Source organism: Wolbachia endosymbiont (group B) of Scrobipalpa ocellatella (assembly GCF_964188425.1).
Lineage (GTDB): Bacteria > Pseudomonadota > Alphaproteobacteria > Rickettsiales > Anaplasmataceae > Wolbachia.
In genome coordinates this window covers 1-57,671 of sequence record NZ_OZ077190.1, presented here as the reverse complement: position 1 = coordinate 57,671, position 57,671 = coordinate 1, and the positions used below count along the sequence as shown (strand labels likewise).

Genomic DNA, 57,671 nt, shown 5'->3' with positions numbered 1-57,671 from the left:
AAGCAGTAAGGAATAAAGATAGAGATGGTAAAACACCACTACACTATGCGGCTAAATCTGGCAATAAAGAATGCTTGAAAATTCTCATAGAAAATGAAGCAGATTTTAGTTGCACTACCAATAATAAAACCGAGTTACACTATGCTGCCAGAAGCGGAAGTCCTAACCTCCTAGAATATTTAAAAGAAATATTGACAGCAAAAGGAATTTTTGATAGGGAGAAAATTAAAACAGATAAATATGGAAATAACGCATTACACTATGCTGTGCAATCTGGAAATGCTGAGTGCATAAAATTCTTCATTGATAATCAAGTACAATTTTTAAAAAATAAATATAATGAGAATCCTTTTCATAAGATTGTAGGTAACTCAGAAACTCAAGAAAATGCCATAAATTTTCTTATAGAGCATCTAAAATTTTTAGGTAGACGAAAAAGTGAAATTAATCAAGAAAATGTAGATGGTAACACCCCATTGCATATAGCTGCAAAACATGGAAATAACCAGCTAATGAAATTGTTTACTCAATCAGGTGCAAAAATTGTTCAGAATAAACAAGGTAACACCCCCTTACATATTGCTATTATACATGGTAATTCATATTGTATAGACCTATTTTATGAAAATATAGGAAATAGCATACTTCAATCCAAAGGTGATTATGGAAGAGATCTTGTACATTTAGCTGCAATGTACGGGAAGTATGATTGTCTAACATCTTTACTCAAGAAATTTCCTGATTACGATTTAAGCACAGAAACACACAAAGGAAATATGGCCCTACACTTAGCTCTATCGAGTAATACAGAAACAGAACTAAGAAAAAAATGTGTGAGTCTATTAATAGACAGAAGCATGCAAGTAAATAAGAGTAATAATGAAGGAAACACCCCTTTACATTTTGCTGCCCAACTTGATTTATCGTTTTTAAGCATGATAGAAAAAAAGTTGGAAGAGAAGAAATTTGACGTTTATCAAGAGGTTTTGCGTGAGAATAGCAACGGTGACACCGTCTTTCATATGGCAGCACGTGTTGGTAATAAATCATGCCTTGAGCACCTTTTTAAAAAAGAGAGAGTGGGAGAAATATTAAGTAAGAAAAATAAGGATGGACAAACTTTACTACACTTATCTATCCTCAGTGGAAGAGTAGAATGCGTTAAGTATTTGGTAAAAAAAAGCCCAAAGGGTATTTTTTTAGAACAAAATACACAAAAAAAGTTGTTATTTGCAGCTATTTTGAGCGGCAATAAGGAATGTCTTGAATTTGTGTCAAAAGAACTTGTAGGTAAAAAGGTGGCTGCTAGCATCAAAGTGTTATATGATGAAAATGACAATACACCGTTACACATGGCTGCTCTTGCCAACGACATAGAATTCTCTCAGTATGTTATTGAAAGTATTGCTAAGTCAACTATTAGGAACACAGTACCACTTTTTAACACAAACAGTCAAGGGCTTATACCTCTACATTTAGCTGCCATGAGCCTTAATGCTGAGTTAATAGAATATTTTATGAAAGATAATCATTACCCCTATAATAAGAAAATGTTAAATGTTGTATCTAAATCTGGAAGAACAGCATTACACTATCTTGTAATGAGTGATAATGATTTTGAAAAAACTATAAATGAGGATTTTAAGCAAGGTCAATTTTTGAAAAAGTTAGTTTTAGAAAAGCGTAAACAAAATGAGCACTTAAGGGAAAAAGCTATTAAAGCCTTATTCTACCTAACAATCAGCACCGGAGAGAAAACTTTAAATGAAAAGATAAATTTTGATATAAAGGATAATGCAAAAAAAACAGCTTTAGATTATGCTTTTAAACATGGTGACACAAATATCTTGAGGTTATTTTTAGATTTCTTTTATGAAATAAGGGAAAACAAAAAAAGGAAATATGATAAACTTAACATGGAAGATCAAGAAAGAAGCAAAAAGCTTCTAGACTACTATAATCTGGCCATGTCAATATCAAGTGTGATTATTTCTGTTTGCATTAAGTATAATAATGCAGAATCTGAAAAGGAAGAAATTCCTACCTGGATTTCCATTGCATTTTCTTCGATATCATTTTTACTTATCTTATACAACTTAGTGATTGGCCTTCAAAAAGAACCTGTTAAACGTAAGATAGAAAACTATACTGAAAAAATGAACAGAATTGAAGAGGCTACAGGAAAGTTAGCTAAGACAAAAGTAGGGGATCATGATTTGGAGGAATACAACTCAATATTGGAACTATTAATAAAGAATGCAGAAGATATTTCACGATTGGAAAATGAACTTTACAAGTTTACGCATGAAACTAGATTAGAGAGTAAAGACAAACTCAATATTTCTCCTCAGAAAATGAGTAGGGGTGGTAGTGCACTACTATGTTCGAATAAGTCTTTAGAAGGTAGAAAAAGTTCACCTGTTTTGAATGATTTAACAGCAAAACTTAGTCTGTGTTCAAGACGCAACAGTAGAGTACAAAATACAATGGACAAGTTAGATAATCCATCATGTGTAATTACTATAAATGAGAATTCAGAAATTAAACCAAAAGCTCCGAAAAACAAATTCAAGAATGTTGCAACTAAGCTAAAAATAGGCAATATCTTTAGTAAGAAAAAAGAAGATCTTATCGCTTCATCAAGCTTATCAGAAGGTGCTAATCACGAGAATATTACAAAAATGAATGAAGAAAACTGTGGGTTGATAAAACGATTTGGTGATACCAATGGGTATTCAATATTTTCGACTCCTTTTAATCCAAGCAGTTCAACCTCAAGAGAAGAGTGTGGTAACAATCATAGTGCAGCGCGTCATGTGAGTTATGGTAGTGCAAATAATCCTGTGAGTGATAAGGAAGTTAGTAAATCTCCATCTCTAATACTTTCTAACTTTGAGGAGGGGATTACTGTTGACTGTTTTAAATTCGAAAGATATAGACCAAGGGTATATTCAAGTCCATCTTGTGTGAGAAAAAGAGCAATTACAGCTAGATCATTGGAATATGTAATACTTCCTGATCATATAGAAAGAGGAAAATAGATGCAGATTGTAGTCACTGACTCTGATAGCATCAACTTTCAGAGGAGTGATAGTAAGAACTGTCATTGAGTAGTAGATAAGAAAAACGTAGAACAATTGGCAAGGCTATCGTATAAGGTTATAGTAGAGAAGAAATTAGATAGCCTTGCTAAATTTCCATGAAAAAGTTTATATTCGCATATCATTAATATTTTATTACATTAATGATATGGTAAGGCAATAACTGTTAATACTTTTGAAATAAAAACTATATATGGTACATATAATTAAATAAAAGGAAGATTGTGGAAATCACTCCGTCAATAAAAAAGGAATTAAAGCAAAGTATACTATATACTTGTCTAGAGAAGTGCAAGAGTGCGTTTTGGTTCATTTTCTGGTTTAGCTCAGGGATTAATGCGTTAATGTTATTTTTGCCACTTTATACCTCTCAGGTACTTGATCGAGTGATATCGAGCGAGAGTGTGTCAACACTAGTTATGCTGACGATTATTACTTTATCTGCGTTTGCATGTTCTGCAATGCTTGAAACTTGTCGATATTTAGCTATGGCTAAAATTGGTGATTGGATTGATAAAACTGCAACACCAGATCTAATAGTAAGGTCAATCAGGTTAACATCAGTACAAAGCTCAACTTCAAGTGGTGAAGCAATACGAGATCTTGGAGTAATAAAAAATTTCATTACAGGAAATGGTATATTTTCACTGTTCGATACTCCATGGTCGCTAATTTACCTTGTTGTGATCTTTATGATACATACCTCTACAGGGTTTATAGCTATTGCCGGGATCATTATATTAGTTTCAATGGCAGTATGGAATGAACTTGCCACTAAGCGTATATTGCGAGAAACCAATGAAGAAACTATACGCAATATTAATGCTATAGATGTTGCAACAAGAAACGCAGAGGTGGTTGAAGCTATGGGCATGTCAGAATTTATAGTTTCTGATTGGTGTAAACGGAATGATCAAAATCGTGCAATGCAAGTTACAGCGCAGAATCGTTCTAATGTAATTACTGGAATTACTAAATTTTTACGTTCAACTCTCCAAATTTCAGTAATTGGAACAGGTGCATTACTTGCAATCACAGCTCACAAAACTGCCGGTAGCATTATTGCTGCCTCGATTTTGATGGGTAGAGTATTGGCTCCATTTGATGCAGCAGTTCATACTTGGAAATTTTTAAATCAAGCCAAGATGTCATATGGCAGGCTGCAAAGACTTATCCTAACATCCCCAAAAAGAGAGCAAACTATGGCTCTACCAGAGCCTGAAGGGAAGTTGGAATTTGATAGGGTATTTTTTACTCCTTATGGGAGCAATAAGCCAACAGTAAAAGGAATCTCATTTGTAATAGAACCAGGGGATGTTGTTGGTGTTATTGGTGCAAGTGCTTCTGGTAAGTCGACCATTGCAAAACTAACCGTTGGTGTTTGGAAACCCATATCAGGTGTAGTCAGACTAGATGGCGCTGATGTATATACTTGGAATCGAGAGAACTTTGGTAATTATGTTGGTTACTTACCTCAAGATATTGAGTTATTTAACACGAGCGTTAAAGCTAATATTGCCCGCATGAGACCAGATCCAAATCCTGAAGAAATAATCAAAGCAGCAAAAATTGCAGGAATACATGAATTAATACTGAGCTTACCAAATGGGTATGATACAACAATAGGAGGACCTGGAGGAGTAATACTCTCTGGTGGCCAAAAACAGCTTCTTGGACTTGCAAGGGCTTTTTATGGTAATACTAAGCTTTTAGTGCTTGATGAACCGAATGCTAACTTAGACAGTAATGGAGAGGCGCGCTTGATTAATGCAATCAATGTTGCAAGAGAGCAAAATACTACCACTGTTATCATCACTCATAAGCTACAGCTACTATCTGTAGTCAATACAGTGATCGTCATGTCAGATGGGGTTATTTATGCTATGGGACCAAAAGATGAGATTTTGAGTAGATTAGTTGCTCCATCACCAGATGCCACAGAAGATAAACGTTCTTCAGCAAGTGGTTAAGAAAGAGAGAAGTTGTCACACTTCTCTTTCTCTTATAGAGTACTATATGCACAGTTTATAAAATCTTAAGCAATTGTTATTCGAAAAATCCAATAATGATTAGCCACGGAACCTATTTGCTAATTCTCTCACATTAACCTTAGACATTTCTGATGTAGGCTCTTGTGTATATGAGACATCAGATTTAACGCCTTTTTTGTCATGACCTTTAGTAATAGAACATACTACAGTATCAGCCTTTACATGCTTAACACTTGGATCTGATTGAAACCCATGCTTTCTTTCCATTTGTGCTTCAAGCTTACTGCTATCATGTGTAACCCTACACCTTTCTAGATTACGGTCACGTTTGTCAGGAGCTACATATCCATCTATATCACTACATAAGAACGGGCGCACTTTGAACCTGTCTGAACTAACACCATTTTCAACACTTGCAGAATTATGAGCTTTTCTATTATTGCGCATTTTATCTACAGCTTCCTTTATTTTTTCTTTTGATGGTTTTGGCAGCAGTGCTGGCTTATATGCACATGCTGGTAGTTCTGGAAATGAGTCCTCCTGAAACAGCAAATGACTTTGGTTTCTCTTACTATCTGATTCTTCAATATTCTTTATTGGTGTCTTGAAAGAGTTTTCATTTTTCTTTCTTAGATCTAACTCATTTAATCCGCTTCCAACATTATTTTTTCTTGTTGTAGTGTGAATAACACCTGGAAGTTTCACTTCATACTTAAATTTTTTACCAATGGTATCTATTGACTCATTAGATGAGGAATCTATTTGAAACCTATCGTTTGAAAATTTTGATTTTGTAGCATCAAAAGATATACTACGTTTTTCTATCTTTTTATCAGTCATATTTTACCTCTAAACCTATTAACTAACAAAAGTATAAACTAAGAGGTATTAATTTTATGCTAATAAGGCTACAGAAGCATCACTGTAGGGTTTTCTATATAGTACTTAAAGGCATTTAAAAATTTTGCTCCGAGTGCTCCATCAACTGCTCTGTGGTCAACAGAGAGAGTAACTGTCATTACCTCTGCTATCTCTATTTTTTCACTTATGACAACTGGTTGTTTTTTAGATGCGCCGACAGCCATAATGCAAGACTGTGGTGGATTGATTATAGCACTGAAAGTTTTTATACCAAACATGCCTAAATTAGAAATGGTAAACCCTCCTCCTTGAAATTCTTCAGGCCTTAATTTTCCAGATCGTGCTCTATTTACTAAATCTTTCACTTCTTTTGATATAGATAAAACACTTTTTTCATCAGCATTTTTTACTATAGGAGTAATAAGTCCATCCTCAAGCGCTACAGCAATTGAGATATCTATATTTGAATATTTTACTATCTTAGTATCTATCCACGATGAGTTTATGTCAGGAAATTTTTTCATGCTGAAAGCCACAGCTTTTATAATTAAGTCATTAATTGTTACTTTATTGTTCTCATTTGCTGAATTAACCTCATTTTTGAGCGATATTAGCTTATCAACGTGGCAGTCTACAGTTAAATAAAAGTGTGGAATATTTTGCTTAGATTCAACTAGGCGCTGCGCTATCACTTGGCGCATATTACTTACTTCAACTGTTGTATTTTCCTCAAATCTCTCATAGCTTTTAGTTTGATCTAAAAATTCTAATACATCAGCTTTGATGATACGACCATATGGACCTGTACCTTTTAATCGCTTTATATCAACACCTTCATTTTGAGCTATTTTTTTAGCTAAGGGGCTTACTTTTATTCTATTTTCTGTTGCTCTATCCTCTTTTTTAGATCCCAGTGTCACGCACTGGGATGACATTGAAGAGCTAGATGAAATCGAAGGGTTGGATGATACTGAAAAATCGGCTTCAACCTCCTTCTCAACCTTGGTATTGATGGCAGAAGCTAAATCAAGTGCGCTTTTATCTTCCCCTTCCTCTAACATTAGAGCTATCAGTTGATTTACAGGCACGCCACTTGTTCCTTCCGACACTAAAATTTTTGCCAAAACTCCTTCATCGACAGATTCAAACTCCATTATGGCTTTATCAGTCTCAATTTCAGCGATTACATCACCTATTTCAACTTTATCTTGTTCTTTTTTACACCACTTTACAATTTTCCCTCCAGTTTTACTCATTGTTGGGGAAAGAGCGGGCATCAATATTTCTATAGGCATTTATTCTGCATTAAAAGATCTATTTAATTTTTAATTTACTCTTTACCCTATGTCAATCTAATCGTAAATTATGATACTTATATCATCCTAGTACGTGATGCTGGAATCTTGGTTGACTACTGTTATCCTACTATTTCTATTGCTTAGTCCTAGACAGAGTACAAATAGTAAGATCATCATGAAAATAGACGAATCTGTTATAATGGAAATAGAAAAATGTAGTGCTTACTATCCTCTCACAAACATATAGCTTGGGTACAGAAAAAATTTATATGAGGAGCTGGTTAAATTGATAAAAGATCAGAATTAATAGTAGTTTCCGAATCTTCTGTAGCAGGCTCTTCATGTGAAGCAGAGGACAGACTAACTTCTTTATCATCTGTTCTCTGTATAGAACTACCACAAAAACTCCTTAACATCTCTTCAGCAGATGAATTTAAAATCTGTATAATAGACTTTTCACTTTGTTCTTTCAGCGATTGATCCATTCTAGAAATCAACTCGGAAAATTCACTACCTTCTTTTCTAGCTTCACTTTCTATCTTATTTTTTATGCTTTCTATATTACTTTGGTTAATTTCTTCTTTCGTTATGTTAAATGAATTAGCAATACCTTGATACTTAATCTCACAATCGCCACAGCCAACTATGCAAAGAGCAATAGAATCGGATATTTCACCTGCAGCCGAATTATGGATAGTGTAAGCTAAGCAATTGTCATGATATTTAATGCCAAGCTGTTGCTCTATCAATTCAGAAATTTCATTTTTTAAAGACATAAAGTACCTCCTTCTTACATTACTGTACTTTCTGATTAAAGTACAACAGCTGCTCCTAAATAGCAATCCATATATGGTTTACTTTAATAAATTATTAAAGTAAGAAGCTTTTACATCCTAAAACATAACTGAGATAAGCCAATGTAAAAAAATTTTTAAACGAGAATTATTGTATATATATTACTTATTTGGTAAAATTATTTTGGCAAAATAGCATATAAAAGTTGAGGCTAATTATGAATATTAAAGAAGGAAAGGATTTACAACAGGAGTTATTAGGAATTGTTTTCAATATACTCATAGAAAGTGAAGATAGCGCCATAGAAGCTATGGAAACAAGAGCAGTAGAGATAATTAAAAAACTAAAGGAACACATTAATGATTATATAGAGTATGGTGGTCAAAAAAAGCCAATTTTAGATTGGGTTATTGTTTGTGATTCTCAGAATAATGTCAGACTAAATAACAAGTCGCTATTAAAATTTGAGAAGGCAATTAAGGATATTGGAGGAAGAGCACCGCTAAATGAAATAAAAAGTACAATAAGGTTATTAGTAGAACAAGCACAGCTAAATCATGTTAGAATTAGAGGTGAGAGAGAAGTACCACTAAACCTCTTTGAGGAAAACATAATAATGAGAGAGCGAAGAAGGGCAAGAGAACAACAAATGCGGCCAAATTTTATTAGAGAAAGAGAAGCGTCATTGAATCTCTTTGGAAACAGGGATGAAAATGTAATAATGAGAGGACAAATGAGGTCACGCTATATTAGGCGTATTAGACGTGAAAGAGAAGTACCACTTAGTTCAAAAATAGGAGAATTAATTGGTGTAGTTTCATCCATAATTGTAGGTGCTTTCATTGGTATAATGGTTGGTATGGTCATTGCTGGTTTATGTATTGAGCTTTGTGTAATCACCACTGCAGAACCGATTCTTCTCATCATGGGTGCTACTGCTGTTATAGGAGCTATTGTAGCAGGAACTGCTCCTGTATTAAAGCTAATAGAGATGTTTAAAGGTCAAGAACCTAATCTTTCTCCTAGTAGCGGTCTGGAAAGCTCTAATACTGAACATACTTATTTAAATAGGCAAAAAGTTATTTAGAAAAAAATTGGAAGAATGTTCAAAAAAGTCCATTTATAAAATACATCGGCTTAACTATGATCTTATAACTTAAGCTAATTAATTAAAAATTTTTGTTTTAGCGGTTAAATAAAGCCAGATCTGATTAGAGAGAGGATCTCCTTACCTCTTCCTTACCTTCATTTTCATTTCTAACAATTTTTTTTCCACTTAATATGTCTCTTATTTCATCTCCTGTTAAAGTTTCAAACTCCAGTAGATTTTCAGCAATGAGCTCCAAGTCTTTCCTACGCTTGGTTAAAATGTCTTTTGCTTTTTCATAGCAAGAAAATACAACTTTCTTTATTTCCTCATCTATAAGTCTTAACGTATCTTCAGAAATTGTCTCAGAATCATGTGTGATTTGTTCACGATTGTGATATATTGGCCCTATTTTGTCACTCATTCCCCATTTTGTCACCATAGCACGTGATAAATCTGATGCTAGTTTTATATCTGAAGATGCGCCGCTTGTGACTTTATCATAGCCAAAAATTAGCTCTTCTGCCACACGTCCACCCATTGCAACAGTTATATCTGCTAGCATCTTTTCTCTTGTGAGGGACACTCTATCTGTTTCTGGTAGTCTCATAACTAAACCGAGTGCTCTACCACGTGGAATAATTGTTGCTTTGTGTATAGGATCAGAAGCAGGCATATTAACTGCAACTACTGCATGACCAGCTTCATGGTAAGCAGTAAGCTTTTTTTCTTCTTCTGTAATGACTAAGGACCTTCTTTCCATGCCCATCATCACTTTATCACGTGCATACTCAAAATCATCCATGGTAACAATTTTCTTATTTCTTCTTGCAGCAATAAGCGCAGACTCATTCACTAAATTTGCTAGATCAGCCCCTGAAAAACCTGGCGTTCCCCTCGCAACTGTTTTTACGTTTACATCTGGTGCTATCGATATTTTCTTTATATGCGTATTTAATATTCTCTCACGCCCATTTATATCAGGTAAAGAAATAGTAATCTGTCGGTCAAAACGACCAGGTCTAAGTAGTGCTGGATCTAGGACGTCTGGACGGTTAGTTGCAGCAACTATTATCACACCTTCATTAGACTCGAAACCATCCATCTCAACCAGTAACTGGTTTAATGTTTGTTCCCTTTCGTCGTTACCGCCACCAAGACCAATGCCGCGATGCCTACCTACTGCATCTATTTCGTCTATGAAAATTATACAAGGAGCATTTTTCTTGCCTTGATCAAACATATCCCGGACACGGCTTGCACCAACACCGACAAACATTTCAACGAAATCAGATCCAGAAATACTAAAAAACGGTACATTAGCTTCACCTGCAATTGCACGAGCAAGTAGAGTTTTACCAGTTCCAGGGGAACCAATTAAAAGACATCCTTTTGGTATCTTCCCACCTAACACTTGAAATTTTTGCCTTTGTTTAAGAAAATCAACAATTTCAACCAACTCTTCTTTTGCTTCATCAATCCCAGCAACATCATCAAATGTCACTTTTTTTCCAGTAGTCATAAGCCTAGCTTTTGATTTGCCAAAGCTTATAGTTCTATTACCTCCTGCTTGCGTTTGTTTAAAAAGGAAAAGTAATAAACCGATAAAGATAAGCGTCGGAACCCATTGAATAAGTAATCCACCAATTATACCTATTGCAGAGTCTCCAATTGAAAAGGAGAACTTCACTTTCCTATCATGCAAACTTTTTATTAAGTCACTATATATAACACCACTTGAGTTAAAGGCTGACCCATCCCTAAACTTCCCTTCGATGCTTTGGTTTCTTATTGTAATATTTTCTATATCATTATCTTCTAGTCTAGTTAAAAATTCTGAAAAAGGTATGGTTGTTTTACTCTTACCTATACTTCCGCTAAATTGAATATAAGCAACTGAAATAAGAACAATAATCACTAACCAGATCAATAAGCCTTCTAAAAATTTTTTCATTTACATTTCTAATTAAATACTAATCAAGCTTACCAAATTTTGTTTTATCGTGCTATTAATAATGAATCGAACCTTATCATCATCGGTATTTTTTCCGTTATAATTTACATCAGGATAAGCAAGCATCTTTCCATCTTTTTGTACTGTAGGCAAAGAATAGTAAACTTCAGAGCAATAATCATAATTTTTTAGAAATTCAGGGATTTTTTGTGTTTTCTTTAGTGGAGCAATAGTTACTGAACACTCCTGATCTCCAAATATTGTGCAGCTAAACCTGTTATCCCATTCAATAGAACCATTTAATGGTAAGTGTACAGTAATTTCTTGTATCTTTGACGATTCTCTAATTATTAAGATATTTTCTCCATATTTTCTTATTTTGCACCCAGAAAGTGTACAGTTAACATTACTACCCTTTTGCAATATTTTATTAAATATTACGATAAGGCTGTTGTACCTTGGTTTATAATGTTTGCTGGCAATTGCCATTATAGAGTAAAGAAGAAGCCTCAAGGCTATTTCCTCTGGCAATTGATAAAATTCACTTAGTTTAATTTCAATATAACCAAAATCATGAACATTAACACAATCATCAAATGCAAGGCGTGTGTAGTGCATCAACGCTTTTGCAGCTCTTTTCATATGAAGTGCTGTAAGGCATATTCGCTCTGTTAGAACATCTTGATTATCACTTGCTTTAAGTAAGTTACGGTATAAAGTTCGTCTGTATTTTAAGTCATAATTGCTTCTATCTTCGATCCATCTTAACTGATGAAGCTTAGCATACCTTTCTATTTCACTACGACTAAAATTTAACAACGGCCTAAATATATAAATACCATTTAAGAAAGATTTGTAATCCATTGATGATAATCCATCTACTCCACTACCTCGCTCCAATCTTAATAAGAACGTTTCTGCTTGATCATCTTTGTGATGAGCAACGAGCAAACATTTAACATTATTGTTTTTACACCACTCTGCTAGTAACTTATATCGTGCTTTTCGTGCCTGTAACTGAATATTACCTTTAATATTTTGCTTCTCCCAATTTAATATGAACGATTCCTTTGCTCCAAGTTCTTTTGCATAACTTATAATAAAATCAGCTTCTTTTTGAGACTCTGAACGTAACCCATGATTTACTGTTAATGCTATAGGAAGTGAAAGCTTGTTTTTTTTTGCCCAGTTAGTCATTAAATGCAGTAAGACTATACTATCTACACCACCTGATACTGCAACTGCGATTTGGTTATGGAAAGCAAAACTATTAGCTATATTTTGAAATAATAACTCTAATTTCATTATGTTTCTTGATGGCCAGATAGTCTCTACGTCATACAGCGACTTATTTGTGGTATATATAGATCCCGCTAACAAGCAGCGGAATTGCTCTCTTTTGTCATCCCAGTGCTTGACACTGGGATCCAGGTTTTAATGCAAGAAACTACTTCTTTATTCCAGAAAATGAAAATTCCACTCTACGATTTTTAGCATGCTCTTTTTCATATTTAGAATTTCTAGAATCATCTTTTACATTAACCAAAGGCTCAGTTTCACCTTTAGAAGCAGTTTTTATTCTATTTTCTAGATAAGGTGTACAGCTGACCATAAATTTTTTAGCTGCATCTGCTCTTCTAGCTCCTAGTGCAAGATTATACTCGTGAGAACCACGATTGTCAGTATGACCAGTTAAAGTGACCTTTGCGTCAGGATTATTTTGTAACACTTCCATCACGTCAAGTAATGCATCTGCACTCACTTCACTGATACTAGATTCATCATAACCAAAGAAAACTCTTTTATCACCTATCTGCTTAACAACAGCATTCATTTTATTTGTCGTATTTACTCCTTTTTTAGGGCAAGAACTTACACCAGTAAGCAGTAAACAAAAACAACACATTATAATCAGTCTACTCCACATCACTAAACCTCCATAAATTTAAAATATAGTGCGTAATTTTAATTTTAGTACTAATAATCCCTCTATACTAGAATAGAGTCAAGGGAAATAAAATACTAAATGTTTTCTTTACAATCTTATAATTAATTTTCTGATAAGATGCTCAATTCTTAGCAATGAAGTACAAAAAAAGAATAAAAATACAATTTTTTATTGTACTTTAAGCAAATATACTTTTAACTTTATTATTAATCTATTACGATATTAAGCAGATGTTTCAAAGCAATGAATAAAAATGAGATCTTATAAGTTTTTAGAGGAAGTATTACATAAGGTAAGGAATATCGAAAACACACTAAAACTACTAAGCAAAAGCCAATTGAATGTAGAGGACAAAGTTGAACAAATGTGTCTTCTAGAGGAAATCAGACATGAAATTATCTCTCATGATGCAATAAAGGAATCATTAGCGAATGCTCTTAGGAATAAAAAGAGTGCTAATATTCAGCAGCTAAAGTTAATAGAGGGGATACACAAAAGCAGCAGTGCTATTCCTGTTGATTTAGTAAAATCTTTGTCCAAAGCTAAGATTGAATGCCAAAACTTATGGAGGCTAACTAATTCTGAAATTAGTAACTTAGAAAAGCTGAAAGAATGCTTTACTAACCTAATTAAGCTTACTCGTGAAGCAGCTTCTATAAAATCGCAGCAATTAAAGCGCTCAAACTATGAGTCATTGCTTGCTGACTATGACTCTAATATCACAGAAAAGAACATAAAGGAAATATTTCCTAAGCTAGGTAAATTTTTTAGTGAAAATGTAGAGAAAGTAACTCAAAAGCAGAAGAAGGATAAGGTTACTAATATACAAAAAGTTACGGTTCAGAGACAGATTGAACTTGGTTCCTTATTCTTACAGCAAATGAGTGTTACACCAAATGAGATTTCCATTTCTTATTACGATTCTATCGATTATGATGAATCTGACCTTTGTTATGGTTTATTTTTACTTTTACGGCATACTGGTTATGCAATTCATCAAAAATGTTTAGCGCAAAATTCTATAAAGAGCTCAATTACAAAACATATTATGTATGAAACTCAAGGGTTATTCATGGAAAAGATCATTGGAACATCGAGAGAATTTATTGAGTTCATTCAACCACACATAAAGGAGAAACTTTCTACAAAAGGCAAAATTAATAGTAGTGTTGAAAATTTGTATTTGATTTTCAATAAAGTAAATCTTTCATCTTTTTTGAAGAATGCGGATGAATTTAGTTTATTGGCTCACATTATGCTAAGAACTAAATTAGAACAAGATCTAATAAATGGTACGTTAGAAGTTAAAGATCTACACGATAAATGGCTGGAAGGTATGAAGCATTACAAGATTTCAGTAAAAGCTAAAAATGAGCTAGACACTTATTTTCAAGATGAGTATTGGATAAGTGGTGTTATAGGCTACTTTCCTATTAAAGTCATAGCGTTAATCGCTGCTGTGCAGTTTTTTTCTTTCATTAAGAAAAATCATTACGAATTTTTAGATTCTATAGTAAAAGGAGATTTCAGTTTACTTATCGATTGGTTCTCTAAAAATGTATATAGTGCAAATTATGGCTTTTTGGAACAGCTAAAAAAGGTAACAGGTAGGGATTTAGATATTGAGTGCTACACTAGTTACTTATCTGAAAAGTATAATTTGTCTCAATAAATGGTTTTCTTGAGTTGTGTATGAGTTTTATTCAGAATTTAATCAGAAATTTTTTTACTTTCAAAGGTTTATTTGCTAGCGATATTGCTATAGATCTTGGTACTGCAAATACTTTAGTTTATCAGAAAAATCAGGGGATAGTGCTTGATGAACCCTCAGTTGTAGCAAGAGTAAAAGAAAAAGGAAGTTACGTTCCTTATGCTTTTGGCAAAAAAGCTAAGATGATGCTCGGAAAAACACCTGGAGAAATAGAAGCGATAAGGCCCTTGAAAGACGGAGTTATTGCTGATTTTAAAAGCGCGGAAGAAATGTTAAAATATTTCATACGCAGCGCAAACACAAGATTCACTGTTAATAAGCCTAGTATTATCATATGTGTTCCATCTGGATCTACCCCAGTTGAAAGGCGTGCTATACAAGATGCAGCAGAAAGTGCTGGTGCAAATGAAGTATTCTTAATTGAAGAACCAATGGCTGCAGCAATTGGGGCTGGACTTCCAGTTACCGAACCTGAAGGTTCTATGATTGTTGACATAGGAGGTGGTACAACTGAAGTTGCAATTATTTCTTTAGGTGGAATTGTTTATTCACGTTCTGCCAGAGTAGGTGGTGATATTATGGATGAGGCAATAAAGTCATACATTCGTGAAAATCATAAGTTATTGATTGGCGAAACAACTGCTGAAAAAATTAAGAAAAACGTCGGTTCAGCCAGTCTGCCAGTTGAAAACAACAAAGAGGGAATGATAATTAAAGGCAGGGATTTAGTGAGTGGTATGCCAAAAGAAATGCTTTTATCAGAATATCAAGTTGCAGAGAGCCTAATAGAGCCTGTACATCAGATAATTTCTGCTATTAGAACTGCACTGGAGAGTACTCCACCCGAACTTTCTTCTGATATAGTTGATAGAGGAATAATTTTATCTGGTGGAGGTGGGTTATTGCGCAACTTGAGTAAAGTTATTAGTGAAACAACAAAATTACCAGTTCGTGTTGCAGATGATCCACTTTGTTGTGTTGCCCTGGGTAGCGGAAAAGTACTTGAAAACATGGACTATTTTGGCCATGTTTTATTCAAGCAAGATTAAATTGTTTTTGAAGATCGAATTGTTTTGATGGAATTATGTAATATAAATGAGATCCCAGTGTCACGCACCAAGTAATTTAAAGGCAACTTCCAGCAGGAAGGGGTGTCATCCCAGCGCTTGACACTGGAACTTGACTACAAATAAGTATGCTGTTTCGATGAAATTGTGTAATAGAAACTGGATTCCAGTGCTTGACACAGGTTTGTGTTTATAAATTATATGCTAAAAGAATTTGAAATTGAACCTTTATTAAAAGATAAAGCTCCGCATCAAACTAAGGCTATTGTTGCAATGTCCGGGGGAGTTGATAGCTCCGTTGCTGCAGCACTGCTGTATAACCTTGGGTACGAAGTGATAGGTGTGACTCTTCAGCTCTATGGCAGTGATGGTAATGCGAGAAAGGGTGCATGCTGCGCTGGACAGGATATTTATGATGCCAAATACGTGGCTGAAAGTGTTGGCTTTCCCCACTATATTTTAAACTACGAGGAAATATTCAAAAAGGAAGTAATAGAGGATTTTGCAAATACCTATATGCGTGGAGAAACTCCCATACCGTGCGTAAGGTGTAACCAAACAGTAAAATTTCGCGATCTATTGCAAGTTACAAAAAATCTTGGTGCGGATGTGCTCGTAACAGGACATTACGTAAGAAGATTAGAAGAAAATGGTGAGGTAAAGTTGTGCAGAAGTATTGATAAAAGTAAAGATCAAAGTTATTTTTTGTTTGCAACTACTGAGGAGCAGTTAAAGCTTTTGCGATTTCCATTAGGTGGGTTCTATAAAAGTGATATAAGAAAATTAGCAAAGTATTTTGGCTTACAAATTTCTGAAAAGCCGGATAGTCAAGATATATGCTTTGTTTCCGAAAGCTATAGTAAAACAATAGCTAAATTAGCTCCACAATCTGTGCAGAAAGGTAAAATAGTAGATATTCATGGAAAAGTGCTAGGTGAGCACAGCGGCATAGTAAATTTTACAGTGGGACAGAGAAGAGGCCTCTGCATCGCACACAATGAGCCTCTTTACGTGATAAAAATTAATACAGAAAATAATGAAGTTGTAGTAGGCCCGATCAATGCTCTAATGCAAAAAAAGATATTGGTCAAAGAGTTAAATTGGTTAGAACAACCAAAAGAAGGCATGGAAGTAACTGTGAAGCTTAGGTCATCACATGCAGGAAGCTTAGCGACAATATATTCAACTGACGAAAAGAACAAAGCCTGTGTAATTTTAAACGACGATTACTTTGGCATCAGTCCAGGTCAAGCCTGTGTAGCATATAAGGGCGAACAAGTTATAGGTGGAGGTTGGATATGCTCCTAACTAAAGGGCTTAATTCTTTGATACAGAGTGTAAACGTACAATAATATTTATTGCTATTTTGCCATGTATCCCTTATACTATAAAGTAGAACATTATAGGTTTTAGCAATGGTTAAGGAAGTTGAAGAACTAATAAAAATTGTTCGTAAGGGTAATTTATTAGAGGCCTTGTTTATTTTTTTAGGCGTTTTTCAACATGCTAACTTAACTGGTAAAATAGACCATAGAAACCATATTGGTTTGTCTTCATTCGTTAGAAAAAAAGAGGAATCATTAGATAAATATTTTAACTTACAATTTAGTCTACAAGGGTTGTTCTTAATTTATACTCAAGCTTATAAAATTTTAAGCGGAAGTAATAATCTGAGCACTCAAGATATCATAGATGAAATATGTAAAGTTATTAAGGAGTCTGAGTTAGGTAAAGACATACACGAAGTAGTAGATGGAAGAAAATTAGATTTACTTAACGTTTTGGCAAATCCAAAAAGAGAATCAATATTTAAAGCAGTAGAAGATTTTGAAAATAAGGTGCTTATTGATGTTAGAAAGTTACTAAGTGAAGAAAATGCATTAAACGAATATGACAGAGAATTTACCTTAAGTAAATGCATTATTGATTTCTATTATTCTATTCACAATATAAAAGTAGATAAAGATATAGCATTGTTCTTTTCTTTGGGTAGTCATTATAAAAAACTTTCATCATCTAACAAAACAGTAAAAAGAGAAGTATCAGAGATATGTGAAGATCCATTAATAGAGAGCTATATAATGTTCTTAGCTAGCTCACTACAAAGGATCGAGCTATCAAGTAGAGATGGAACCATCGAATATACAATCGATCATGAGGATGTGGATCGACGAGAGAGAGCATTAAAAATGGATGGATTAATATATCCTAAGAATACAAAAAACACCCTGGAGCAACTGTTAAAAAACCAAAACAGTGATGAATTTGAACAATTAGTAACAAGCCCTAAAAATATATACTACTCAGTGCCACAAGAAGAGAATAAATGTAGGCCAAATTTCATTATCAGCAAGAAAAATCATAAAAACACAGTCTGTAAACTTATTTTAGGTATGTTTGTATTGTCTGTTGGGTTATATGTTGCTGATTATTTCCTTATGGAGCAAAAATTATTTAATCCAATAAAAGGTGTCCTACCACAGGATAATTTTGCTAATCTAGTAATTGCTGCAATGCTTACTATCGTAATAGTATATGCTTTATTTCAACTACTAAAATCACCTCAAGAACCGCCACATTCAACGATCAATGATACAACTATTAACAGTTTTGCAAATGGTCCTATTCAATCATGAATCTCTACTTATGAATGATAAATGTAGCACTTTTAAAGTGTATGCTATATAATATCTTCTCTTGAATAACGAGGTAATCCATGGATTTAAGCAAAGTAACAACAAAACCAGATGAAATAAATGTAGTAATTGAAATAAGTGCAAATGCTGAGCCTGTAAAGTATGAATTTAATAAAGAGCTTGGGTTGTTACAAGTTGACAGATTTTTGTCTACCTCAATGACTTATCCTTGCAATTATGGGTTTATACCAAATACCTGCGCAGGTGATGGTGACCCTGCGGATGTTTTGGTGCTAACTCAATTTCCTTTAGCGCCTGGAGTTTTGATATCAGTGCGTCCAGTAGGTGCATTACTTACCAAAGACGAGAAAGGAGAGGATGAAAAAATATTAGCTGTACCTATCTCCAGTGTTGATAGCTATTATGACAATATAAAAAACTATTCTGATTTATCTAAAAACTTACTAGATAAAATAGCTCATTTCTTTTCTCATTATAAAGATTTAGAAAAGGGAAAAACGGTGACAGTTGGAGAATGGGCTAATGTGGAAAAAGCAAAAGAAATCATTGAAAAAAGTAGAAATTAGTTTGCGTTGATTTAGCCTTAAATTACAGTTATTCGGAAAAATGTTGTTGTTTTTAATGGGTAAATATTGGTATCCGTTCAGGATAGCGGTAAGGTAGTATAACCATAGAGTAAAAGTGAGTTTACAACAAATGGTGTCATCCCAGTGCTTGACACTGGGATCCAGTCCTTTCGCACAAAAAACGTTGTAAAGTAACTTGGTTGGATCCCAGTGTCAGCTACTCTGATGACAAGACAGGTTTCAATATTTGCATGCATCTGGACAGATACAAATATTGCAATTAAAAGCATTAGACAGGCAGTAAAGGTCTTGATATTATAGTAATAATTTGGAAGGGTGGCCGAGCGGCTGAAGGCGGCGGTTTGCTAAACCGTTATACGATTGAAAAGTCGTATCGAGGGTTCGAATCCCTCTCCTTCCGTATATTATTGTTTAGGTATTCATTACAGTAATTTCACCCTCTTTTTTAATTATTAAAAAGTTAGCTAGCGTTTATTCAGTATTTATTATAGAATTAGTTATTAGCTAAATAATTTTATATGCATAAAATACTAATTTTGATATTAATAATGCTGCCGCTTAGGTTACTTGCAACTGAGATTGAAATTGTTGCAGATGTAAATGGTGAGCCAATTTCAAATTTAGATATCGAAAGACGTATAAACTTCATAAATTCATTGCTTGGCACTCAGAAGATTAATCAAAAAGAGGTAAAATCTCAAATTCTAAGACAGTTAATAGACGAAATTATCATTGTCAGCGAAGCACAGAAGATGAATATAGAATTGAGTAACGAGGAGTTAAATAATGCTGTCACGTTATTCTTAACTCAAAGTTTAAAACTTAAGGCTGATGAAGTTGATCAATACGTAAAAAAGCATAATATAGATCTCAATACCCTAAAAAAACAAATAAAGTGTCAGCTGCTGTGGAACAAGATTATTGAAGTAGGAGTTGTACCGCTTATTAATATCAGCGATCAAGAAGTGGATGATGCAAGAAAGCAAAAAGAGAAGTCTGATTACCTTATTACGTTTCAGGAGTTCATAATTCCCGATCAGAAGATAGCTGAAGACTTAGTAAAAAAATTACGTACCAGTAATAATCCAGAATCTTCAATAAAGATGCGCAAAGCAACAGTTAATTTAAGTCAGCTAAAAGGTACTCTCAAGGACGTTTTGGAAAGATTAGAAATCAGTGATGTAGCAGGTCCGGTTAGTTTAAGCGAAGGTTACTCTGTTATAAAAGTCATAGATAAGGTACAGCTCGATCATACACTGCTGAAAAGTACTTTAAAACTGAAACAGGTTGTAGTTGAAGGTTCAGAAAGTTTACTCTCTAGTTTTAAGGAGCAAAAGGTCAGTTGTTTAAATTTTGACAAGTTAGCAGATGATTTCAAGTTGCCAAGCGTAAAAGAGTTTGAAATAAAAATGCGAAATTTAAATCCTGATTTACAGATTTTATTTAGTAAAACAAATATGAATGAAATAGTAGAATTAAGAGAAAATAGCACTGCAAAGTTGATGATGTTATGTGATATCAAAAATAATGCAATGGATATAGAAGCAATCAAACAGGAAATGTATCAACAAAAGATTATGATACAAAGCAACCTGTTATTGGATAATATGCGTAAAAATGCAGCTGTTAGTTATCAGTTTAATTGAAGTTAGAGAGGTTTTCTACTCCATAAAAAGTTTATGAAGAATATAATGCTCATTGGCGGTGGAGTTGGAAATGCAGTGTTATTTTCGATAGGGAAGGCATGTCTTGAAAACAATCATAAGGTTTTATATTTCGCTGGCTATAAAAAATTAAGTGATGTATTTAAACGAGCACTGATAGAACGTGCATCAAGTGCAGTAATTTGGGCATGTGAAGAAGGATTGATAGAAACAAGCAGAGAACAGGATAAATCCTTTCATGGTAATATAGTTGATGCAATAATCTCATATCAGCAAGGAAAGTTAGGTAAAATTACTATTAGTTTAAACACTATAGATAAAATCATCACTATTGGTTCTGATAAAATGATGAAAGCTATAAATGAAGCTAGAAAAACAATTTTAAAGCCATATCTAAAACCAAAACACATAGCAATATCATCAGTTAACTCTCCTATGCAGTGCATGATGAAAGAAATCTGCGCTCAATGTATTCAGCAACACATAAATAAGGAAACAGGAGAAATAAGTTTTGTTTATAGTTGCAGTAATCAAGACCAGGATATGGAGCTTGTTGACTTTGATTTTTTAAGTGAGCGCTTGAAGCAAAATAGTTTACAAGAAAAGCTCACTGCAAAATGGATAGAACATGTTCAAAGACACTAAACAGCACAAAGAGGAACTAAGGAAGCAATATAGAACCATAAGAAAAGATGTTGATGAAAGTTATTCCAGTTATGCAGCAAGTTCCCTTATTAATCTCTTTAATCAGAACTTAAGCTACGTTAAAGGTAAAACAATAGCAGCGTACATTCCAACAGACGGAGAAATTAATGTTGTGCCTTTGATGCATCGTTTACTCGATTTAGATTATAAAGTAGCAGTCCCTAATAAAAACAAGTTATTAAAATTTGAGGAATGGAATAAAGCAGATGAAGATATAATCCCCGATACAATCATTACTCCTGTTATTGCTTTTGATGATCATTTTAATAGGTTAGGTTTTGGCGGTGGTTGGTATGATGAAATGATAAAAAAATTACGGCCACTTGGAAAAATATTTATAGGTGTAGCCTATGAGAAGCAATATTGTAAAAATTTACCTGTGGAAAAACACGATCAAAAATTGGATATTATAATTACTGAGATGTGTGTTAGACTTGAAAGCAGGTTGCTCAAGAAAACGGATAGAAAGGAGTAGCATAGTCTACCTCTTTCTGATAGTAATTGCTTATCTGTTTAGATGCATGCAAATATTGAAACCTGTCTTGTCATCAGAGTAGCTGACACTGGGATCCAACTAAGTTACTTTACAACGTTTTTTGCACAAAAGGACTGGATTCTAGCGTCACGCGCTAGAATGACATCAACTTTTGAATTCCAGTTATGCAAGAAATCTATTCATTTGAAACTTGTTTGAGAAACGTAGCTATAAAAACCGCAGGTACCAGTTGGTTTTTATTAGCTAAAGTAAAGGTCAAATATCTGGAATTCTGGACATAAAATCCCCCTGTAAAAAAGATTAGAAAAAAATGCAGCGCACATATGACAGAAATTAAGTATACACTGAAGAGGATACGCTACATTTTTTTTATGAGTTTAATAAAAAAAGTCTGCAGACGGAGATAGATTTTTGAGCTCAATAAATATCTCTATTTGTAATTATAATGAGATTGAAAATATGCGGAAGTAATTTTTTGTGTCCGATTAGCAGGGTGACAAAATAAGATAGACAGATACATTAAAACGCTCTTCAAATGTATCAATTCACTCCTTTCCTTTCTTCACTAACTCGTTCAGAACTTGGATTCTTCACTTCAGAATTTGGCTCCATTTGTTTAACTTTATCACCAACTATTTTTTCCACTTTCTCTATTTTATTATTACCACTGTCCATAATTGCATGTAGAAAATTTTTCATCAAATCTAGCAATTTCTGCATATCTTCCTCATGAGTACTGAGGCCTTTTTCCAGAAATCTGATCATATCAGCTTCTGAAAAATTTTGAATAGTTCCATTCTTTACTAACTCTTGTATAGCAGATCGCTGCTCTTCATTTCGGAGCATTTCTATTATTTTTACTTTATTATTAAGAATTGTTCTTTCTTCGTCATTAGCTTTAAGACCCTGTTTTGTCAAATTGCTTATTAACTTTCCAAAATTATTCTCTCTTGGTTGAATCGTAGGTAATTTATCGATCACATCTTTCACAAAACTTTTCACTTCTTTTCCTGCTTTCATCGCTCCTTCTTTTATCTCACCTCTATGCTGATATATAGCATAACCAATAGCAGCTATAGCAACTAGTGCTACAAACCCTACTAATGCTGCTCCGCCAACAATTAATGCACCAGTCACTCCCCCTATTGCTAATGTACCTGCTAGTGCACCTGTTAGTGTTGTAACTGCTGCTCCACTTATCAATCCTTGAGCTAACAGTTGATTGCCTAAAGTTTCAAGCTCTTTCTCCATGCCTTTTACTTTATTTACTTGCTCCAAAAATTCTTTTGATTCAACTTTGTTTTTCTCAAAATCCTCCAATATAAGACCTATTACACTCCCAAAAACATCTTTCCTTTTTATCAGAAATTCACTGATATCTGATTTGTCAGAAGTTTCACCTTTCTTTTTAAAGCCATCTATTATTAGTAGACTATTCAATTTTTGTAACAAATCCTCTTTTCCAATAATATATTCCACTACACTTTCAATTAACTTCTCGGAAATAGCTGAGTTTGCTGCACCACCTTGTACCATATTCAATTCCCATCAATTATAAATATGCCTAATTATATATACTAATTATTAATTATATTATAATTGACATAAAATAATTACTCCTTTCCAAATATGGAATTTGTATTACAATACCTAGATTATATGAAATCAAGGTATTTTATGGGTGAGAAAAAATTAAGAGCTGCTGTGGTGTTATCAGGATGCGGCCACCTCGACGGCACAGAGGTGAGAGAAGCAGTTTTAAGTTTGCTTGTGCTTGATCAGCAGGAAGTGGATGTTAAATGTTTTGCACCTGATATCAATATCACACAAGTTATGGATCACAAAACAAAAGAGGCGGTAAAAGAAAAAAGGAATGTACTTGTAGAAGCAGCAAGAATCGCAAGAGGTGAGATATATGACCTAAGAGAAGCTAAAGCTGAAAATTTTGACATGCTAGTCGTACCTGGTGGATATGGAGTTGCGAAAAATTTATCTGACTTAGCTGAAAATAAAACAGTAATGCCTGAGTTTGAAAGATTAGTCTCAGAGTTCTTTGTTGCAAAAAAGCCAATAGGAACTATATGTATATCTCCAGCCATTATTGTTTTAATTTTAAGTAGCAAAATAGGTAAAGAAGAAAGTAAGATTAAGGTAACTATAGGAGACGACAAAGACCAGTTGATAGAGAAGCTCGGCGGCGAACATATAACATGCGATACAAAGCTATCAATAGAAGACGAAAAGCATAATATATTTTCCTGCTCTGCTTATATGCGTAGTGATGAAAGTACACACTCTGTATATCAAGGAATAAAACACATGATTGACAGTATGGTGAAAAAAATTAATAAAAAAACCAAACAACCATTTCTCTAAAGTGTAGTTTCTTATACAATTAATTATGTCTGTTGCATTATTGTTGTAGCCAAAGTAATCTGTAATTGCTTATTAATGATAAGCTATATTTAGTATGTAAGTTTAGTTCTTTTTTTTATAGATATAAATATGTCAGATCTTTTTTATATTGAAAGTGAGTGTTGTGTAGATGGTCAGTGTGATACTTATGCAGGAGAAGTGAGTATTAATGATGTCATGTTGGGCAAGTTTAGTCTAAATTCACACAGTGGGAAAAAAGCCATGGTAAATATAGACATCGTTACATTCGATATCCATATCTTACTATTACCCACAAATATAAATGGACATAAAAATAAAGTATTACAACATTAAAGTTTGCAAACATTGAGGGTAAAAAATGGCAAACAGGAATAATGAATGGGCTGAAAATGAATTTGGAGATGCTGTACTTGGAGATAAAAGGTTAACTGACCGATTAGTAAATATTGCTGATAGTTTTACAAGTTTACCTGAAAGCTCAATCAATCAGGCGTGTGGAAGTTGGTCAGAAGCAAAAGCAGCATATCGTTTTTTTCAAAATGAGAACGTGAAAGAAGGCGATATTCTAGCTTCACACGTTGCTAAAACAGTTGAAAGAACAAAAGCCCATAAAAAAATTTTTGTGATCCAAGATACAAGTTATATTTCATACACAGACCATGAAAAAACAAGTGGATTGGGAGTTATTACAAGAAAACATAGTCAAGGTATTATAATGCATACAGCTCTAGCTGTTAGTATAGAAGGTTTGGTACTAGGGATACTAGATCAAAAAATTTATTCAAGACCTGAAGAATCTGAAAACATAAAAAAAAAGAACAATGACAGTATCCGCATTGAAGATAAAGAGAGTATAAAATGGTTAGAAACTTTAAGCAACACAAACAACATTATTGATTCAACTCAAACTGAGACTATAACCATATGCGATAGAGAAGCAGATATATATGAGTTTTTTGAGCTTGCATATAATCTTAATTCGGCAGTGTTAGTTAGAGCTTCCAAAGATAGGGCAGTAAATAGAAAATCTCGATATCCTGAAAAAGGTGAGCAGAAGTTATGGGAATTTATTAAATCCTCTCATTGTGCAGGTACGGTAAAAGTTGAAGTTCCTGCAAAAGATAATAAGCCAAAAAGAACAGCACATTTGGAAGTTAGATTCGGAAAGTTTATTATGCATCCATCTAAGAATAGTATTAGGCATAAGACAGAAGAATTACTTAAATTACCACACTATGCAGTTTACGTTGTTGAAAAAGACTTTCCTTCTGAAACAAATCCGCTAGAGTGGATGCTTTTAACAAATCTTCCAGTCAATACCTTTGATGAAGCTGTTGAAAAAGTTAGGTGGTATTGTCTTAGATGGAAAATAGAAATATTACATAAAATTTTAAAATCTGGTCTCAAAGTTGAAGAATGTAGGCTTGGAACAGCAGAAAGGTTGATGCGATATTTAACAGTAATGAGTATTATTGCTTGGAGAATTTTCTTTATTACAACAATTGCAAGAACTGATCCAACATTACCGTGTACTACCTTATTAGCCGAAGAAGAATGGAAAGTTCTATATGTAAAAATACATAGAAAACCATGTTCAAATGCAACTCCTACTATAAAAGAAGCTGTTTCATGGATTGCTCAACTTGGAGGACATTTGGCTAGAAAAAATGATCTAGAACCAGGCCCCATTACTATTTGGAAAGGATGGAGACGTCTCTTTGATCTAGCAGAAGGATGGCGACTTGCTCACGAACTTTATATTTGTGGGTAATAGTAAGTATCCATATTGCTATGGATGGCCAAGATGGAAAGACAATAAAAAGAGACCTCAAGAGTCCTGAATTTACAATTAAAGATGACGGTTCCTGGTATATTAACAAGAGTCTTGGTAGTGATAAATTTGAAATTATAGTAAAGCAGTCATGATATGAAACATAGTGAGCGGAGCTTACTTTTTAGCAATGTTTACATACTTACTTAAAAAATGGAGATTATCTTAGCTGAACCACGCGGTTTCTGTGCAGGGGTTAAAAGAGCTGTAGACATATTAGCAATCACTTTAGAGAAATACAAAAATGAACGCCAAGTTTATGTACTACACGAAATCGTTCATAATAAATATATAGTAGAGGGCTTTAAGAAACAAGGAGTGGTTTTTGTAAGCAGCATAGAAGACATTAAAGACAATAGAGGAATATTGATCTTCAGTGCACATGGAGTGTCGAAAAGTATAGAGGATGAGGCAAAAAGAAAGGGTGTTCAAGTGATTGATGCAACATGTCCATTAGTTAGCAAAGTACATAAAGAGGCAAAAAGGTATGAGGATAGTGGTAAAGAATTAATTCTAATTGGACATGAAAATCATCCAGAAGTGAAAGGAATTATAGGAAGAGTAAGTAATCCTATATCTCTAGTGCAAACTATGCAAGACGTATACAATTTACAAATCAAAGATCCAGATAATTTATCTTATGTAACACAAACCACGTTAAGTATTGACGATACCAAAGAAATTATTGCTACACTGAAGCTCAGATTTCCAAGCATTACAGGCCCCGACTTAAAAGATATATGCTATGCAACACAAAATAGGCAGAACGCTGTTAAAAAATTGGCTAAAATTACAGACGTAGTGTTAATTGTAGGAAGCAAAAACAGTTCAAATTCAAACCGTTTATTAGACCTGTGCATTTCCACAGGAAAAAGAGCCTATTTGATTGATAATTATAAATGTATGAACAAAAATTGGTTGCAGGGCGCAGAAAAAATAGGAATTACTGCAGGTGCTTCTGCTCCTGATATATTAGTTGATGAGCTAGTAAATTACTTAAAAATAAATATGAATACAAAAGTTTCAGTCATGCCAGATGGATTCACTGAAAATGTTCAGTTCAAGTATACTAAATGGTAATGTGCAACAACGTGCGTCAAATCAAGTCTTTAGCTCAATTCAATTTTCAGTCTGTTGGAGAATAAAATATCAAGCTGAGATATAATTAATCCTCGTTTGTCAGGTTAAGTTGTGTCTAGCACAAATATAAAAAACCTTCATCATACAAAAGGGTTAATATTACTACTAATTTTATCAAAAACTTATAATATAAGTAATATTGTCATCTAATGTTTAATGAATTTCAATAAATTACCTTTTTAATTCTAGATGAGTATACACTTTGTTAATATGTTTGGGTCAAAACCCAAAAGTAAGTTTATGCTTTCTATAGGAAAAGAAGGCACAATGTTACTATATTTTAAAAATGATACTTTAAATAAAAGATATTTTGCTAAGGACAAAAATAATAAAGCTGTTTCTGACTTAATTTCATGTCTTTCATCAGATAAAAAAGCACCCTTATATCTGGTTCTCAATCACACTGATCAGAACTATTTGCTACAGTCTATCCCAAGAGTAAATAGGATTAGTGCTTATCTATCAGCAAAAACAAAAGTAGAGCATTTTGCTCATAATAACGATATAAATTCTATTCTCTTGGTCGAAAAGCCGAATAAATTTAATCAAAACTGGTGGTATCTATTTGTTTCATCAAAAGCAAATCATTTAATAGAATATTGGTTGGACGTGTTTGTTGAAATAGGCTCTAACTTTAAAGGAATATTAATGTTTCCTATAGAACTAGTCAGTATAGCAAAAAAGATTCTACACAAAGATCCTAGTAACTGGAAAATTATAGTTGCTGCAACTAAAACAGGTGGCTATAGACAAGTGGTTCTTAAAGAGAACAAAATGATATTTACACGTTTAATACCATTTACTAATGATAATTTACCAGGAATCATTGCTGGTGAAATATATCAGGAAGTGAAAAATACAATTCAATCTTTAACTAAGTTTGGATTTGAAAAAAATGACCCTGTCGACCTCTGCATTATAGTATCAGAAGCTATTAAATCTAGTTTATCAGTTATAAATTTTTCAGAGAATAGTGTGAACATATTGACTCCATATGAGCTGGGTAAACTATTGGGGGCAGAATTAGCTATAAGCGAAAAAGATAGCTTTTGTGATACTACAATTTTGTTTCACAGCTTTAAGAATAAGCCAATAAATATTTTTAACACAAAAGAAACTAAAGAATTTTATCTATTTAATTATCTTTATTTAAATTCTCCTCAAATTTTTCTATACCTACTCTTGGTTTTAGTTGTAATTAACGCCTTTTGTTTGCAAAATTTGTATTCAAATTTTAATGTTGCTGATAATTTATCTGCAACGCGGAGTGCTTTAAATAACAAACTAATAAAACTTAGCCAAATCTATAATGTAAAAAAGATAGATGAAGTTTACGATTTTATTAATATAAATAATATTTTATCAAAAATAGAGTACTCTCCCCTTACACAAATTAAGTATGCAGAAAAGTTAAAAGTACCAGGTGTAGAGCTTCAATCGTTTGAGTGGAATTATAATGAGGCAAAAAGTTATATTACCACAACTTTAAGGTTTAATTTTCAATCTGGTAAAGACATTTCTTATCAATACGAGAAACTACAGAAAAATTTAAACGATAATTTCCGTACTCATGATATTAGTATCTCTAGCTTACCTACTACTAAAGAGAAAAATCTATCTATTGATGTTGAAATAGGAGAGGCAATGTAGATTGATGACTATCTCTCAACTAAAAAGAAAAGCTACAATTCAGTGCATATATTACTTATTGTTATCTATTGTATTAATAGGGTTATCAACGTGTTTTATTATCTATAACAAAAAGGTTTATAATAAAAATCAAACTGCAGCTGAGGAAATACGCTCTATTAATTTACAGATCATTGAAATTCAAAAGAAAGAAGTCGTTCTAAATAAAAACCTAGATTTATGGAAAAGAATTTCTTCTTCAAACTTACATAGTAGCAGATACATTACAAATTTAAATTTTGAGCTTAACAAGCTATATAAAAAACACTACATGTTAGAACCTGAAATATCAATTTCTATACCTGAAGAAGCTGAACTCCACAATAAAAGTGAACATACAAAAGTAATAAGAAGTGAAGTGGTTCTAAGTTTAAGCTCAATTAGCGATAAGCATATTTTTTTATTTCTACAGTCTATTCCAAATCTTCCTGGTTATGTTATGATCAGATCTCTTACCTTGAATAAGCAGAGAAATATAGATGCTAAAGTTATAAACCAGATTTTAAGTGGTAATATGATAGAGATAGTGAGAGCTAGTATAGTTTTTGATTGGTATACCATATTAAGTAGATGAATATAAAGTTGTTTTTTATTTTTACGCTGCTGTTTTTTAATGTTAGTGCATATTGCAATTGCGAAGATCTTGTAGAAAATATAGGGATTTGTAAAAAATATTCTTGCCAACAGCATATTAGTAATGAAGATTTTATTGAGCATAAAATATTAGGGTTAAATAGTGAAAATTTATGTGTATATATAGAAAGACAAGGCAATGATGAAATGGTCTGTCATCATTCTAATGATGGAATGATTATAGAAAAGAAGTACTTAAAAAGTATTTTAAAAGTTGGAAATCAAGAAATAAATGACTTCATTGATATAGCAAATTTGCGTGCGAAGGAGTGTTTTTTTATCAACAATTATTATATAGATCGAGACGATATAATAAAAGAGGCAGCAGAGAGTACTTTATCGCAATATGGTAGCATAAAAAGCATTTTTTTTGATGAAGAGCAGGTTAATAGAATAGTTAGTGAGATGGAAAAGTTTAACTTACAGTCTTCAGGAGTTACAGAGGAAGAAAATTTCAATTGTAAAGTAGTCAGTTTAGATTCAATTTTATACTTTTCCCCCGATACATGGAAAATATGGGTAAATGGAAAGTTGTTTATAAATACTAAGGATTTAAAAGTGCACTCAGTAACTGAAAATTATGTAACTTTTTCATGGGCTGTAAACCAAAAGATAACAAAAGAACGGATAAGCAATTCTAAAAATGTACATTTTGGACATGGAGGTATTATGTTTACGCTTTATCCAGAACAAAAATTTGATTTAGATAGTTTATCTATTAAATAATCTAATACATCTGCGCTTGTAGCTCAGTTGGATAGAGCGTTGCCCTCCGGAGGCAAAGGTCGTGGGTTCGAATCCCTCCAAGCGCGTTTTTAATTAAATTTGACAATAATACTCTCACATAAGATAATAAAGAGATTTATTTTAAAGCATAATTATGTCTAGTGGTACTATAAATAAAGTCATATTAGTTGGTAATTTAGGAAAAGATCCTGAAATTAGGACTACACAAAATGGAAAAGAGATGGCAAGTTTTTCGATAGCCACATCTGAAAGTTGGACTGACAAATTTTCTGGTACGCGCTCTGAAAAGACAGAATGGCATAATATTGTAATTTTTAGTGAAGGATTAGTAAAAATTGTTAAGGATTTTGCGCGCAAAGGTAGTAAAGTTTACGTTGAAGGTTCTCTGAGAACTAGAAAATGGACTGACCAAAATGGTAGTGAAAGGTATACGACAGAGGTGGTGCTATATAACTTTAATAGTGCCCTTACCCTTTTAGATTCACGAAACAGTATGTCAAACTCTGATTACAAGCCAAGTGAATACAAACAAAATGAAACAGAACAAAAAGATAAACACGGAAGTTTTGACAACGATATAAAAGACGAACTAATCGATGATGAAATACCATTTTAATAACTTCAATTGAAATCTACATTTTTATGGACTGCTTGTGTTACTCCTTTTAATTGCAGTGGAGATAGTATAGATTACCAAAGCTTGCAGCGTTTACTAACAATGCAAGCTGAAGCTGAAAATGGTTTAGTGTTGCTAGGTAGCACAGGTGAAAGCTTATCACTTACTGATTCTGAAAAGCGCACATTAGTTGAATTTGTATGTGAGCTAAAATTAAATACGAAAATTATAATTGGTGTACCAGGAGTGAATCTATATCAGACTCTTGAATGGCTTGATTTTTGCAAGGGTATGCCTATTCATGGCTATCTAATGACAACTCCCATTTATGCAAAGCCTGGAATCATGGGGCAAACTTTATGGTTTGAAAAGCTGCTTGAAAAAGCACATGTGCCAGCCATGCTTTACAATATTCCATCAAGAGCAGGAGTGAGTCTTCACGCTGAAACTGTACGCAACTTATCCAGCCACGAAAAATTTTGGGCTATCAAAGATTCAAGTGGCACCGTTGATACTTTAACTCAGTATAAGAAAGTTGCACCAAATATTGAGGTCTTTTGCGGAGATGATAATATGATACCCGATATGGCTGCTAAGGGTGCGGCTGGTCTGGTTTCTGTTGCTGCCAATGTTTGGCCACGTGTAGTACATGAATATGTTAAGCAATGCATGAGTGGCGAGAACCCTCAGGCAGACAGTTGGCAACAAGCTTGCAAAACTCTATTTACTGCCAGCAATCCAATACCTACTAAAGCACTCTTGCATGACATTGGGCTTATAGAACACAAAACTGTTCGTCTACCACTAAGCACAGAAGACTTGCCTTCTATTGAAACATTGAGGCAAGCTAATAAAATGATTCTTGGATGGGAAAATCAACTAGCTATGCAGGATTAGGAATTAAGCTGATAATTCAATTATACTTAACACAAAAAAATGGGCTAAATCCTCTTCAAAAACTTCTATCTATCGTCTCTTAAAATACTCTCCTGCACACATCCCCATCAACAATTTTCACATCACTATCAACTGAGCTACCTGGCTGTTTATTTCCTTTGTATATCTCCCCATCAACGGAACTACCTGGCTGTCTATTTCCTTCTGGAAAAAAGCACTCAATTGCTTTATCAATTAAGAAACTTAAAGGAATACAAGCAATCACACTCACTACAAAAGTTAAAGCACCTATAGCTGCGGGTGATGTAAAACCAAGAGCAACTAGTCCTGCTCCAACTCCAAAAAAAACACCAATAATACTGATAGTATTTGCATAATTTTTAATTTTATATTCAGCGCTGTTGCTATATTCTCTCAAAATTTGTTCATGTTCTTTGGACATGCCTTCTGGTATATCGTTGAGATTTGTAGTTTTTGAGAAAAAACAAGCCTTGATTAAGCCTACTAATAACATTGCAGAACCAATGATTCCACCTGCAATGAGAGGTGGCAAGTTAACATAACTTAGAGCTAAACCTGCAAGAGCCCCAGTAACAGCGCCCATTCCTAGTGCTATTGTTAGTATCACTATTGTGCCTGCTGCTAGTTCTAGTTTTGATTCAAATTTCTTTTCTAGGTTACTTTTTGCTTGCCTCGCCTCTTTTAACTGTTCTCTTGTATAGCTCATAGTATGTACCTTTACTTAAAATTAATAATATAATACTAGCATTTTTAGTTTATATAGTTAATTTATTAAGTAATTTTAATTGACTTTCAGCAAACTTTAGCCTTATATGTATGGTCCCAGAGTGTAATGGTATATAAAATATGAGAACAAAATGCCATTAAAGGAGAACTTATGATTACTGGATATATCAGAACAACAGAGACAATTCATAAAGCAATGTAAACTTTCTAAGTACTAACTCTAAAACTATTGTAAAACAGAAAAAAGCATTCATTTAAAAGAAAAATAACAGCTCCATATACTATTGAAGTGATAATACTTATAATGTTAGATGTGACACCAAATCTAATTTGAAATATAACTTATTTACTCAGCTTCTTTTGAAACTACTGTGAACATAATATCTATAGATAAAACATTGCATTACCACGCCACTAACGAGTAGCAGAATGACAAGTTTTTCAAACTAGTCCGGTATAAAAATCTCAGTCAGTTTAGCTACAGCTGTATGCTTTTAACTCTCCCAAAAAGAAAATTAACCATGTGAAATTCTTGTTGATATGACTTAATGAATAATTATTTTAGGTTACTAAGTTATTTAAGAAACTTTGATAATATTTAGCCCACTTACTTTTCTATTTTCCATGTCACGATGAGCCTCTATTATTTCATCAAATTTATATTTTTTATTAATTCGTACAATTAAAAGTTTTTTTCTTATCATTTCAAAAATTTCCATTGCAGTAAGCACTAACGTAAGTCTATTGTGCTTGTAGTGATATATCGAAGTTCCAGCTGCAAATAACGAACGCGAACTAAGTAAAGAGAAATTAATAGGAGCATTACCTGATATCTGCCCATAGGAAACATATATGCCAAACTTACCTAAAGATTCAAAAGAGAGCTTGCTTGTAGCGTAACCTATAGGGTCATACACCGCACCTACTCCTCTATTTTTCGTAATCTCCATGATTTTAGAAACGAAGTCTTTATCATTGTAGTTTATTGCGTATGTGCAGCCACTTTGTAAAGCTATCTTCATTTTTTCGTCAGAGCTTATAGAACCTATCACTACACCTTTTTTATCCTTTGCCCATTGGCATATTATTTGCCCCAAACCACCATTAGCTCCATGAACTAGTACAAAAGCACCAGGCCTGATTCTATAAGATTGATTAACTAAATAGTGAGCTGTCATACCTTTAAACAATACTGCAGCAGCAACTTCATCAGGTATATCATTCGGAATTTTTATCAAATATTTCTGGTGTACAATGCGCTTTTCACAATATGCCCCTGGAGGAGCTGTGCAATATCCAACTCTATCTCCAACATTAAGTCCATCACTAATTTTTTTACCAAGCTTTTCAACAACTCCTACTGCCTCTACTCCAAGTACTGATGGCAGATCTTTAATTTTGCGTGTACCTTTTCTGTGTTCTAAATCATAACGATTTAAGCCGATAGTTGTATGACGTATTAAGACTTCCTCATCTTTTGGCTCACCTATGCTCTTATCTACAAATTCTAATACTTCTGGCCCCCCAGTTTTTTTAATTTGTATAGCTCTAACCATGATAAATGTAAGACAAAAACTTTAATTATGTTATCTAGCAATTAATATTTTGCAAAATGTTATTTAGAGTTTATACACTACATAAGCGTATTGTTAATAGTTTTGAGGCACAAATTATGACAAACAGAGAAACTTGGCTTTATGGTGTTTTATTCAATGTGTTGTGTGAAGTGGATGAAGATGACGATTTAGATACCAATAATAAAAATAAAAGAAAGGTTAAAATGTAAAATGCAAAAATCAGATAAAAAAGGAGACTATTGTAAATATTTATATACTTCTTGGGAAAAAAAGGATTTGATATTAATCACAGATTTGACTTGAAAGATTATGATGGCTTTCCAATAGATAGTCTTTTTTCCATCGCCATTAACTATAAACCGTACACTTTAACAAATCTAGCGCAAGTTTTAATAAAAGCAGGAGCTAATGTGCAAAACGAAAAAGGATATTTACATACCTGTGTTTTGACCCATTCTCCGGACATATTAAAGGCTCTCATAAAAGCGGGAGTGAATGATAGCCCAGATGAAAACTACAATGGAAACACTGCTTTAGAGTGTGTTGCTGAATTATATTGTAAGGATAAGTCAATTGAACGCAAAAATTGCTGTGAGATTCTAATTAAGCATACATTAGAAAAAAATCCCAACATAGAAATACCAGATTCTGTAAAAAATAATAAGGAGTTGGCTCAATGTTGGAATGCTTGTGAAGCAAATAATGAAGGATGGGAATTAGCAACAACGAACACTGAAACACAAGTAGTCAGTGTGCAAAAAGCAAATAAGAGCTCCTGCTCAATTCAATAGATGTATCGTACAACCTTGTTCGGATTACAATAGGAAAAGGTTTGTTATTTAAGCTTAAAAAACGTATATGATAGTGTTATTTCACTTAAATCTTTTGTACTATTGTCACGCATTATTTCAGGGTCTACGTAAAAGGATACGGGCATAGCCGCTTTTTGTTTTGGTAGCAGCATTTGCTCTTCAAAACAAAAGCATGCAACTTTATTGAAATATTTACCTGCTTTAAAAGGTGTGACATTATACACTGCCATTCCAAAAGAAGGCTGATCAGATAAATTTTTTGCATAATAAAATACTAAACTTTGTTGCCCTATATTTGTATCGATGTAGTTAGTTTCTGATTTAAATTCCCAAGGCAGACCTGATATTATATCAGCATTAAGGTGAACCCTGATTTTTTGGTCAGTTGCATTTATTGTTGCATTAGTTACTTTTCTCGTTGTGCCACCATATCCAGTAGCTTTACAAAAGATGCTATACAACGGTACTGAAGCATATGCAAGACACAGCATCAATACCACTAAAGATATTAGGAGGAAAACTATAGAACTTTTATTGTTTCCCCTTAAAAAGGAAATCATCTAATCCTTATTGTTGAACAAGTTAAGTAACCTGAGTAAATTGAGGAATATATTGATGAAGTCAAAGTAAAGATTAGTTGCACCAAGTATTGCCAGCTTAGTAGTTGCAACTTCTGAGCCATCATTATATCTATAATAAACATCTTTGATTCTCTGAGCATCGTATGCGGTCATTAAAGTAAACACTATCACTGATACAAACGATATTGCAAAATAGAGAGGACTGCTTCCAAGAAACAGATTAACTATAGATGCAATGATTAACCCCCAGATTCCCATAATCAAAAAAGAACCCATGCTGGTAAGATCTTTTTTTGTAGTATTACCATATAAAGCCATAGAACCAAACATGATCGATGTAATGAAAAATGCTCTCGCTATATTTTCTGCAGTATAAATTATAAAAATATGAGATAAAGAAATTCCCATTAAAACTGAGAATAGAAAAAATACAGTAAGTGTTGACTGAGCACTTAGGTGTTGAAGCCTAAAAGACATATAAAACACCAATGCAACTGGAGATAGCATTACCACAAGCGATAGAACAGGATTGGAATAAATCACCTGGAAAAGACCAGAAAACACTGTTAAAAACGCAACAAGCCCTGTAACACCTAAAGCTAAAGCCATATAATTGTATACTTTAGTTAGGTAACTCCTGAGTCCAGCACTATAATAAACGCCCTGAGAGCGAATATCCTGTTCGTTTTTCATATAAGACATATGTAACTCCTTATTATCTCTTGATGATATATTATAATACAATACATCGTTTTTATCAAGTATAAAATGACATACTACAATTGAATGGTGTGGTATGCAATTAGAGAATTTCTTCCATAACTATAAGCAAATCGGTTTTCAGCAGCATTTAACTATTATAACAACCTCTGGCAATAGAAATTACTTTCACCATTCCCTCTATCATGATTTAAGGGGAATGGTGAAAGTAGTTTTTGCATTTACTAAAGCATTCTTCTTATAGATACTATACCAACAATCCACTATTTTTTCTATGTCTCGCGGTTTAACCTCCGGACCTATACTGATTCTAATTGAACATTCTGCTTGCTCTTTTGTTGCTCCCATTGCAAGCAAAACATGAGAAGGCCCAACTTTTCCAGAAGAGCATGCAGAACCATTGCTGACTGCAATATTATTTAAGTCAAAATGCATGAGCTGCAGATCATTCTTTACCCTCGGCATATAAATGAAACTTGTATTTGGCAATCTTTTAGAATTTCTGCCAAAGATCTTGATATCACTGACAAGACTTAATAACCCATACTCCAATTGATCACGTAGCTTCTCTACTTCATCCATCTTTGATAGAAGATCTGGAATGTTTTGCAATGCAGCAGAAAGACCTACTATTGCAATAATGTTTTCTGTACCACCACGCAATCCTTTTTCTTGCCCACCACCTATTATAGTAGGTTCTATTACAAGCTTTTTGTCAAATATTAAAACTCCACTACCTGCTATACCACCAAATTTGTGAGCAGATAAAGTAAGTAAATCCACTCCTAAATCTTCCATATTTACTTTGATTTTCCCAACACTTTGAGCAGCGTCAGTGTGACAGATTGCCCCGAATTTATGTGCCATTTTAGCTATTTCCTTAACAGGCTGGATAACTCCAGTTTCGTTATTAGCCATCATCACTGAAATTATTACTTTATTCCCTTCAAGTTCGCTTAGAATTTTTTCTAGCTCTAAAAAGTCAACAATACCCTCTTGATTAACGGGTATTATATGTGGATTATATGCAGAATTAAGAATTGAAGGATGCTCTGTAGCTGAAATTACATGCAGATAGCCTTTCATTCCTCTCATGACGAGGTTGTTTGCTTCAGTTGCACCAGACGTAAAAACTATTTCTTTATCATCTGGAATGCTAAGAGCATCACGTACGTTATCTCTTACCTCTTTAAGAATCTTCCTCGCTTCTTGTCCTCTTTTATGCAGCGATGATGGATTTAGTGTTTGTTTCGACAAAATCTCAAGTATACTTTTTTTTACATTTTTACTCACTGGAGCAGTTGCATTATAATCAGCATACACGCAACTACTTTCTTCCAGAGAGAATAAACTCACAGGCTTATTTGTCACTTACCATTAACCAATTATGTATGTTAACTTTAACACGATAAAAAATTTATTGCAAAAACAGTGAAATTAATACATAATTAATAAATAATTTACATTATCAAGCCCTGTCAAAACAGGTTTTTATTAGGAGCAATCATGGTAGAAGTCTTTTTAAATAATGCAACAAAAAAGATAGAAGGTAGATATCATCAAAGCAAAGATACCAATGCACCAGTTGTGCTAATTTTACATCATCACCCTCAATATGGTGGTAGTATGGATAGTAAGATTATACATACTATATATGAATCTTTTATCGATAATAACTTTTCTGCATTGACAATTAATTTTCGTGGTGTCGGAAAATCTACCGGAACTTTTGATAAGGGTATAGGAGAATTAACTGATGCTGCAGTAGCTATTGATTGGCTTCAGGAGCATAACTCTAACAACGTTCCAATTTGGATAGTCGGTTTTTCTTTTGGAGCATGGGTAGCTATGCAGTTGACAATGCGCCGTCCAGAGATAGTAAGTTTTGTTGCCCTTTCTCTTCCAGCAACTAAGTACGATTTCTCTTTTCTCTCTCCTTGCCCAGTTCCTGGACTTATAATACAAAGTAATAATGATACAATTTCAGAAGAAAGCGATGTAACAGAATTAGCACAAAGGTTAATAAATTCGGTAAAAAATAACCATATGGAATACCATATAGTAGACGATACTAACCACTTTTTAAGGGATAAAGAAGAGGAAGTAGCTCAAATTATAGATAATTATATAAAACTACGCTTAAACAGTGCAGTCACTTCCTCCAAAAAAGTTAAAAAAGAGATAAGGGTAAAAGAATATGCCTAACTTTACAAATGAGAGAAATGAACGTATTAATATAAATAAAAAAAGTCTTGTTATGTTTAGGCAATTATTATTTCTCGTTTTAGCAATGTTTATGCTGTCAGGATGCTTTCTAAGTAAACAGCGTAAGTTAAAGAGTCCGTGTATAAAAAATAATGAAAGCATTTCATGCGAATTATACTCCGTTAATGACCATTGGTTAAATAAGTACAAGTTATAGGTAGCTTTGTATTGTACTTGTTTCTTCCATTTACAGCTTTACTAATGATCGGTTTTTTAACTGAAAAATGTGATCTGCTTTTTCTGCAAGGATATAGTTGTGTGTTACTATAAGCATAGAGCTGTTATTTTCCTTTACATATGAATGTAACAGCAAAAATACATTCAAAGAATTTGTTGGGTCTAAATTTCCCGTTGGCTCATCTGCAAGTAAAAGCTTTGGAGAGTTTACAATGCTTCTTGCAATTGCAACCCTCTGCCTTTCTCCACCAGAAATTTCAGATACCATACTACTTGCTTTATTTTCCAGACCAAATTTTTCTAATATTGCTTGCGATTTTTTTTTTGCTTCAGCTTTGCTTCTTCTTGCAATAAGCTGAGGAAGCATAACGTTTTCCAACACTGATAACTCTTGTAATAAATAGTGAAATTGATAAACAAAGCTAAGAAAATTTCTTCTTACATGAGTTTTATATTTATTGCTGGCTTGCGTGCAATTTACTCCATCTACTGTCACTACACCTAAAGTTGGCTTATCCAATAGGCCTGCAATTTGCAATATAGTTGTTTTTCCTGATCCTGAACTGCCGATCAATGCAACTACTTGCCCTCTTGTAAGACTCAGATTGATATCTTCTACAATAGCAGGACTTTTTTTGAAGCTCTTACTCACAGAAGCTAGCTCTAGTGCTACATCACTGTCCATATTATAAAAAGATCCAGGAGGGAGAATTAGACCGAGAAACTGTTACCACACCCACATCGAGACTTAGCGAGAGCATTCTTGATTTGAAAACCAGAACCACTTAGATCTTCAGTATAATCTATAGTTGAATTATTTAAAAATTTCGCTGAACAATTATCAACCATTAACACAGGGTTTCCATTCTCATCATTAATTACTATATCTTTACCTTTTTCACTAAAACTGGAGTGGCTTCTATAATCCTCGCTATCTTCGTCATCGTCAAAATCGTCGTCTTCATCATCGTCAAAATCGTCACCCAAAGACATCTTCTTATTTATTTGATCCATAAGAAAATTATACTTGAAGCCAGAGCATCCACCACCTGAAACTGCAACCCGCAAAACAGAACTCTCATCTCCTTCCTGTTCTACAAGGGAGTGGATTTTCCTTAATGCATTGTCAGTTAAGCTAATATTGTAATCTGTTGACATAACAACCACCGTTCATTATTGATAACCTATTATAGTAGAAATTTTACATGTCAAACAATAATTTTCTATTAAGTTACGCGTGCTTTCCAAATAAAACAAAAGGAAGAAATTTTAAAGAGCCAGAAGATGAAAATCGCAGCTGCTTTCAGCGTGATAGGGACCGAATTATTCACTCTAATGCGTTTAGGAAACTAGGATACAAAACACAAGTTTTTATCAATTATGAGCATGACTACTATCGCACTCGGCTAACTCATAGCCTTGAAGTTGCACAAATTGCAAGATCCATCGCACGCAGGCTCAGATTAGATGAGGACATCACTGAATGCATAGCGCTTGCACATGACCTTGGTCATCCTCCATTTGGTCACACAGGTGAGGATGCTCTAGTTCAAGTTGATAAGGAGAAGTATAAGTTTGATCATAATGTTCAAGCTATAAGGATTTTAACTTATCTTGAACAAAAACATGCTGACTTTAATGGCATGAATCTAAGTTGGGAAGTGATTGAAGGTGTTGCAAAGCATAACGGTCCCTTGCTTGGTCAAAACGCGGAGTCTTCTACAAATAATCAGCTGCTATTAAAATATAATGAAAAATATGATCTAAAACTTGAGGAATTTTCAAGCATTGAAGCACAAGTTGCTTCAATTGCCGATGATATTGCTTACAGTGTTCACGATCTTGATGATGCACTCAGGGCAAATTTAGTAACCATCGAAGATTTGCTCGATGTTCCTTTAATTGGCAAAATGTTCAAAGAAGTAAAAAGCGAATATTCAGAATTGGCCCAAAGTAAACTCATACATGAATCACTGAGTAAAACTATAGGGATTATGATAAATGATGTCGTTTTTCAGACTGAAAAAAATATTAAAGACTACAAAATAAAAAGCGTAGAAGATGTAAGAGGTCTAAATACAATGCTAGTCACATTTTCACCAGAAGTTGCAAATGCCACAAAAGAGATGAAAAAATTTAACATGGAAAAAATATACAGAAGCTATAAATTGAATAGAACAATGAACAAAGCAAAACGTATAGTACAGGAGCTTTTTCAATGTTTTTATGAAAACCCAGGGTTATTACCTATAGAGTGGAACAAGCTTGCTTGTGAATCTCAGCGTTCAGTAATAATATGTGATTATATCTCAGGTATGACAGATAGATTTGCCATACACGAGCACAGAAGAATTTTTGATACCTCATACGAAATGACTTCTTTCTAATGACTGAAGATTATTTCATGTCGATCGCATTAAAACTTGCAGAAAAAAGTCTTGGAAGTGTTGCACCAAATCCCACTGTTGGATGTGTCATTGTAAAAGACGGTATGGTGATCGGTGAAGGCTACACAGGAATCGGTGGGCGCCCACATGCAGAAGTAGTTGCTTTGCAAAATGCTAAAGATTTAACTCATGGTGCAACTATGTACGTCACTCTTGAACCATGCTGCCACTTTGGAGTTACAGAACCTTGCACTGCAGAAATCATAAAATCAGGAATAAGAAAGGTAGTGATTGCAGCAATTGATCCAGATAGTAGAGTTTCAGGCGGAGGAATTAAAGCTCTGAAAGAAGCAGGAATTGAAGTGAAGCAAGGTATTATGCAGAAAGAAGCAGAGAAGCTGAATGTTGGCTTTTTTACCACCAAGAAACTCCATAGACCATTCATAGCTTGCAAAATCGCAACAACTCTCGATGGAAAAATCGCAACGTTTACAGGTGATAGCAAATGGATAACAAGTGAAGATACGAGAAATTGGATACATGAGCTCAGAGCAAAATATGACGCAATTATGATTGGCAGCAATACCCTTGTTAGTGACGATCCACTCTTAACTTGCAGATTACCAGGACTCGAAAACAGGTCGCCAATAAGGCTAATTATCGATAGCCAAGGGAAATTGCAGGAAGAGCATAATATTGCAAAGACTGCAGATACCTTATATAACCATGATTTAAGCAAAGAGCCAACAGCATACCTTTCGATGTCATTCCAGCGCGTGACGCTGGAATCTAGAAAAAAAGAAGAAGAATGGATCCCAGTGTCACGCACTGGGATGACAGGAGGTTCAACTTGGGTAATTACAAACAATAAAGTAAAGAAAAAAATAAAAAACATTAACTACTTAGTAGTTAATTCAAACAATGCTGGCAAAGTCTGCCTCAAAGACATGGCATCAAAACTTGTTTCAGAAATTGGTATAACAAGGTTATTAGTTGAAGGTGGAGGAGTGTTAATTACAGAGTTATTGAAGCACGATTTAATCGATAGGCTGATAATCTGCCGCAGTGGTAAAATTCTAGGCAATGATGCCACTCCTTTTGTAGGGAATTTAGGAATTCAATCCATCAACAACTGTTACCAATTTAAAAAAGTAGAGATAATAGAGTTCAGTGAGGATGTGGTTGAGTTGTGGGATAAGTCACAGTAGCCTTTATCCACTTGAATAATAGAGATAAAGGAAGAGGTAGAAAATCTACCTCTGGTTATGCTAATTTATTCATCAACTGAAAGGCCAAGTGCATGCTTAAATTGCCGTTTAACACCACCGTCTTCAAGTTTATCAAGCAATGTTTGCACAACTTCATTTTTATCAAAAACTGGTCCTTGTTCACCCTTATCACCTTGTAGGCCTTTCTCACCCTGAGGTCCTTGGTCACCCTTATCGCCTTTTTCACCCTTATCGCCTTTTTCACCCTTAACATTTTCCATTGCATTCATTTGCTGATATGAAGCACAAGCTGCTGCGACAAAATATACAGCGGCAATAAACAGAACTGCAATTCCAGCAGGGCTAGCAATAAGTGCTAAAGATGCAGGTCCAGCAATTACTTTAGTAGCAATCAATAATGTTGTTATTGCTGCTGCTAAAGATGCAGTTGCAACTGTACCTTCAATACCCATTTTTGTTATAGGTGCTATGTTTTTTAGTTTCCATATATTTGTAGTCATAATCACTTCCTCCTAATTAAGGTTTATAAAAAGTTAATTATATATTGAGAATGTAAACTAATCAAGCATTTTTATTAATAACTTGATGTTTTATCTACTTTTTAAATTGTTACTAATTATGTAAGATTGATACATGGTAAATGGCTGGCTGAATCTTGATAAACCAACAGGAATGAGTTCTGCACAAGCTGTAACTCAAATTAAAAGGATTTTTGGAATAAAAAAAGCCGGACATTTGGGAACACTTGATCCTTTGGCTTCAGGTATATTACCGATCGCTCTTGGTGAAGCAACAAAAACTATACCGTATTTATCTTGTGACTTAAAGGCATACAATTTCACAATAAAATGGGGAAAACAAACAACTACGGATGATTTGGGTGGTGATATCATTAGAACTAGCGATATAAAACCCGAATATAACCAAATAAACTGTGCGATTAAGGATTTTATTGGTGAGATAACACAAACTCCTCCTCAATTTTCAGCAGTGAAAATCAAGGGAGCAAGAGCATATAAATTAGCAAGAAGTGGGCAAAAGGTAAATATAAAGCCCCGGCAAGTCAAAATACATGAACTGAAGCTGATATTCTTGGACACTATAAATAATAGTGCTGATTTTTCTATGATCTGCGGTAGCGGTGTATATGTAAGATCAATTGCAAGAGATCTTGGAGTCACATTAAATTGCTTTGGACACATTACAAAATTAAGAAGAACGATGGTAGGTGATTTTAAGGAAGATGAATCAGTGACAATTGAGCAACTTACTAAAAAAAACACAACAACTTACTCTCCCCAGTGCTTGACACTGGATACAAATACTTACAAATCATGTAATGGACAAAAGATTCTAGGAGCATATGTCAAAAACAATGTTCGTGATGCAATAAGCTTGATCCCAGTGCTTGACACTGGGATGACATCGGAGGGTGGGATGACAGAAGATGATGGAGGTAATACAAAAGGCTTCATCATTCCCATTGAATCGGCTTTAAAATCGATGTTCAAAGTTGAAATTTCCTTAGAGGAAGCGGAGAAAATCAGAAAAGGTCAAGAAATTATATTAAATAACTTGCGTAATTTAAAGAATTATGATATTTTTTGTACGATAGTGGGTAATGTACCTATTGCAATTTGCAGTTTTACTCATGGTTATGTGAAGCCTATTCGTGTTTTTAATATTTTGAAATGAGGTTTAGATGTCAATAACATCCCAAAAGAAAAAAAGTTTGATTAGTACATATGCAATTAAAGAAGATGATACAGGTTCATCTTTTGTACAGTGTGCAATTTTAACCGAGAGGATCAGTAATTTAACTGAGCATTTTAAAGCGCATAAGCATGACCATAATTCTAAGCGCGGTTTACTTATATTGATAGGTAGAAGGCGCAAGCACTTAAATTATATAAAACGTAAATTTGGTAATGAAGCCTATCAAGAGTTAATAGAGAAGTTAGGCATTAGAAAATAATCGAGGAATTTTGTATGTTTGAAATTATAAAAAAATCTATAGATTGGGAGGGGCGTACCTTATCTTTAGAAACTGGGAAAATAGCACGTCAAGCTGATGGTTCAGTAGTTGTAAATTATGGAGATACTTCTATCTTAGTCACTGTTGTACGAAAAAAGAAGGAAGAAAGTGTTGATTTTCTCCCTTTAAATGTGCAGTTTATTGCAAAAAGTTATGCCATGGGTAAGATTCCTGGTGGTTTTTTTAAAAGAGAAGGAAAACCATCTGATAGAGAAACTTTAATTTCAAGAGTAATAGATAGAAGTATAAGGCCGTTATTTCCTGAAGGTTTTCATGATGAAATTAGTGTAGTATGTAATCTGTTAACTTACGATACGGTCAATTCTCCTGAAGTACCAGCATTGATAGGTACCGTCGCAGCTCTTGCAATTTCTGGTGTTCCTTTCCACTTTACTATAGCTGGAGTCATGGTCGGTTGTGATGAAAATAACAATTATATACTCAATCCTTCCGTTCAAGAGATGAAAGCGAGCAACTTGGATCTGTTTTTGTCTGGTGATGAAAATTCGATCTTAATGGTCGAATCGGAAGTCAAAGAGCTCTCTGAAGAAAATGTTTTAAACGCAATAAAATTTGGTCATGAACACCTTCAACCTGTTATTAAGCTCATAAAAGAATTTGCTGATACAGTTGGCAATAAACCTGAAAGCTTTGCTCCTGTTGATATATCAGATATAACTCAAGAACTTGAAAAATATCGAAAAGACTTTGAAGAAGCATATTCAAAAACAGTAAAACAAGAGCGAGTCCAAGCTCTAGAAGTAGTCAGGAATAATATATTGAATACTCTTAAAGAGGCTGGAAAAGACGAAAAGTTAATTACTTATGCAGTAAAAAGCTTTGAAAGATCTTTAGTGCGTGAAATGATTAGAAGGAAAAGTGTGAGAATAGACAGCCGTAAGTATGATGAAATACGCCAGATAGAAATTGAGGCTGACATTCTACCCAAGACTCACGGTTCTGCGCTATTTACAAGGGGTAGCACTCAGGCACTAGTTGTTACTGCTCTTGGTACTACACAAGATGAGCAAATTGTGGATGACATTGAAGGGGATAGACGTGAACATTTTATGTTGCATTATAATTTTCCTCCATTTGCTGTTGGAGAGGCTTCTGCTATACGCGCACCAGGAAGGAGAGAAATTGGTCATGGTAAACTTGCTTGGAAAGCAATTCATCCTGTTTTACCTGATAAATCTGAATTTCCTTATACAATAAGGGTAGTATCTGAGATTATGGAATCTGATGGTTCTTCTTCTATGGCAACAGTTTGTGGAACTTCCATTGCATTAATGGATACAGGTGTGCCAATAAAGGCTCCCGTTGCAGGAATTGCTATGGGTCTCATCAAAGACAAAAATGAGCATATAATACTTTCTGATATACTGGGCGATGAAGACTATCTTGGTGATATGGACTTCAAAGTAGCAGGAACTAGCGAAGGGATTACAGCACTGCAGATGGATATGAAAATTCCTGGTATAAGCTTTGAAATTGTTGAAAAATCTTTAGAACAAGCAAAAGTCGGAAGATTACATATCTTAGAAAAAATGAATGCAGTAATTTCAGAACATCGTAAGGATATAAAAGATCATGTACCAAGAGTGTTATCGTTTTATATAGATAAAGATAAAATTTCTGCAGCTATTGGTACTAAAGGAAAAAATATACGCAGTGTATGTGAAAGAAGTAATGCAAAAATTGAAATAGGGGATGACGGTAAAGTTTCTGTTTTTGCCATTAGTAGTACTGAAGCTGAAGCTGCAAAGAATATGATGATTGATTCAATAACAGAGCTAGAACAAGGTTCTATAATTGATGCTAAAGTTGTAAAGATAGAGAAGTCTATTGTAGAGCTAGAACTTCTTAATGGAAGAAAAGGAAAAATGCATATAAGCGAGGTAGCTAATCAACATGTAGAGTCCATTGAGGATATACTTAAACAGGGTGATACCTTCAAAGCTTTGATAATTGACTTTGAAAAAGGTGGATGTCCAAAATTATCAAGACGTCGTGTTGATCAAGAAACAGGTGAATTTTTTGAAGGTAAGCTTTACAATGAAGAAAGGAGAGATGGTTTAAATAATAGGGATAATTATTATAACAACTCGTTTAATAAAAAACCTGAAGATAATTATCATAGTAATAGACCTACTCGTCCTCGTTCTGGTTTTAGTAATAGAAGCAGACCAAAATTTGGTAATAATGACTCGTCATCAGGTTTCTATTGAGGTTGAACTTACTTTCTATTATCTCAGTGTCGAAACACTGGGATAATAGGAATTTTTAAAACTGACAAGATAACAAAAATGGTTTGTGTTATCTGTAGGGTTATAACGAAAGATTTTTAAGATCGTTTACAGCCTTTTTCATGTCTTCAGCTTTAAATATTGCTGATCCAGCAACTAATATATTTGCACCTGCTTTTATTATATCAGCTGCGTTAGAAAAGTTAACTCCACCATCTACTGAAACTTGTGTTTTAAGATTACGGTCCTGTATCATTTTCCTCACAGTAGATATCTTACTCAACTGCGAATGAATAAACTCCTGTCCTCCAAATCCAGGATTGACTGTCATAATTAGCACAATATCTAGCTCATCTATTATATACTCAAGCACGCTTGGAGAAGTTGAAGGAACAATTGAAGCTCCAACTTGTATTATTTTTTTTGTATTGTTTTTATATGATTTTATCTTTCTTACTAGCCTCTCAAGATGTATCTCTGCTTCTGCATGTATAGTGATAATATCAGCACCAGCATTTATAAAACTTTCAATATGGTCACCAGGAGATTTAATCATTAAGTGCACATCAAAAGGAAGGTTGCTATATTTACGTATCGCATAGATAACATTCGGACCTATTGTAATATTTGGAACAAAATTTCCATCCATAACGTCTATGTGTATATAATCTACATTCAAGTCGCTAATTCTTTTTACTTCCTCCCCTAATTTTGCAAAGTCTGCTGAAAGTATAGAAGGTGCAATTTTAATACCCATAGACTACTTTTTACCAAAAATAAAAAAAGTAACTTATTTTTTAAACTCTGTCATCCCAATACTATATTAATCTCATTTAGAAATTTTTGTATACTTCCAGATGCATGTGCCTTTATTTTTCTCTGCCCATGCATCTGGTCATTGTAATACTCATTAGACTTCTTTCTTCGCCTTTTCTAAATATTCCAACACAGTTTCATGTAGCGCAGTCCAAGACATTTGCCTTTCCATATTCGGTATAAATTTTTGTTTCCAAGTGTCCTTAAATTCTTGAAACCATTGCTTTTCAAAATTTTGGAAATCAGATAAAATTTTCGACCTAAACTCATTAATCAAATTCGAGACTTCTATAGCCTTTTCAGGGCTTATAGACTTAAAAGATAATATTTCATTCTTTAAAATATCTAGCTTTTCAAATGAATTAAGTCTAAATGGAATATAAAGTGAAGATCTTATATTGTATCTTAGATAAGAGTCATAATATAGCTTAATCTTGTACATGAGCATAGCAAATGCATCAGAAGAAATATTATTTTCATATTCTGCAAGAGAAGATAATAAATGCTTATAATCCTCTTCATTCAAAAATGGTGGCTTTAAGCTTAATTGAGTTTTATCACTTAAAGATAAGAATTCACTAAAAATAAGATTTCTATACTTAACTAAAAATTCAGGCAAAATATCTTCTTGTTCTAATTTTAGAGGCAAGTCTTTTCTAATCTCTTTCGGCAAGTGGTGCATTGAAAACTGATTGATAACCCACGCAAAATTTTCATCAAACTCATTTGAGTAATTAGCATTATTGTCAGGAAAAATCATATTACCTTCCCTATCATTCCAAGGCAGTATTTTATAAAAAAAACCGTTTAACCTTTTTTTTAATTTCAAAATATTTTCACTCTTATCACCTACCTTATACAAAACCTCATTTACTTTTTGTTCTGCGTCTTGAGGACTGATTCTATCACCTATATGCAATCCAATACCACTTTTCTCTAATAACTCCCAATCAAATAACTTATGTGGATCAGGCTTACGCATTGCGTAACCTTCAATTGCTGAGTTGTACACTATAGTGCCTATCTCAGCGTGACTAAATATCATATCTTTTCTAATCTTAAAGCGCTTCATGAGGTACAAAATCAGATCTTTGACAGATTTCATTTGCTCTTCTGGAAAAGGCTCAAGCCCTGTGTTTACAATCTCTATACCTATAGAATAATCATTCAGTTTTCGTAGCTCTTCAACCACATTATCTACTCGAACTTTCGCATAACTTATACCAGCATGCCATGCTCGTTTTTCAAGTGGAACCATCAGAGTAATGCTACCATCTCTATCAACAATAAGCTGTACTGATATCCCTGAAGAATTTAATGCGTATTTTGTACTTTTTAATGTTGGTGATTCGGTATGGTGCACCACCACCATCAACACTTTTTTGCCTTCTCTATCATCATAATTTAAACTCGGTGCAGGATCTAAAAATATTGGATTTTTTAATGATGTTTTCAAATCTTGAAAATCGTTCTCAATATCACTTAAACAAGATTGTTGTCCATATAAAAGAGGCGCTACAAGCAGCAACAGAAATAAAACAGACAAACATTTTTTTACTATAAGTTTCATGTAGCTCTACAAATTGCCCTTAATATAACTAAATTAGCATAACACACATAAAATGTTTACTTTTTTTCAGCCAATCAAGACTTGCTACAGCTACAATTAATACTCTTATCATTACATTTTGGTGTTAAGTCAGGATAGAATGTGAGTATAGCGTCTTTCTTTCTCACAAACACTGATTGATAATTGTCATCTTCCATTTTATACAGACACATTCCATCTTTTCCCAGCTCCTTAAACGCCTTAGTTGCAGAAACTAAAATATCATCAGCATGAAGGTTATACGCGTACCCACTTGGGCACTTAACTTTCACTTCTCCATCCTTACCTAGATATTTCATTCCAAATGTGTAAACAGGTGGCTTAATATCTAATTTATTGCACAGAGATTCATTATCCCAAATCGCACCCGCCCACTTATTTTCTTGAGCCTCAACATATCTACCTACAAAATGCATACCACCTAGCCCCAATCTATCTGGTTCACCACAAAAAATATGCCCAAACCCTATAGTTTCTTTTTCAGTTCCGCTATTTGTAAACCAAATCTTAGTCAATTCATCTTTAAACAACCCCAAGTCTGCACTAGGTGTAATCACCTGATGATCAAGCTTATCGTATATCCTTTTCACCACTTCTTGATGCTGCGGACAATCAAGCAAAATTCTGAAATCTTCTTCATCAGGCTGTGTTCCCCAATCTCCACAAACCCTTAACACTCCTCTATCAAAATCAGTCAACTCTGGAAGTGGTGGAATATAGTCTGGATCTGAAGAATCTGTTTTGAAAAACGGCTCAAAGCCAATTTGTGAATTTGCATCATTGAGATAATGCTCCTTAATGTAAAAAACAAATCCTATTACTGGTATTATTAAGCACAAGATTAACTTAGCTATTTTCGACATAATCATATTCATAAAGAAGCTAGGGTATAAGCAACAACTTAAAAAAGTTTTAATCTAATGTTGATCGCAGTCCTGGCATCTCATCACCACTTAGCCAACTTAAAAACGCTCCCCCACCAGTTGAAATATATGTAAAATCTTTATCGGCAAGACCTGCAGTATTTATTGCAGATAGACTATCTCCTCCTCCTATTACACTGGTTAATTTTCCTTCGTGTGTCAAATCACTTACTACTCTCATCACCTCTACTGTACCATTTGCAAAAGCTGAATGTTCAAAAACACCAATAGGTCCGTTCCACAGCAGAGTTTTACTGCTTGCTATTATACCGCTTATTGTGCTTAAAGTTTGAGGTCCGATATCTAAAATTATATCACCGTCCAAAATGGATTCAATTTTTCTTAAAACGCCAGTGCTATAATCAGAATTTACTGCAACCAAAACGTCTTCTGGCACAACTATTTTGCAATTGTTTTTATTTGCCGTCTCAACAATATCGTGCAGAAGATCATCAACGCCATTTTGAAAAAAAGACTTGCCTATATTAACTTTATTAAATAACAAAAAATTATTAGCAATTGCGCCGCCCAGAATAAGGTAATCAACCTTTTCTGCTAGTTTTATAAGCATTTTTATTTTAGTGGATATTTTAGCTCCACCAACTATCGCAGTAATAGGTTTAGCGTTAAACGATATGGCTTGTTCAAGATACTTTAGCTCATCTTGCAAGCAGAATCCCGCGTAGGAAGGTAAAAATTCTGTGATGCGTGAAATAGAAGCATGAGCTCTGTGAGAGCAAGAAAACGCATCATTGACATATATATCTGCTAGAGATGCTAATTGTTTAGCAAAACTTGAGTCATTCTGTTCTTCTTCTTTATAGAATCTAAGATTCTCTAGTAATATTATATCTCCTCTATCTATCGCATTTATTGCTCTTTGTACTCTCTCACCAATACAATCATCAATAAATTTCACTTCTTTACTCAGCAGCTGCGATAAAGTTTCGACTACGTTTTTTAGCGATAGGTTACTGTCTTTTGCTTTTGGACGCCCAAAATGTGAGATAATAATAACTTTTGCACCTGCATTTGCTAAATATTGAATGGTAGGTAGAGCTCTCAAAATACGAGTGGTATCACAAATTCTTTCATTTTTTATAGGAACATTGAAGTCGACCCTGAGCAGAACATTTTTATTGTGAAAATCACAACTCTCTATGCTAGGTACATTTATCATAAAATTAAAGAGCTATAAAATCACTATACAATAGTTTAATCCAAAGTAAAGGAAGGAAATTCCAATGCTAAATAAATTAATAAATAGGAAAATTACTACAAATACTTTCAACTTTATTTTTCACTGCTTTTTCAACATCAGGGCTATTTCCATCAATTAATCCCTGAATTACTTCATTTATTAGATTAGCTACTTCTCTAAAATCTTCTTTCTCAAGTCCGCGTGTTGTCTCAGCAGCGGTACCAAAACGGAGCCCTGAAGTAATGGTTGGTTTTTCTGTGTCAAACGGCACGGAGTTTTTATTGCAGGTAATGCCAGCTCTCTCAAGGCTATTTACAACGTCTTTTCCCTTCAACTTCTGTGATCTTAAATCAACTAGCACTATATGAGAGTCAGTGCCACCGGTTATAATGTTCAGCCCATGCCCTTGCAGCGCTTGAGCTAACACTTTCGCATTTTCTACAACTTTTTTACTATAAGTTTTAAACTCTGGCGCTAATGCTTCCTTAAATGCAACAGCTTTTGCAGCTATCACATGCATAAGTGGCCCACCTTGCAATCCTGGAAAAACTGCAGACTGAATTTTTTTATGTAACGCTTCATCATTTGTCATTACCACTCCACCACGAGGACCACGTAGAGTCTTGTGAGTTGTAGAAGTTATAATATGCGCATATTCAGCAGGTGATGGGTAACAACCTGCAGCAATAAGCCCTGAATAGTGAGCAATATCTGCAAGCAGATATGCACCAACTTTATTCGCAATTTCACGAAAGCGCTCGAAATCTATTTTTCTTGGATAAGCAGAAGCACCAGCAATAATTAATTTTGGTTTATGCTCCAGCGCTAGCCTTTCCACCTCATCCATATCAAGCAGGTAAGTGTCTCTATTAACTGTATACTGAATCGACTTAAACCACTTACCAGAAAGGTTTGGTGCTGCACCATGAGTTAAATGTCCACCGCAGTTCAGTGACAATCCAAGTATTGTATCACCCGGAGTAAGTAGTGAAGCAAACACTGCTTGATTTGCCTGAGAACCAGAGTGAGGTTGAACATTTGCAAATTTAACATTAAACAGCTTACAAAGCCTTTCTATAGCCAGATTTTCAACTTCATCTACATACTCACAGCCACAGTAATATCTTTTACCAGGATAACCTTCTGCATATTTATTAGTCAGAAAAGAACCCTGTGCTTCCATCACTGCTTTACTTGCAAAATTCTCCGATGCAATCAATTGCAACTGCGATCTTTGACGCTGCAGTTCCTTCTCTATAGAGAGATAAACTTCATTATCACAAGACTTTAAATTATTTTCAGAGTTACAAATCCTTTCTGAAGCAATTGTCATAAGACCTTTTCCTTAACCACATAAATCCAAAAACAGCCAAAAGCAAACATACAGGAATAATTGATATTGCTTTTACTAGTAACTCAGTACCATACACAGGATTTCCTTGTATTACCGTTCCATTCCAACATAAGTCTATTATTTTTGCAATTCCAGTATGAAAAAAATAGCCAAAAACCATAACTATCATGTTTGATACAGCTGTGGCTAAGCCTACCAAGTTATTGTTTACATAACTTATTGCCTTGTAAATAGTAATTACCTGATACCCAGATGCAAAGCCGATAACAAGAAGTGTAGGTAATGCAATATATAAACCGCCAAATTGTGTAAAAAGCAAGAGGAAGCTAGCGATCATTGCAAAAGAACACGCAATAATCACCTCGTAATGTTTGTCTGGATACTTCTCCAGTAAATAAGCGAGAAAGAATGATCCAGCTCCCATACCTATAAACATGAGAGAGGAAAGTGAAGATGCCAAATCTCCGGTCATTTGATATGCTTCACATAAGAACGCTTTTGCCCAACCATCAGCAAAACCTTCTAGTGGCCCAACCATCAAGCCCCCAAAAAAGCTGATTAGAATGATATGTTTATTGAAAAGTACAGTTTTTAAATCTTGAAGTATGTTGTCATTTCTACTCTCCTCTATGTTAGAATTTGGCGTTATTAAGAATAAAAGTAGGGCGAGCAAGCAACCAAACGCTGAGAAAGTGTATATAACATAATTCCAACCAAATTTATTGAGCAAGAAGTCTAGAGGTAATCCACCATAAATAGCTCCCAGTAACCCTATTATTATAGATAAGCTAGCCATCCTTGCTGATTTTTCTTGTGAAAAATACATGCTTGCAACTTTGAAAAGCCCAATTGCTGAAGCAGATGACCCAACTCCAACAATCATTCTACCAAGTATTGAGTAATACCACTGATCAAAGCATATTAGCGGCAATGTTCCAGCAAATGTTAAGACAATACACGCAGGTAAAACAAACTTTGGCCCAAATCTATCAAGGGCAAGACCAACAGGTATGTGAGCAAGCGTATAGCCTATATAATATAGCCCACCAAATTGACCAACATCTGTAATACTTATGTTAAATTTTGTTATTAATTCAGGCGCGATTATATTTGGAATTACACGCAATATATACTGGTATGCATAAAATAGTGATGCTAGCAACCATATGAAAAAGTTTCTCTGCAATCCTAATATTACCTAAAAAACAGAATTATAGGTATTTTATCAGCAAGGAGCAACACTTTTGTAAATAGCTACTCTAATCCGAGTATCTTTCTTAAAAGAGACCTTTTAGCATATCTATAACTGGTTCATGGATAAGGTATATGAAAAAAATTATACCACAGATGATAAGGATTTTTATAATTTTACCCTTGTTCATCTTAAGCTTTATTTTTTTTACTATAAGTTTTAGTTTTGTTACAAAATTCATTTTACTTACGCTTTTATTTCGTGATACCGATTATACTTTAAATAATATAATTTTTAATGAAATTCAGTATCAGAAACGCTGTAGTTAACTAAATATTAACCTTTTTGTGTGTAAAATATAATATAAAAGCAAGGTGAGTGAATGAACATAGGTACAATAGACAATACGCTACAAAACTACATAACAAAATACATTGAACAAACATTTGCCGCACACACAGGCAATAGATACGACAAGTTATACAGGGAACTTTTAAGTAGCACAGAAGAAATAATAAAACTTACTGTAAACGAAGCAAAACAATATGATAAAAGCCTAGAAGAACTACATAACAATTCAATATTTCACGATAAGAAATTTATTCAAGCTGTTGCTAAACACCAGATATTAGAATTTCTGAATACTCATCCAAAGAAGAAAGAAATCGTTGCAGAATTTAAAAATGAACATCATATCAACGAAAGCGATTTAAAAATTTTAAAGGAAGGAAAAGATTTAATGAATAAAATAAACGATATTAACTTAATTCAACAAAATGAGAAAAATGAAACATTGAACATCAGAAAGGTACTTGCTAAATCAATAGGAATGCCCTCTTCAAGAACCGAAAAATCCAAGGCAACTTTAGTAGAAAGTCCTGAGATGGTAAAATAGACGTACTTAACTTTTCCTAATTGGAAAATACTTTTAATCCTATAATACCCAGCACTACCAAAGCAAGGGAAAATAAACGCCCAAAATTTACTGGGTCATTAAAAAACATTATTCCTATTATCGCTGCACCTATAGAGCCTATACCAGTCCAAACTGCATAAGATGTTCCAAGGGGGATAGACTTCATTGCTAACGATAGCCAGTAAAGACTTACAGAACCGCTAACTAAAATAATTACTACAGGTATAACACGAGTAAAGCCATTGCTATATTTCAGTGCTGTGGTCCATATTATTTCAACCAAACCAGCTAATAGCAAATATACCCACGCCATAAATCAACTCTATCTTACTGAAATATTATACATAAGAATATTAAAAAGTTAACTTAGCATTTCACATGCTTTAATAATACTATTACATCCAATTTCTAATTGTTCCTGAGAGGTTGCATAAGAAATTCTGATAAAATTTTTCAGACCAAACGCAATTCCTGGAACAACAGCAACTAAATGGTCTTCCAACAAATATTCAGCAAAATCAAGATCACTATTTATTACTTTACCACTTTTCGTGCTCTTACCCAATAAACCTTCACATGCGACAAACAAATAGAATGCACCTTGTGGAATAGATGCTGACAATCCTGAAGCAGAATTTAGCTTTTTTACTACAAAATCTCTACGATCCTTAAAGATTTTTGTTCTTTCTTTCAAAAAACTATGATCACCGTTTAACGCTTCAACTGCTGCTGCTTGTGCTATTGAATTTGGGTTAGAAGTACTTTGAGACTGCAGTGTAGAAATAGCTTTTACTATATCACTCCTACCTGCAATATAACCTATTCTCCAGCCAGTCATTGCATAGGCTTTTGATACTCCATTGACCACAAAAACTCTATCATAAAGTTTTGGCTCAACCTGAGCAATGGTAAAAAACTTTTCGTCGTATACTATGTGCTCATAAATATCATCTGTAACAACATTCACATGTGGATGTTTAAGCAATACTTGCGCTATGCTTTTCAATTCATCATATGTATAGACAATTCCTGCTGGATTATTTGGTGAGTTGAGAATTAACCACTTAGTTTTCTCAGTTATATTGCTTTCCAGTAACTCCGGTATCAGCTTAAAGTTTTGTTTGCACCCTACAACAACTGGCAGTCCGCCAAAAAGACTTACCATATCAACATATGAAACCCAATAAGGAGCTGGTATTATAGCTTCATCCCCAGGGTTAATTGTTGCCATGAACAAATTGAATAACACCTGCTTAGCACCAGCACCAACACAGATTTGGCTAAGTGTGTATTCTAGAATGTTATCCCTTTTTAACTTATTGATTATCGCCTCTTTAAGCTCACGCGTTCCATCAACAGCAGTATATTTAGTTTTGCCTTCATTTATCGATTGAATAGCTGCCTTTTTTATATGATCTGGAGTGTCAAAATCCGGCTCTCCCGCAGCTAAAACGCAAATTTTCTTTCCTTCGCTTTTTAATCTGTTTGCCTTATCGGTCACAGCGATTGTAGGCGATGGTTTTATCAGAGACATCCTCTTTGCAAGGTCTGACATAATCTCACTAAAGTTAAATAAAAATGATAAACTCTACACAACAAAAAAGCTAGAAGTTTTATTATTTTACATAAAGGTTGGTATTTTTGTACTCTTAAATATATTAACTATAGATATTAAAAAGCTTAATAAATTTAAAAAGGCAAATAAATCCCCGTATAGCGAGTTTTGACCCTATAATAATGTAAATTGGCATTGTAATAATGTGCTAACGCTTAAAATAAGCGCGATTTGGCTGAATGTAGAAAAAATAAAAAAGACATGCAGCCGCTATAATTTTTTGTAACCTGCCAATAGATATCTGAGTTTTTTTACTGAATTTTGTCGTTGAGCCCAAAAACAAGGATAAATACTCTTATTGCCATAATAAGGAAAGTGTAAAGATTTGTCAAGTAAGGTTTTCATTCCACCCTCATAAAGGCTTTTCATACAAGAGTTTTAGTAGTTTCTTACTAGGTCCACTAATGCAGCAATATTTTCAACCGGAGTATCAGGAAGCACTCCATGTCCAAGATTAAATATAAAAGGTAACCCTCTAAAACAATCTATTATACGCTTTGCTTCTTCAATTGCTTCTGCCTTATTGTAGGCCAAAAGACTAGGATTAAGGTTCCCTTGCAGAGGAATTTTTAGATTTGCTTTCGCCCATTCTATTGGAACATTATAATCTATACTTACTGCAGATACACCTGTTTTCTCATAGTAATCCTTATAAAGATTTCCAGCAGAGCGTGGAAAACCTATTATAGGAAAATCAGGAAACTTATTCTTTATTGCTGAAACAATTTCCTTTGTTGGCTTGATTACATACCTTTCAAACAGTTCTCCCTGCAATATACCAGCATTGCTGTCGAATAACTGAATAACATCTGCTCCAAACTCTATCTGTTTGATTAGATAAATAATTGTCGCTTCTGTTATTTTTTTAATTACTTCTTCTAGTTCTAGGGAACAGAAATGTAATACTTTAGAAAAAGTTTTACTACTACCACCCTCTATGATGTAGGAAGCTACCGTCCACGGCCCTCCAGCAAAGCCTATAAGGGACTTTTCCTCTGATAATTGGCTTCTTACTTTCCTGATGGCATTTAAGATTGGAAAGGTTTTAGTTTCAAATTCTTGTGAATTTTTTAACTCCTCAGAGCTTTTCACAGGTTTTATTATTGGACCCACACCGCGAACAAAATTCACATCACAACCTAAAACGTCAGCTATTATTAAAATGTCTGAAAAAATTATGGCTGCGTCCATATCAAATCTTTTTATTGGCTGTAGCGTCAGCTCTACCACTAAATCTATGCTATAGCATATCTCCATGAAATTACTCGTTTTTTCTACGGCTTTGCGATACTCAGGAAGAGATCTACCAGCCTGGCGCATTAACCAAATAGGTACTTTTTCATTTGGCTTATTCTGCTTAATAATTCTTACTATCGCTGGTTTGTTGCTTTCCA

The 57,671-nt window shown here is 34.0% G+C and carries 52 protein-coding genes, 2 tRNA genes and 1 pseudogene (1 of these 55 running past the window's edge); 30 read left to right on the top strand and 25 right to left on the bottom strand.

What is annotated here, in order from left to right; all coding sequences use genetic code 11:
- Both AB3210_RS00275 and AB3210_RS00270 read left to right on the top strand, forming a co-directional pair.
- A protein-coding gene (locus tag AB3210_RS00275; protein ID WP_052264688.1) for an ankyrin repeat domain-containing protein crosses the window boundary here: on the top strand, window positions 1-3,041 show its 3' portion. Its footprint begins 586 nt before the window's first position; the window shows 3,041 of its 3,627 coding nt (coding positions 587-3,627); its start codon lies beyond the left edge, outside the window; the stop codon is at window positions 3,039-3,041.
- Window positions 3,042-3,325: 284 nt separating this feature from the next.
- Window positions 3,326-5,071: a type I secretion system permease/ATPase gene (locus AB3210_RS00270; protein WP_017532259.1), complete on the top strand. Its 1,746-nt coding sequence runs from the start codon at window positions 3,326-3,328 to the stop codon at window positions 5,069-5,071.
- Between the two features lie 99 nt (window positions 5,072-5,170).
- On the opposite strand, the gene AB3210_RS00265 is transcribed toward AB3210_RS00270, so the two are convergent.
- The 3 genes from AB3210_RS00265 to AB3210_RS00255 all read right to left on the bottom strand — a co-directional run bounded on the left by AB3210_RS00265 (window position 5,171) and on the right by AB3210_RS00255 (window position 8,027).
- Window positions 5,171-5,932, bottom strand: a complete 762-nt coding sequence (locus AB3210_RS00265) for a hypothetical protein (protein WP_019236771.1) — start codon at window positions 5,930-5,932, stop codon at window positions 5,171-5,173.
- 68 nt (window positions 5,933-6,000) lie between these two features.
- A complete protein-coding gene (locus AB3210_RS00260) occupies window positions 6,001-7,248 on the bottom strand; it encodes a pyruvate dehydrogenase complex dihydrolipoamide acetyltransferase (protein ID WP_019236772.1) in 1,248 nt (415 codons plus the stop codon).
- Window positions 7,249-7,532: 284 nt separating this feature from the next.
- Window positions 7,533-8,027 (bottom strand): hypothetical protein, encoded by a 495-nt coding sequence (locus AB3210_RS00255; RefSeq protein WP_019236773.1) that lies wholly within the window; start codon window positions 8,025-8,027, stop codon window positions 7,533-7,535.
- 236 nt (window positions 8,028-8,263) lie between these two features.
- Between AB3210_RS00255 and AB3210_RS00250 the strand changes: the two genes are divergently transcribed.
- Window positions 8,264-9,133 carry a hypothetical protein gene (locus AB3210_RS00250; RefSeq protein ID WP_367363641.1) on the top strand — a complete coding sequence of 290 codons (870 nt, stop codon included), beginning with the start codon at window positions 8,264-8,266 and terminating at the stop codon, window positions 9,131-9,133.
- 124 nt (window positions 9,134-9,257) lie between these two features.
- Here the strand turns inward: AB3210_RS00250 and ftsH are convergent, their stop codons facing one another.
- The 3 genes from ftsH to AB3210_RS00235 all read right to left on the bottom strand — a co-directional run bounded on the left by ftsH (window position 9,258) and on the right by AB3210_RS00235 (window position 13,014).
- On the bottom strand, window positions 9,258-11,087 hold the full coding sequence (gene ftsH, locus AB3210_RS00245) for an ATP-dependent zinc metalloprotease FtsH (RefSeq protein WP_007302206.1): 1,830 nt from the start codon (window positions 11,085-11,087) through the stop codon (window positions 9,258-9,260).
- A 12-nt stretch (window positions 11,088-11,099) separates the two neighbouring features.
- Window positions 11,100-12,392: a tRNA lysidine(34) synthetase TilS gene (gene tilS / locus AB3210_RS00240; protein WP_007302207.1), complete on the bottom strand. Its 1,293-nt coding sequence runs from the start codon at window positions 12,390-12,392 to the stop codon at window positions 11,100-11,102.
- 142 nt (window positions 12,393-12,534) lie between these two features.
- Window positions 12,535-13,014 carry an OmpA family protein gene (locus AB3210_RS00235; RefSeq protein WP_007302208.1) on the bottom strand — a complete coding sequence of 160 codons (480 nt, stop codon included), beginning with the start codon at window positions 13,012-13,014 and terminating at the stop codon, window positions 12,535-12,537.
- Between the two features lie 274 nt (window positions 13,015-13,288).
- On the opposite strand from AB3210_RS00235, the gene AB3210_RS00230 reads away from it, so the two are divergent.
- The 5 genes from AB3210_RS00230 to ppa all read left to right on the top strand — a co-directional run bounded on the left by AB3210_RS00230 (window position 13,289) and on the right by ppa (window position 19,036).
- On the top strand, window positions 13,289-14,707 hold the full coding sequence (locus AB3210_RS00230) for a carboxypeptidase (protein WP_007302209.1): 1,419 nt from the start codon (window positions 13,289-13,291) through the stop codon (window positions 14,705-14,707).
- A gap of 20 nt (window positions 14,708-14,727) precedes the next feature.
- The gene (locus AB3210_RS00225; protein WP_052264689.1) at window positions 14,728-15,795 is read left to right on the top strand and encodes a rod shape-determining protein; all 1,068 of its coding nucleotides are present in this window, start codon (window positions 14,728-14,730) and stop codon (window positions 15,793-15,795) included.
- A 219-nt stretch (window positions 15,796-16,014) separates the two neighbouring features.
- A complete protein-coding gene (gene mnmA / locus AB3210_RS00220; RefSeq protein WP_019236778.1) occupies window positions 16,015-17,121 on the top strand; it encodes a tRNA 2-thiouridine(34) synthase MnmA in 1,107 nt (368 codons plus the stop codon).
- 107 nt (window positions 17,122-17,228) lie between these two features.
- On the top strand, window positions 17,229-18,449 hold the full coding sequence (locus AB3210_RS00215; RefSeq protein ID WP_230608969.1) for a hypothetical protein: 1,221 nt from the start codon (window positions 17,229-17,231) through the stop codon (window positions 18,447-18,449).
- An 80-nt stretch (window positions 18,450-18,529) separates the two neighbouring features.
- Window positions 18,530-19,036, top strand: a complete 507-nt coding sequence (ppa, locus tag AB3210_RS00210; protein ID WP_019236780.1) for an inorganic diphosphatase — start codon at window positions 18,530-18,532, stop codon at window positions 19,034-19,036.
- Between the two features lie 77 nt (window positions 19,037-19,113).
- Here the strand turns inward: ppa and AB3210_RS00205 are convergent, their stop codons facing one another.
- Window positions 19,114-19,293 carry a hypothetical protein gene (locus AB3210_RS00205; RefSeq protein ID WP_143696995.1) on the bottom strand — a complete coding sequence of 60 codons (180 nt, stop codon included), beginning with the start codon at window positions 19,291-19,293 and terminating at the stop codon, window positions 19,114-19,116.
- A 73-nt stretch (window positions 19,294-19,366) separates the two neighbouring features.
- On the opposite strand from AB3210_RS00205, the gene AB3210_RS00200 reads away from it, so the two are divergent.
- From AB3210_RS00200 to AB3210_RS00185, 4 genes are all read left to right on the top strand, one after another.
- A tRNA-Ser gene (locus tag AB3210_RS00200) sits at window positions 19,367-19,457 on the top strand.
- 118 nt (window positions 19,458-19,575) lie between these two features.
- The gene (locus AB3210_RS00195) at window positions 19,576-20,703 is read left to right on the top strand and encodes a SurA N-terminal domain-containing protein (RefSeq protein ID WP_052264888.1); all 1,128 of its coding nucleotides are present in this window, start codon (window positions 19,576-19,578) and stop codon (window positions 20,701-20,703) included.
- 33 nt (window positions 20,704-20,736) lie between these two features.
- Window positions 20,737-21,366: a hypothetical protein gene (locus AB3210_RS00190; RefSeq protein WP_019236782.1), complete on the top strand. Its 630-nt coding sequence runs from the start codon at window positions 20,737-20,739 to the stop codon at window positions 21,364-21,366.
- On the top strand, window positions 21,350-21,901 hold the full coding sequence (locus tag AB3210_RS00185) for a 5-formyltetrahydrofolate cyclo-ligase (RefSeq protein WP_019236783.1): 552 nt from the start codon (window positions 21,350-21,352) through the stop codon (window positions 21,899-21,901). The genes AB3210_RS00190 and AB3210_RS00185 overlap by 17 nt, the downstream gene beginning before the upstream one ends.
- A gap of 561 nt (window positions 21,902-22,462) precedes the next feature.
- Here AB3210_RS00185 and AB3210_RS00180 read toward each other — a convergent pair.
- Window positions 22,463-23,458 (bottom strand): glycine zipper family protein, encoded by a 996-nt coding sequence (locus AB3210_RS00180; RefSeq protein ID WP_230609282.1) that lies wholly within the window; start codon window positions 23,456-23,458, stop codon window positions 22,463-22,465.
- Window positions 23,459-23,599: 141 nt separating this feature from the next.
- On the opposite strand from AB3210_RS00180, the gene elbB reads away from it, so the two are divergent.
- The 10 genes from elbB (at window position 23,600) to dapA (ending at window position 31,872) form a co-directional block, all read left to right on the top strand.
- Entirely contained in the window at window positions 23,600-24,298 is a 699-nt protein-coding gene (gene elbB / locus AB3210_RS00175) for an isoprenoid biosynthesis glyoxalase ElbB (RefSeq protein WP_007302219.1), read from the top strand.
- A gap of 379 nt (window positions 24,299-24,677) precedes the next feature.
- Complete coding sequence (locus AB3210_RS00170; RefSeq protein WP_214303148.1) at window positions 24,678-26,090, top strand: IS4-like element ISWosp2 family transposase; 1,413 nt, start codon at window positions 24,678-24,680, stop codon at window positions 26,088-26,090.
- 20 nt (window positions 26,091-26,110) lie between these two features.
- Window positions 26,111-26,245, top strand: coding sequence for a hypothetical protein (locus AB3210_RS00165; protein WP_367363640.1), 135 nt, complete (start codon window positions 26,111-26,113; stop codon window positions 26,243-26,245).
- A 58-nt stretch (window positions 26,246-26,303) separates the two neighbouring features.
- On the top strand, window positions 26,304-27,230 hold the full coding sequence (gene ispH, locus AB3210_RS00160; RefSeq protein WP_007302221.1) for a 4-hydroxy-3-methylbut-2-enyl diphosphate reductase: 927 nt from the start codon (window positions 26,304-26,306) through the stop codon (window positions 27,228-27,230).
- Window positions 27,231-27,479: 249 nt separating this feature from the next.
- Complete coding sequence (locus AB3210_RS00155) at window positions 27,480-28,940, top strand: hypothetical protein (protein WP_052264886.1); 1,461 nt, start codon at window positions 27,480-27,482, stop codon at window positions 28,938-28,940.
- Between the two features lie 4 nt (window positions 28,941-28,944).
- Window positions 28,945-29,553 (top strand): hypothetical protein, encoded by a 609-nt coding sequence (locus tag AB3210_RS00150; protein WP_010406999.1) that lies wholly within the window; start codon window positions 28,945-28,947, stop codon window positions 29,551-29,553.
- Entirely contained in the window at window positions 29,550-30,338 is a 789-nt protein-coding gene (locus AB3210_RS00145; protein WP_052264933.1) for a hypothetical protein, read from the top strand. Before AB3210_RS00150 ends, AB3210_RS00145 begins: the two co-directional genes overlap by 4 nt.
- Before the next feature lie 12 nt (window positions 30,339-30,350).
- Window positions 30,351-30,424: transfer RNA gene (locus AB3210_RS00140), tRNA-Arg, on the top strand.
- 68 nt (window positions 30,425-30,492) lie between these two features.
- On the top strand, window positions 30,493-30,975 hold the full coding sequence (gene ssb, locus AB3210_RS00135; protein ID WP_006014313.1) for a single-stranded DNA-binding protein: 483 nt from the start codon (window positions 30,493-30,495) through the stop codon (window positions 30,973-30,975).
- Window positions 30,976-30,984: 9 nt separating this feature from the next.
- Entirely contained in the window at window positions 30,985-31,872 is an 888-nt protein-coding gene (gene dapA, locus AB3210_RS00130; RefSeq protein WP_052264932.1) for a 4-hydroxy-tetrahydrodipicolinate synthase, read from the top strand.
- A gap of 79 nt (window positions 31,873-31,951) precedes the next feature.
- On the opposite strand, the gene AB3210_RS00125 is transcribed toward dapA, so the two are convergent.
- Together AB3210_RS00125 and AB3210_RS00120 are read right to left on the bottom strand one after the other, a co-directional pair.
- The gene (locus AB3210_RS00125; RefSeq protein ID WP_230608965.1) at window positions 31,952-32,599 is read right to left on the bottom strand and encodes a hypothetical protein; all 648 of its coding nucleotides are present in this window, start codon (window positions 32,597-32,599) and stop codon (window positions 31,952-31,954) included.
- A 598-nt stretch (window positions 32,600-33,197) separates the two neighbouring features.
- On the bottom strand, window positions 33,198-34,175 hold the full coding sequence (locus tag AB3210_RS00120; RefSeq protein ID WP_052264798.1) for a quinone oxidoreductase family protein: 978 nt from the start codon (window positions 34,173-34,175) through the stop codon (window positions 33,198-33,200).
- A gap of 281 nt (window positions 34,176-34,456) precedes the next feature.
- Between AB3210_RS00120 and AB3210_RS00115 the strand changes: the two genes are divergently transcribed.
- Window positions 34,457-34,987 (top strand): ankyrin repeat domain-containing protein, encoded by a 531-nt coding sequence (locus AB3210_RS00115; protein ID WP_010407015.1) that lies wholly within the window; start codon window positions 34,457-34,459, stop codon window positions 34,985-34,987.
- A 44-nt stretch (window positions 34,988-35,031) separates the two neighbouring features.
- Here AB3210_RS00115 and AB3210_RS00110 read toward each other — a convergent pair whose 3' ends face one another.
- The 3 genes from AB3210_RS00110 to AB3210_RS00100 all read right to left on the bottom strand — a co-directional run bounded on the left by AB3210_RS00110 (window position 35,032) and on the right by AB3210_RS00100 (window position 37,680).
- On the bottom strand, window positions 35,032-35,568 hold the full coding sequence (locus tag AB3210_RS00110) for a cytochrome c oxidase assembly protein (protein ID WP_010407017.1): 537 nt from the start codon (window positions 35,566-35,568) through the stop codon (window positions 35,032-35,034).
- Entirely contained in the window at window positions 35,569-36,291 is a 723-nt protein-coding gene (locus tag AB3210_RS00105; protein ID WP_007302228.1) for a Bax inhibitor-1/YccA family protein, read from the bottom strand.
- 201 nt (window positions 36,292-36,492) lie between these two features.
- Entirely contained in the window at window positions 36,493-37,680 is a 1,188-nt protein-coding gene (locus AB3210_RS00100) for a cysteine desulfurase family protein (protein WP_052264797.1), read from the bottom strand.
- A 135-nt stretch (window positions 37,681-37,815) separates the two neighbouring features.
- On the opposite strand from AB3210_RS00100, the gene AB3210_RS00095 reads away from it, so the two are divergent.
- Window positions 37,816-38,514, top strand: a complete 699-nt coding sequence (locus AB3210_RS00095) for an alpha/beta hydrolase (protein ID WP_007302230.1) — start codon at window positions 37,816-37,818, stop codon at window positions 38,512-38,514.
- A 247-nt stretch (window positions 38,515-38,761) separates the two neighbouring features.
- Here AB3210_RS00095 and AB3210_RS00090 read toward each other — a convergent pair whose 3' ends face one another.
- On the bottom strand, window positions 38,762-39,436 hold the full coding sequence (locus AB3210_RS00090; protein ID WP_052264796.1) for an ABC transporter ATP-binding protein: 675 nt from the start codon (window positions 39,434-39,436) through the stop codon (window positions 38,762-38,764).
- Window positions 39,437-39,462: 26 nt separating this feature from the next.
- Window positions 39,463-39,909, bottom strand: a complete 447-nt coding sequence (locus AB3210_RS00085) for a HesB/IscA family protein (RefSeq protein ID WP_019236790.1) — start codon at window positions 39,907-39,909, stop codon at window positions 39,463-39,465.
- Between the two features lie 47 nt (window positions 39,910-39,956).
- Between AB3210_RS00085 and AB3210_RS00080 the strand changes: the two genes are divergently transcribed.
- Complete coding sequence (locus tag AB3210_RS00080) at window positions 39,957-41,138, top strand: deoxyguanosinetriphosphate triphosphohydrolase (protein WP_052264795.1); 1,182 nt, start codon at window positions 39,957-39,959, stop codon at window positions 41,136-41,138.
- The gene (ribD, locus tag AB3210_RS00075) at window positions 41,138-42,346 is read left to right on the top strand and encodes a bifunctional diaminohydroxyphosphoribosylaminopyrimidine deaminase/5-amino-6-(5-phosphoribosylamino)uracil reductase RibD (protein ID WP_096097224.1); all 1,209 of its coding nucleotides are present in this window, start codon (window positions 41,138-41,140) and stop codon (window positions 42,344-42,346) included. Before AB3210_RS00080 ends, ribD begins: the two co-directional genes overlap by 1 nt.
- Before the next feature lie 65 nt (window positions 42,347-42,411).
- Here the strand turns inward: ribD and AB3210_RS00070 are convergent, their stop codons facing one another.
- Window positions 42,412-42,867, bottom strand: coding sequence for a collagen-like protein (locus tag AB3210_RS00070; RefSeq protein WP_230608961.1), 456 nt, complete (start codon window positions 42,865-42,867; stop codon window positions 42,412-42,414).
- Window positions 42,868-43,000: 133 nt separating this feature from the next.
- Here AB3210_RS00070 and truB point away from each other — a divergent pair, with 133 nt between their 5' ends.
- The 3 genes from truB to pnp are packed head-to-tail and all read left to right on the top strand — an operon-like array spanning window position 43,001 to window position 46,633.
- Window positions 43,001-44,062, top strand: coding sequence for a tRNA pseudouridine(55) synthase TruB (truB, locus tag AB3210_RS00065; protein ID WP_052264757.1), 1,062 nt, complete (start codon window positions 43,001-43,003; stop codon window positions 44,060-44,062).
- Between the two features lie 7 nt (window positions 44,063-44,069).
- Window positions 44,070-44,342, top strand: coding sequence for a 30S ribosomal protein S15 (gene rpsO, locus AB3210_RS00060; RefSeq protein WP_007302237.1), 273 nt, complete (start codon window positions 44,070-44,072; stop codon window positions 44,340-44,342).
- Window positions 44,343-44,356: 14 nt separating this feature from the next.
- Window positions 44,357-46,633, top strand: coding sequence for a polyribonucleotide nucleotidyltransferase (gene pnp, locus AB3210_RS00055; protein ID WP_012481924.1), 2,277 nt, complete (start codon window positions 44,357-44,359; stop codon window positions 46,631-46,633).
- 100 nt (window positions 46,634-46,733) lie between these two features.
- Here the strand turns inward: pnp and rpe are convergent, their stop codons facing one another.
- The 6 genes from rpe to AB3210_RS00025 form a co-directional block, all read right to left on the bottom strand.
- The gene (rpe, locus tag AB3210_RS00050) at window positions 46,734-47,408 is read right to left on the bottom strand and encodes a ribulose-phosphate 3-epimerase (protein ID WP_007302239.1); all 675 of its coding nucleotides are present in this window, start codon (window positions 47,406-47,408) and stop codon (window positions 46,734-46,736) included.
- Window positions 47,409-47,561: 153 nt separating this feature from the next.
- The gene (locus AB3210_RS00045) at window positions 47,562-49,037 is read right to left on the bottom strand and encodes an N-acetylmuramoyl-L-alanine amidase (RefSeq protein ID WP_019236794.1); all 1,476 of its coding nucleotides are present in this window, start codon (window positions 49,035-49,037) and stop codon (window positions 47,562-47,564) included.
- Between the two features lie 74 nt (window positions 49,038-49,111).
- Window positions 49,112-49,951 carry an EndoU domain-containing protein gene (locus tag AB3210_RS00040; protein WP_007302241.1) on the bottom strand — a complete coding sequence of 280 codons (840 nt, stop codon included), beginning with the start codon at window positions 49,949-49,951 and terminating at the stop codon, window positions 49,112-49,114.
- A 37-nt stretch (window positions 49,952-49,988) separates the two neighbouring features.
- Window positions 49,989-51,176, bottom strand: a complete 1,188-nt coding sequence (locus tag AB3210_RS00035; RefSeq protein ID WP_179943891.1) for a phosphoglycerate kinase — start codon at window positions 51,174-51,176, stop codon at window positions 49,989-49,991.
- 79 nt (window positions 51,177-51,255) lie between these two features.
- The gene (glyA, locus tag AB3210_RS00030) at window positions 51,256-52,533 is read right to left on the bottom strand and encodes a serine hydroxymethyltransferase (RefSeq protein WP_052264755.1); all 1,278 of its coding nucleotides are present in this window, start codon (window positions 52,531-52,533) and stop codon (window positions 51,256-51,258) included.
- The gene (locus AB3210_RS00025; RefSeq protein WP_007302244.1) at window positions 52,505-53,740 is read right to left on the bottom strand and encodes an MFS transporter; all 1,236 of its coding nucleotides are present in this window, start codon (window positions 53,738-53,740) and stop codon (window positions 52,505-52,507) included. Before AB3210_RS00025 ends, glyA begins: the two co-directional genes overlap by 29 nt.
- A gap of 388 nt (window positions 53,741-54,128) precedes the next feature.
- Here AB3210_RS00025 and AB3210_RS00020 point away from each other — a divergent pair, with 388 nt between their 5' ends.
- Entirely contained in the window at window positions 54,129-54,641 is a 513-nt protein-coding gene (locus AB3210_RS00020; protein WP_017531946.1) for a hypothetical protein, read from the top strand.
- 16 nt (window positions 54,642-54,657) lie between these two features.
- Here the strand turns inward: AB3210_RS00020 and AB3210_RS00015 are convergent, their stop codons facing one another.
- The 3 genes and pseudogenes from AB3210_RS00015 to hemE all read right to left on the bottom strand — a co-directional run.
- Window positions 54,658-54,975: a DMT family transporter gene (locus tag AB3210_RS00015; protein WP_010403511.1), complete on the bottom strand. Its 318-nt coding sequence runs from the start codon at window positions 54,973-54,975 to the stop codon at window positions 54,658-54,660.
- A 48-nt stretch (window positions 54,976-55,023) separates the two neighbouring features.
- The gene (locus AB3210_RS00010) at window positions 55,024-56,217 is read right to left on the bottom strand and encodes a pyridoxal phosphate-dependent aminotransferase (protein ID WP_052264894.1); all 1,194 of its coding nucleotides are present in this window, start codon (window positions 56,215-56,217) and stop codon (window positions 55,024-55,026) included.
- 493 nt (window positions 56,218-56,710) lie between these two features.
- Window positions 56,711-57,604: pseudogene (gene hemE, locus AB3210_RS00005) on the bottom strand (uroporphyrinogen decarboxylase); the annotation flags it as partial.
- Window positions 57,605-57,671 lie beyond the last annotated feature (67 nt).

What these genes read in the sequence shown, in the direction of transcription:
- tilS (WP_007302207.1), bottom strand. Translation starts at nt 12,392, where the DNA reads ATGAAATTAGAGTTATTATTTCAAAATATAGCTAATAGTTTTGCTTTC.
- truB (WP_052264757.1), top strand. Translation starts at nt 43,001, where the DNA reads ATGGTAAATGGCTGGCTGAATCTTGATAAACCAACAGGAATGAGTTCT.
- AB3210_RS00190 (WP_019236782.1), top strand. Translation starts at nt 20,737, where the DNA reads ATGAAGAATATAATGCTCATTGGCGGTGGAGTTGGAAATGCAGTGTTA.
- AB3210_RS00230 (WP_007302209.1), top strand. Translation starts at nt 13,289, where the DNA reads ATGAGATCTTATAAGTTTTTAGAGGAAGTATTACATAAGGTAAGGAAT.
- pnp (WP_012481924.1), top strand. Translation starts at nt 44,357, where the DNA reads ATGTTTGAAATTATAAAAAAATCTATAGATTGGGAGGGGCGTACCTTA.
- AB3210_RS00180 (WP_230609282.1), bottom strand. Translation starts at nt 23,458, where the DNA reads ATGGTACAAGGTGGTGCAGCAAACTCAGCTATTTCCGAGAAGTTAATT.
- rpe (WP_007302239.1), bottom strand. Translation starts at nt 47,408, where the DNA reads ATGGGTATTAAAATTGCACCTTCTATACTTTCAGCAGACTTTGCAAAA.
- AB3210_RS00110 (WP_010407017.1), bottom strand. Translation starts at nt 35,568, where the DNA reads ATGATTTCCTTTTTAAGGGGAAACAATAAAAGTTCTATAGTTTTCCTC.
- AB3210_RS00215 (WP_230608969.1), top strand. Translation starts at nt 17,229, where the DNA reads ATGGTTAAGGAAGTTGAAGAACTAATAAAAATTGTTCGTAAGGGTAAT.
- AB3210_RS00090 (WP_052264796.1), bottom strand. Translation starts at nt 39,436, where the DNA reads ATGGACAGTGATGTAGCACTAGAGCTAGCTTCTGTGAGTAAGAGCTTC.
- AB3210_RS00120 (WP_052264798.1), bottom strand. Translation starts at nt 34,175, where the DNA reads ATGGTTAGAGCTATACAAATTAAAAAAACTGGGGGGCCAGAAGTATTA.
- AB3210_RS00195 (WP_052264888.1), top strand. Translation starts at nt 19,576, where the DNA reads ATGCATAAAATACTAATTTTGATATTAATAATGCTGCCGCTTAGGTTA.
- AB3210_RS00170 (WP_214303148.1), top strand. Translation starts at nt 24,678, where the DNA reads ATGGCAAACAGGAATAATGAATGGGCTGAAAATGAATTTGGAGATGCT.
- AB3210_RS00205 (WP_143696995.1), bottom strand. Translation starts at nt 19,293, where the DNA reads ATGCATGCAAATATTGAAACCTGTCTTGTCATCAGAGTAGCTGACACT.
- ispH (WP_007302221.1), top strand. Translation starts at nt 26,304, where the DNA reads ATGGAGATTATCTTAGCTGAACCACGCGGTTTCTGTGCAGGGGTTAAA.
- AB3210_RS00155 (WP_052264886.1), top strand. Translation starts at nt 27,480, where the DNA reads ATGAGTATACACTTTGTTAATATGTTTGGGTCAAAACCCAAAAGTAAG.
- AB3210_RS00225 (WP_052264689.1), top strand. Translation starts at nt 14,728, where the DNA reads ATGAGTTTTATTCAGAATTTAATCAGAAATTTTTTTACTTTCAAAGGT.
- AB3210_RS00150 (WP_010406999.1), top strand. Translation starts at nt 28,945, where the DNA reads ATGACTATCTCTCAACTAAAAAGAAAAGCTACAATTCAGTGCATATAT.
- AB3210_RS00105 (WP_007302228.1), bottom strand. Translation starts at nt 36,291, where the DNA reads ATGTCTTATATGAAAAACGAACAGGATATTCGCTCTCAGGGCGTTTAT.
- AB3210_RS00265 (WP_019236771.1), bottom strand. Translation starts at nt 5,932, where the DNA reads ATGACTGATAAAAAGATAGAAAAACGTAGTATATCTTTTGATGCTACA.
- glyA (WP_052264755.1), bottom strand. Translation starts at nt 52,533, where the DNA reads ATGACAATTGCTTCAGAAAGGATTTGTAACTCTGAAAATAATTTAAAG.
- elbB (WP_007302219.1), top strand. Translation starts at nt 23,600, where the DNA reads ATGGGTGAGAAAAAATTAAGAGCTGCTGTGGTGTTATCAGGATGCGGC.
- AB3210_RS00010 (WP_052264894.1), bottom strand. Translation starts at nt 56,217, where the DNA reads ATGTCAGACCTTGCAAAGAGGATGTCTCTGATAAAACCATCGCCTACA.
- AB3210_RS00045 (WP_019236794.1), bottom strand. Translation starts at nt 49,037, where the DNA reads ATGAAACTTATAGTAAAAAAATGTTTGTCTGTTTTATTTCTGTTGCTG.
- AB3210_RS00145 (WP_052264933.1), top strand. Translation starts at nt 29,550, where the DNA reads ATGAATATAAAGTTGTTTTTTATTTTTACGCTGCTGTTTTTTAATGTT.
- AB3210_RS00095 (WP_007302230.1), top strand. Translation starts at nt 37,816, where the DNA reads ATGGTAGAAGTCTTTTTAAATAATGCAACAAAAAAGATAGAAGGTAGA.
- mnmA (WP_019236778.1), top strand. Translation starts at nt 16,015, where the DNA reads ATGCTAAAAGAATTTGAAATTGAACCTTTATTAAAAGATAAAGCTCCG.
- ftsH (WP_007302206.1), bottom strand. Translation starts at nt 11,087, where the DNA reads ATGAAAAAATTTTTAGAAGGCTTATTGATCTGGTTAGTGATTATTGTT.
- AB3210_RS00070 (WP_230608961.1), bottom strand. Translation starts at nt 42,867, where the DNA reads ATGACTACAAATATATGGAAACTAAAAAACATAGCACCTATAACAAAA.
- AB3210_RS00125 (WP_230608965.1), bottom strand. Translation starts at nt 32,599, where the DNA reads ATGAGCTATACAAGAGAACAGTTAAAAGAGGCGAGGCAAGCAAAAAGT.
- ppa (WP_019236780.1), top strand. Translation starts at nt 18,530, where the DNA reads ATGGATTTAAGCAAAGTAACAACAAAACCAGATGAAATAAATGTAGTA.
- rpsO (WP_007302237.1), top strand. Translation starts at nt 44,070, where the DNA reads ATGTCAATAACATCCCAAAAGAAAAAAAGTTTGATTAGTACATATGCA.
- AB3210_RS00020 (WP_017531946.1), top strand. Translation starts at nt 54,129, where the DNA reads ATGAACATAGGTACAATAGACAATACGCTACAAAACTACATAACAAAA.
- AB3210_RS00260 (WP_019236772.1), bottom strand. Translation starts at nt 7,248, where the DNA reads ATGCCTATAGAAATATTGATGCCCGCTCTTTCCCCAACAATGAGTAAA.
- AB3210_RS00015 (WP_010403511.1), bottom strand. Translation starts at nt 54,975, where the DNA reads ATGGCGTGGGTATATTTGCTATTAGCTGGTTTGGTTGAAATAATATGG.
- AB3210_RS00235 (WP_007302208.1), bottom strand. Translation starts at nt 13,014, where the DNA reads ATGTGGAGTAGACTGATTATAATGTGTTGTTTTTGTTTACTGCTTACT.
- AB3210_RS00040 (WP_007302241.1), bottom strand. Translation starts at nt 49,951, where the DNA reads ATGAATATGATTATGTCGAAAATAGCTAAGTTAATCTTGTGCTTAATA.
- AB3210_RS00165 (WP_367363640.1), top strand. Translation starts at nt 26,111, where the DNA reads ATGGATGGCCAAGATGGAAAGACAATAAAAAGAGACCTCAAGAGTCCT.
- AB3210_RS00185 (WP_019236783.1), top strand. Translation starts at nt 21,350, where the DNA reads ATGTTCAAAGACACTAAACAGCACAAAGAGGAACTAAGGAAGCAATAT.
- AB3210_RS00085 (WP_019236790.1), bottom strand. Translation starts at nt 39,909, where the DNA reads ATGTCAACAGATTACAATATTAGCTTAACTGACAATGCATTAAGGAAA.
- AB3210_RS00250 (WP_367363641.1), top strand. Translation starts at nt 8,264, where the DNA reads ATGAATATTAAAGAAGGAAAGGATTTACAACAGGAGTTATTAGGAATT.
- AB3210_RS00080 (WP_052264795.1), top strand. Translation starts at nt 39,957, where the DNA reads ATGTCAAACAATAATTTTCTATTAAGTTACGCGTGCTTTCCAAATAAA.
- ssb (WP_006014313.1), top strand. Translation starts at nt 30,493, where the DNA reads ATGTCTAGTGGTACTATAAATAAAGTCATATTAGTTGGTAATTTAGGA.
- AB3210_RS00255 (WP_019236773.1), bottom strand. Translation starts at nt 8,027, where the DNA reads ATGTCTTTAAAAAATGAAATTTCTGAATTGATAGAGCAACAGCTTGGC.
- ribD (WP_096097224.1), top strand. Translation starts at nt 41,138, where the DNA reads ATGACTGAAGATTATTTCATGTCGATCGCATTAAAACTTGCAGAAAAA.